The organism is Micromonospora sp. DT229, from assembly GCF_049844505.1.
Lineage (GTDB): Bacteria > Actinomycetota > Actinomycetes > Mycobacteriales > Micromonosporaceae > Micromonospora.
Genome location: NZ_JBNCLD010000006.1, coordinates 238467 through 293834 on the forward strand (window position 1 = coordinate 238467; position 55368 = coordinate 293834).

Annotated in this window: 55 protein-coding genes, 1 tRNA gene and 3 pseudogenes (2 of these 59 running past the window's edge); 22 read left to right on the top strand and 37 right to left on the bottom strand. The window is 69.6% G+C overall.

The genetic code is table 11. From position 1 onward, the window contains the following. The 6 genes from ureE to map form a co-directional block, all read right to left on the bottom strand. A protein-coding gene (gene ureE / locus ACLQ2T_RS12205; protein ID WP_425766115.1) for an urease accessory protein UreE crosses the window boundary here: on the bottom strand, window positions 1–409 show its 5' portion. Its footprint begins 155 nt before the window's first position; the window shows 409 of its 564 coding nt (coding positions 1–409); it begins with the start codon at window positions 407–409; its stop codon lies off the left edge, out of view. Between the two features lie 31 nt (window positions 410–440). Next, a complete protein-coding gene (locus tag ACLQ2T_RS12210) occupies window positions 441–2159 on the bottom strand; it encodes an urease subunit alpha (RefSeq protein ID WP_425766116.1) in 1719 nt (572 codons plus the stop codon). 34 nt (window positions 2160–2193) lie between these two features. Continuing rightward, the gene (locus ACLQ2T_RS12215) at window positions 2194–2652 is read right to left on the bottom strand and encodes an urease subunit beta (protein ID WP_425766117.1); all 459 of its coding nucleotides are present in this window, start codon (window positions 2650–2652) and stop codon (window positions 2194–2196) included. 31 nt (window positions 2653–2683) lie between these two features. Continuing rightward, entirely contained in the window at window positions 2684–2986 is a 303-nt protein-coding gene (locus tag ACLQ2T_RS12220) for an urease subunit gamma (protein ID WP_327021961.1), read from the bottom strand. 189 nt (window positions 2987–3175) lie between these two features. Continuing rightward, window positions 3176–4546 carry a sugar porter family MFS transporter gene (locus ACLQ2T_RS12225; protein ID WP_425766118.1) on the bottom strand — a complete coding sequence of 457 codons (1371 nt, stop codon included), beginning with the start codon at window positions 4544–4546 and terminating at the stop codon, window positions 3176–3178. 141 nt (window positions 4547–4687) lie between these two features. Continuing rightward, the gene (gene map / locus ACLQ2T_RS12230) at window positions 4688–5467 is read right to left on the bottom strand and encodes a type I methionyl aminopeptidase (RefSeq protein ID WP_425766119.1); all 780 of its coding nucleotides are present in this window, start codon (window positions 5465–5467) and stop codon (window positions 4688–4690) included. 72 nt (window positions 5468–5539) lie between these two features. Here map and ACLQ2T_RS12235 point away from each other — a divergent pair, with 72 nt between their 5' ends. Continuing rightward, entirely contained in the window at window positions 5540–5806 is a 267-nt protein-coding gene (locus tag ACLQ2T_RS12235) for a helix-turn-helix domain-containing protein (protein ID WP_327021964.1), read from the top strand. A 19-nt stretch (window positions 5807–5825) separates the two neighbouring features. On the opposite strand, the gene ACLQ2T_RS12240 is transcribed toward ACLQ2T_RS12235, so the two are convergent. The 3 genes and pseudogenes from ACLQ2T_RS12240 to ACLQ2T_RS12250 form a co-directional block, all read right to left on the bottom strand. After that, a complete protein-coding gene (locus ACLQ2T_RS12240) occupies window positions 5826–6023 on the bottom strand; it encodes a helix-hairpin-helix domain-containing protein (protein WP_425766120.1) in 198 nt (65 codons plus the stop codon). Between the two features lie 137 nt (window positions 6024–6160). Further along, entirely contained in the window at window positions 6161–7069 is a 909-nt protein-coding gene (locus ACLQ2T_RS12245; RefSeq protein WP_425766121.1) for an NADP-dependent oxidoreductase, read from the bottom strand. A 1055-nt stretch (window positions 7070–8124) separates the two neighbouring features. Further along, window positions 8125–8903: pseudogene (locus ACLQ2T_RS12250) on the bottom strand (transposase family protein). A 341-nt stretch (window positions 8904–9244) separates the two neighbouring features. On the opposite strand from ACLQ2T_RS12250, the gene ACLQ2T_RS12255 reads away from it, so the two are divergent. After that, complete coding sequence (locus tag ACLQ2T_RS12255; RefSeq protein ID WP_425766122.1) at window positions 9245–9991, top strand: HAD family hydrolase; 747 nt, start codon at window positions 9245–9247, stop codon at window positions 9989–9991. Between the two features lie 56 nt (window positions 9992–10047). Here ACLQ2T_RS12255 and ACLQ2T_RS12260 read toward each other — a convergent pair whose 3' ends face one another. Together ACLQ2T_RS12260 and ACLQ2T_RS12265 are read right to left on the bottom strand one after the other, a co-directional pair. Then, a complete protein-coding gene (locus ACLQ2T_RS12260; RefSeq protein WP_425766123.1) occupies window positions 10048–11136 on the bottom strand; it encodes a hypothetical protein in 1089 nt (362 codons plus the stop codon). A gap of 212 nt (window positions 11137–11348) precedes the next feature. Beyond that, window positions 11349–12413 (bottom strand): GNAT family N-acetyltransferase, encoded by a 1065-nt coding sequence (locus ACLQ2T_RS12265; RefSeq protein ID WP_425766124.1) that lies wholly within the window; start codon window positions 12411–12413, stop codon window positions 11349–11351. 31 nt (window positions 12414–12444) lie between these two features. Between ACLQ2T_RS12265 and ACLQ2T_RS12270 the strand changes: the two genes are divergently transcribed. Then, window positions 12445–12942: a MarR family winged helix-turn-helix transcriptional regulator gene (locus tag ACLQ2T_RS12270; protein WP_425766125.1), complete on the top strand. Its 498-nt coding sequence runs from the start codon at window positions 12445–12447 to the stop codon at window positions 12940–12942. Between the two features lie 190 nt (window positions 12943–13132). Here ACLQ2T_RS12270 and ACLQ2T_RS12275 read toward each other — a convergent pair whose 3' ends face one another. Together ACLQ2T_RS12275 and ACLQ2T_RS12280 are read right to left on the bottom strand one after the other, a co-directional pair. Beyond that, window positions 13133–13300, bottom strand: coding sequence for a hypothetical protein (locus tag ACLQ2T_RS12275; protein ID WP_425766126.1), 168 nt, complete (start codon window positions 13298–13300; stop codon window positions 13133–13135). Between the two features lie 426 nt (window positions 13301–13726). After that, entirely contained in the window at window positions 13727–14134 is a 408-nt protein-coding gene (locus tag ACLQ2T_RS12280; RefSeq protein WP_425766127.1) for a hypothetical protein, read from the bottom strand. A 290-nt stretch (window positions 14135–14424) separates the two neighbouring features. On the opposite strand from ACLQ2T_RS12280, the pseudogene ACLQ2T_RS12285 reads away from it, so the two are divergent. Then, window positions 14425–14565, top strand: a pseudogene (locus ACLQ2T_RS12285) (VOC family protein); the annotation flags it as partial. Window positions 14566–14910: 345 nt separating this feature from the next. Here the strand turns inward: ACLQ2T_RS12285 and ACLQ2T_RS12290 are convergent. Further along, window positions 14911–15228: a hypothetical protein gene (locus ACLQ2T_RS12290; protein ID WP_425766128.1), complete on the bottom strand. Its 318-nt coding sequence runs from the start codon at window positions 15226–15228 to the stop codon at window positions 14911–14913. 201 nt (window positions 15229–15429) lie between these two features. Continuing rightward, entirely contained in the window at window positions 15430–15999 is a 570-nt protein-coding gene (locus ACLQ2T_RS12295) for a TetR/AcrR family transcriptional regulator (protein ID WP_425766129.1), read from the bottom strand. A 92-nt stretch (window positions 16000–16091) separates the two neighbouring features. Here ACLQ2T_RS12295 and ACLQ2T_RS12300 point away from each other — a divergent pair, with 92 nt between their 5' ends. The 3 genes from ACLQ2T_RS12300 (at window position 16092) to ACLQ2T_RS12310 (ending at window position 18801) form a co-directional block, all read left to right on the top strand. Beyond that, the gene (locus ACLQ2T_RS12300) at window positions 16092–16574 is read left to right on the top strand and encodes a hypothetical protein (RefSeq protein ID WP_425766130.1); all 483 of its coding nucleotides are present in this window, start codon (window positions 16092–16094) and stop codon (window positions 16572–16574) included. 286 nt (window positions 16575–16860) lie between these two features. After that, window positions 16861–17424: a DinB family protein gene (locus ACLQ2T_RS12305; protein ID WP_425766131.1), complete on the top strand. Its 564-nt coding sequence runs from the start codon at window positions 16861–16863 to the stop codon at window positions 17422–17424. A gap of 231 nt (window positions 17425–17655) precedes the next feature. Continuing rightward, complete coding sequence (locus ACLQ2T_RS12310) at window positions 17656–18801, top strand: polysaccharide deacetylase family protein (RefSeq protein WP_425766132.1); 1146 nt, start codon at window positions 17656–17658, stop codon at window positions 18799–18801. 175 nt (window positions 18802–18976) lie between these two features. Here the strand turns inward: ACLQ2T_RS12310 and ACLQ2T_RS12315 are convergent, their stop codons facing one another. The 5 genes and pseudogenes from ACLQ2T_RS12315 to ACLQ2T_RS12335 all read right to left on the bottom strand — a co-directional run bounded on the left by ACLQ2T_RS12315 (window position 18977) and on the right by ACLQ2T_RS12335 (window position 23333). Beyond that, a complete protein-coding gene (locus ACLQ2T_RS12315) occupies window positions 18977–19273 on the bottom strand; it encodes a hypothetical protein (RefSeq protein WP_425766133.1) in 297 nt (98 codons plus the stop codon). Continuing rightward, window positions 19270–19530, bottom strand: a pseudogene (locus tag ACLQ2T_RS12320) (hypothetical protein). The gene ACLQ2T_RS12315 and the pseudogene ACLQ2T_RS12320 overlap by 4 nt, the downstream one beginning before the upstream one ends. A gap of 514 nt (window positions 19531–20044) precedes the next feature. Next, the gene (locus ACLQ2T_RS12325; RefSeq protein WP_425766134.1) at window positions 20045–21241 is read right to left on the bottom strand and encodes a helix-turn-helix domain-containing protein; all 1197 of its coding nucleotides are present in this window, start codon (window positions 21239–21241) and stop codon (window positions 20045–20047) included. A gap of 205 nt (window positions 21242–21446) precedes the next feature. Then, window positions 21447–22064, bottom strand: coding sequence for a DUF2625 family protein (locus tag ACLQ2T_RS12330; RefSeq protein ID WP_425766135.1), 618 nt, complete (start codon window positions 22062–22064; stop codon window positions 21447–21449). Between the two features lie 141 nt (window positions 22065–22205). Beyond that, complete coding sequence (locus ACLQ2T_RS12335; protein ID WP_425766136.1) at window positions 22206–23333, bottom strand: hypothetical protein; 1128 nt, start codon at window positions 23331–23333, stop codon at window positions 22206–22208. Window positions 23334–24229: 896 nt separating this feature from the next. Between ACLQ2T_RS12335 and ACLQ2T_RS12340 the strand changes: the two genes are divergently transcribed. Both ACLQ2T_RS12340 and ACLQ2T_RS12345 read left to right on the top strand, forming a co-directional pair. After that, on the top strand, window positions 24230–25357 hold the full coding sequence (locus ACLQ2T_RS12340; protein ID WP_425766137.1) for a helix-turn-helix domain-containing protein: 1128 nt from the start codon (window positions 24230–24232) through the stop codon (window positions 25355–25357). Then, window positions 25354–25929 carry an HD domain-containing protein gene (locus ACLQ2T_RS12345; protein ID WP_425766139.1) on the top strand — a complete coding sequence of 192 codons (576 nt, stop codon included), beginning with the start codon at window positions 25354–25356 and terminating at the stop codon, window positions 25927–25929. Before ACLQ2T_RS12340 ends, ACLQ2T_RS12345 begins: the two co-directional genes overlap by 4 nt. A gap of 379 nt (window positions 25930–26308) precedes the next feature. Here ACLQ2T_RS12345 and ACLQ2T_RS12350 read toward each other — a convergent pair whose 3' ends face one another. From ACLQ2T_RS12350 to ACLQ2T_RS12365, 4 genes are all read right to left on the bottom strand, one after another. After that, a complete protein-coding gene (locus ACLQ2T_RS12350) occupies window positions 26309–26836 on the bottom strand; it encodes a DUF6036 family nucleotidyltransferase (RefSeq protein WP_425766141.1) in 528 nt (175 codons plus the stop codon). Then, the gene (locus ACLQ2T_RS12355; protein WP_126712264.1) at window positions 26833–27216 is read right to left on the bottom strand and encodes a hypothetical protein; all 384 of its coding nucleotides are present in this window, start codon (window positions 27214–27216) and stop codon (window positions 26833–26835) included. Before ACLQ2T_RS12355 ends, ACLQ2T_RS12350 begins: the two co-directional genes overlap by 4 nt. 128 nt (window positions 27217–27344) lie before the next feature. Further along, window positions 27345–27416, bottom strand: a tRNA-Val gene (locus ACLQ2T_RS12360). A 50-nt stretch (window positions 27417–27466) separates the two neighbouring features. Next, window positions 27467–28069, bottom strand: coding sequence for a TIGR02611 family protein (locus ACLQ2T_RS12365; protein ID WP_425766142.1), 603 nt, complete (start codon window positions 28067–28069; stop codon window positions 27467–27469). Between the two features lie 373 nt (window positions 28070–28442). Between ACLQ2T_RS12365 and ACLQ2T_RS12370 the strand changes: the two genes are divergently transcribed. Beyond that, window positions 28443–28874, top strand: coding sequence for an SsgA family sporulation/cell division regulator (locus ACLQ2T_RS12370; RefSeq protein WP_007457244.1), 432 nt, complete (start codon window positions 28443–28445; stop codon window positions 28872–28874). 93 nt (window positions 28875–28967) lie between these two features. Here the strand turns inward: ACLQ2T_RS12370 and ACLQ2T_RS12375 are convergent, their stop codons facing one another. Continuing rightward, on the bottom strand, window positions 28968–29744 hold the full coding sequence (locus ACLQ2T_RS12375; protein WP_425766143.1) for a glucose 1-dehydrogenase: 777 nt from the start codon (window positions 29742–29744) through the stop codon (window positions 28968–28970). Between the two features lie 191 nt (window positions 29745–29935). On the opposite strand from ACLQ2T_RS12375, the gene ACLQ2T_RS12380 reads away from it, so the two are divergent. Both ACLQ2T_RS12380 and ACLQ2T_RS12385 read left to right on the top strand, forming a co-directional pair. Next, window positions 29936–30829, top strand: a complete 894-nt coding sequence (locus ACLQ2T_RS12380; protein ID WP_425766144.1) for a helix-turn-helix transcriptional regulator — start codon at window positions 29936–29938, stop codon at window positions 30827–30829. A gap of 61 nt (window positions 30830–30890) precedes the next feature. Next, entirely contained in the window at window positions 30891–31346 is a 456-nt protein-coding gene (locus tag ACLQ2T_RS12385) for an RrF2 family transcriptional regulator (RefSeq protein WP_425766145.1), read from the top strand. 22 nt (window positions 31347–31368) lie between these two features. Here ACLQ2T_RS12385 and ACLQ2T_RS12390 read toward each other — a convergent pair whose 3' ends face one another. Next, window positions 31369–31980, bottom strand: a complete 612-nt coding sequence (locus ACLQ2T_RS12390; protein WP_425766146.1) for a flavin reductase family protein — start codon at window positions 31978–31980, stop codon at window positions 31369–31371. Window positions 31981–32225: 245 nt separating this feature from the next. Between ACLQ2T_RS12390 and ACLQ2T_RS12395 the strand changes: the two genes are divergently transcribed. Then, complete coding sequence (locus ACLQ2T_RS12395) at window positions 32226–32405, top strand: DUF4236 domain-containing protein (RefSeq protein WP_425766147.1); 180 nt, start codon at window positions 32226–32228, stop codon at window positions 32403–32405. A 112-nt stretch (window positions 32406–32517) separates the two neighbouring features. Here the strand turns inward: ACLQ2T_RS12395 and ACLQ2T_RS12400 are convergent, their stop codons facing one another. Further along, entirely contained in the window at window positions 32518–33357 is an 840-nt protein-coding gene (locus ACLQ2T_RS12400; protein ID WP_425766148.1) for a hypothetical protein, read from the bottom strand. A gap of 67 nt (window positions 33358–33424) precedes the next feature. Beyond that, a complete protein-coding gene (locus ACLQ2T_RS12405) occupies window positions 33425–33946 on the bottom strand; it encodes a VOC family protein (protein WP_425766149.1) in 522 nt (173 codons plus the stop codon). A 50-nt stretch (window positions 33947–33996) separates the two neighbouring features. Here ACLQ2T_RS12405 and ACLQ2T_RS12410 point away from each other — a divergent pair, with 50 nt between their 5' ends. From ACLQ2T_RS12410 to ACLQ2T_RS12420, 3 genes are all read left to right on the top strand, one after another. After that, window positions 33997–34470 (top strand): MarR family winged helix-turn-helix transcriptional regulator, encoded by a 474-nt coding sequence (locus ACLQ2T_RS12410; RefSeq protein WP_425766150.1) that lies wholly within the window; start codon window positions 33997–33999, stop codon window positions 34468–34470. A 57-nt stretch (window positions 34471–34527) separates the two neighbouring features. Then, window positions 34528–36390, top strand: a complete 1863-nt coding sequence (locus ACLQ2T_RS12415) for a tetratricopeptide repeat protein (protein WP_425766151.1) — start codon at window positions 34528–34530, stop codon at window positions 36388–36390. A gap of 222 nt (window positions 36391–36612) precedes the next feature. After that, window positions 36613–38835 (top strand): HelD family protein, encoded by a 2223-nt coding sequence (locus ACLQ2T_RS12420; RefSeq protein ID WP_425766283.1) that lies wholly within the window; start codon window positions 36613–36615, stop codon window positions 38833–38835. A gap of 163 nt (window positions 38836–38998) precedes the next feature. Here ACLQ2T_RS12420 and ACLQ2T_RS12425 read toward each other — a convergent pair whose 3' ends face one another. Beyond that, a complete protein-coding gene (locus ACLQ2T_RS12425) occupies window positions 38999–39400 on the bottom strand; it encodes a hypothetical protein (RefSeq protein WP_425766152.1) in 402 nt (133 codons plus the stop codon). Window positions 39401–39950: 550 nt separating this feature from the next. Between ACLQ2T_RS12425 and ACLQ2T_RS12430 the strand changes: the two genes are divergently transcribed. Beyond that, window positions 39951–40325, top strand: a complete 375-nt coding sequence (locus ACLQ2T_RS12430) for a hypothetical protein (RefSeq protein ID WP_425766153.1) — start codon at window positions 39951–39953, stop codon at window positions 40323–40325. A gap of 109 nt (window positions 40326–40434) precedes the next feature. Here ACLQ2T_RS12430 and ACLQ2T_RS12435 read toward each other — a convergent pair whose 3' ends face one another. The 3 genes from ACLQ2T_RS12435 to ACLQ2T_RS12445 form a co-directional block, all read right to left on the bottom strand. Beyond that, window positions 40435–41640: a sporulation protein gene (locus ACLQ2T_RS12435; RefSeq protein ID WP_425766154.1), complete on the bottom strand. Its 1206-nt coding sequence runs from the start codon at window positions 41638–41640 to the stop codon at window positions 40435–40437. Window positions 41641–41766: 126 nt separating this feature from the next. Then, window positions 41767–42324, bottom strand: coding sequence for an AAA family ATPase (locus tag ACLQ2T_RS12440; RefSeq protein WP_425766155.1), 558 nt, complete (start codon window positions 42322–42324; stop codon window positions 41767–41769). A gap of 107 nt (window positions 42325–42431) precedes the next feature. Next, window positions 42432–43781: a cellulase family glycosylhydrolase gene (locus ACLQ2T_RS12445; protein WP_425766157.1), complete on the bottom strand. Its 1350-nt coding sequence runs from the start codon at window positions 43779–43781 to the stop codon at window positions 42432–42434. A 358-nt stretch (window positions 43782–44139) separates the two neighbouring features. On the opposite strand from ACLQ2T_RS12445, the gene ACLQ2T_RS12450 reads away from it, so the two are divergent. Together ACLQ2T_RS12450 and ACLQ2T_RS12455 are read left to right on the top strand one after the other, a co-directional pair. Continuing rightward, entirely contained in the window at window positions 44140–45102 is a 963-nt protein-coding gene (locus tag ACLQ2T_RS12450) for a TIGR03557 family F420-dependent LLM class oxidoreductase (protein WP_425766158.1), read from the top strand. Further along, complete coding sequence (locus ACLQ2T_RS12455) at window positions 45099–46010, top strand: alpha/beta fold hydrolase (RefSeq protein WP_425766159.1); 912 nt, start codon at window positions 45099–45101, stop codon at window positions 46008–46010. Before ACLQ2T_RS12450 ends, ACLQ2T_RS12455 begins: the two co-directional genes overlap by 4 nt. Before the next feature lie 143 nt (window positions 46011–46153). Here the strand turns inward: ACLQ2T_RS12455 and ACLQ2T_RS12460 are convergent, their stop codons facing one another. The 5 genes from ACLQ2T_RS12460 to ACLQ2T_RS12480 form a co-directional block, all read right to left on the bottom strand. Next, on the bottom strand, window positions 46154–46921 hold the full coding sequence (locus ACLQ2T_RS12460; RefSeq protein WP_425766160.1) for a hypothetical protein: 768 nt from the start codon (window positions 46919–46921) through the stop codon (window positions 46154–46156). A gap of 124 nt (window positions 46922–47045) precedes the next feature. Continuing rightward, on the bottom strand, window positions 47046–47819 hold the full coding sequence (locus ACLQ2T_RS12465) for an endonuclease/exonuclease/phosphatase family protein (RefSeq protein WP_425766161.1): 774 nt from the start codon (window positions 47817–47819) through the stop codon (window positions 47046–47048). A 6-nt stretch (window positions 47820–47825) separates the two neighbouring features. Then, the gene (locus tag ACLQ2T_RS12470) at window positions 47826–49316 is read right to left on the bottom strand and encodes a phosphatase PAP2 family protein (RefSeq protein WP_425766162.1); all 1491 of its coding nucleotides are present in this window, start codon (window positions 49314–49316) and stop codon (window positions 47826–47828) included. Window positions 49317–49364: 48 nt separating this feature from the next. Beyond that, window positions 49365–50411, bottom strand: coding sequence for a YihY/virulence factor BrkB family protein (locus ACLQ2T_RS12475; protein ID WP_425766164.1), 1047 nt, complete (start codon window positions 50409–50411; stop codon window positions 49365–49367). A gap of 31 nt (window positions 50412–50442) precedes the next feature. Continuing rightward, the gene (locus ACLQ2T_RS12480; RefSeq protein WP_425766165.1) at window positions 50443–51426 is read right to left on the bottom strand and encodes a diacylglycerol/lipid kinase family protein; all 984 of its coding nucleotides are present in this window, start codon (window positions 51424–51426) and stop codon (window positions 50443–50445) included. 310 nt (window positions 51427–51736) lie between these two features. On the opposite strand from ACLQ2T_RS12480, the gene ACLQ2T_RS12485 reads away from it, so the two are divergent. The 3 genes from ACLQ2T_RS12485 to ACLQ2T_RS12495 form a co-directional block, all read left to right on the top strand. Further along, entirely contained in the window at window positions 51737–52600 is an 864-nt protein-coding gene (locus ACLQ2T_RS12485; RefSeq protein ID WP_425766166.1) for a universal stress protein, read from the top strand. A gap of 115 nt (window positions 52601–52715) precedes the next feature. Then, the gene (locus tag ACLQ2T_RS12490; protein ID WP_425766167.1) at window positions 52716–55109 is read left to right on the top strand and encodes a phosphoketolase family protein; all 2394 of its coding nucleotides are present in this window, start codon (window positions 52716–52718) and stop codon (window positions 55107–55109) included. A gap of 12 nt (window positions 55110–55121) precedes the next feature. Continuing rightward, on the top strand, window positions 55122–55368 hold the 5' portion of the coding sequence (locus ACLQ2T_RS12495; RefSeq protein ID WP_425766168.1) for a universal stress protein. It continues 626 nt past the right edge of the window; only the first 247 of its 873 coding nucleotides appear in the window; the start codon lies at window positions 55122–55124; its stop codon lies off the right edge, out of view.

Sequence of the window (55368 nt, forward strand, 5' to 3'; positions counted from 1 at the left end):
CCATGACCTTGCGGTCGACGGTCAGCGGCACGTACATCTTGGTGCCCTTCACCACGGCCGGCCAGTGCTGGTTGCCGATGGCGTGCCCGAGTTCCACGGCCGAGCGGATCACCATGTCCAGGGATTCGCCGTGCAGCTTGTCCAGGTGCACGACCATCACCTCGCCGAGGGCGATCCGGGCCACCACCGCGGTCCCGGTGAGTTCGTCCCAGGCGAGGATGTCGCCGTCGCGCAGCCGTACCCCCCGGGACAGGGAGAGGGCGAGTTCGGTGCCGAGGCTGGTCGCCTTGCGCAGCCGACTCTTCTGGGCCTCCCACTGGTCCAGGACCAGGTCGTCGACCTTGGCCTGGCTCAACCGCTCGGTCCAGTCCGGCTCGGCCACGTTGCCGAGCACCGCTTCCACGATCATGTGTCGTCCTTTTCCGCGATCCGCGTACGGGTCAGCTGAAGAAGTAGAGCTGGCTCATGGGGAGGTTCTTGGCCGCCGGCACGGTCGCGTGGACGCCGTCCATCTTCACCGCGAAGGTCTCCGGGTCGACCTCCAGCTTCGGGGTGCGGTCGTTGCGCACCATGTCCCGCTTGGTCAGGTTGCGGCACCGGTAGACCGGGATGACCTGCCGTTGCAGGCCCAACTGCTCGGCGATGCCGCACTCGTGGGCGGCCTTGGAGACGAAGGTGACGCAGTTCTTGGCGAGTTGGGTTCCGGACGCGCCGAACGCCGGTCGGTAGTAGACCGGCTGCGGGGTGGGCAGCGATGCGTTCGGGTCGCCCATGATCGACCAGGCGATCATGCCGCCCTTGAGCACCAGCTTGGGCTTCACCCCGAAGAAGGCCGGCTCCCAGAGCACGAGGTCGGCCAGTTTGCCCGGGGTGACCGACCCGATGACGTGCGAGACCCCCTGGGTGATGGCCGGGTTGATGGTCATCTTGGCGACGTAGCGCAGCACCCGGAAGTTGTCGTTGCCGGACGAGTCCTCGGCGAGCTTGCCCCGGACGTTCTTCATCTGGCCGGCCAGTTGGATGGTGCGCAGCCAGGTCTCGCCGATGCGGCCCATGGCCTGCGAGTCGCTCTGCATCATCGAGATGACACCCTCGTCGAGCAGCACGTCCTCGGCCGCGATGGTCTCGGTGCGGATGCGGCTCTCCACGAAGGCGACGTCGGAGGGCACCTTCGGGTTGAAGTTGTGACAGACCATGATCATGTCGTACAGCTCGGACTGGCTGTTGATGCCGTACGGCACGGTCGGCGTGGTCGACGCGGGCAGCACGTTCATCAGGCTGGCCACCTTGATGATGTCCGGTGCGTGTCCGCCGCCGGCCCCCTCGGTGTGGAAGCTGTGCACGGTCCGGCCCTCGAAGGCGGCCACCGAGTCCTCGATGTAGCCGCTCTCGTTGAGCGTGTCGGTGTGCACGCTGACCTGCACGTCGAACTCGTCGGCGACGGCCAGGCAGGACCGGATCACCGCAGGCGGCGCACCCCAGTCCTCGTGGATCTTGAAGCTGGGCACCCCGGCCAGGATCTGCTCCACCAGCGGCGCCCGCCCACTGCTGTTGCCCTTGCCCAGGATGCCGACGTTGATCGGCACGCTTTCGAAGGCACGCATCATGTTGTGGATGTTCCACGGGCCCGGCGTGATGGTGACGCCGTTGCTGCTGTCGGTGGGACCGGTACCACCACCCCAGAGGGTGGTCACACCGTTGCTCAACGCCGCGTACGCCTGCGAGGGGGTGAGCAGGTGGACATGGGCGTCGATGCCGCCGGCGGTCAGGATCAGATGCTCGCCGGAGATGGCGTCGGTCCCCGGCCCGGTGACCAGTCCGGGGGTGACCCCGTCCATGATGTTCGGGTTGCCGGCCTTGCCGACCCCGGCGATCCGGCCGTCCTTGATGCCGACGTCCGCCTTCACCACGCCGAGCAGCGCGTCGAGGACGGTGACGTTGGTGATCACCAGGTCCACCACCCCCTCGGCGTTGGTGGCCTGGCTGCTGCTGCCCATGCCGTCGCGCAGGGTCTTGCCGCCGCCGTACATCACCTCGTCGCCCAGGACCCGCAGGTCCTTCTCGATCTCGATGTAGAGGTCGGTGTCGGCCAACCGGATCTGGTCGCCCGTGGTGGGGCCGTACATCCCGGCATACTCTTGCCGCGAAATCTGACTCATTGTCGCTCCAGGTTCCGTACGCGCTCGTCGATGCCTACTGCTTCTTGTTGTCGCCCTGGTCCTGCGCGCTGAACTTGAAGCCGCGTGTCCTGGCGTTGTGCAGCGACTCGGCGCGGTCCGGCCGGTAGTCCGGCGGGGTCGGGTCGTCGCCGGTCCAGCCCTGGACCAGGCCGTTGAACCCGTACACCCGCTGGAGGCCGCCGAACGGGATCAGCTGCACGGTCTTGCGGTCACCCGGCTCGAAGCGGATCGAGGTGGTGGCCGGGATGTTGAGTCGTTTGCCGAAGGCGGCCGGTCGGTCGAATTCCAGGAACCGGTTCGCCTCGAAGAAGTGGAAGTGGGAGCCGACCTGGATGGGCCGGTCACCGGTGTTGTGCACGACGACCTCGATCACCGGACGGCCGGCGTTGAGTTCCAGCGGCTGATCACTGAGCTTGTATCCGCCGATCGGGCGCAGGTGCTTGGAGTTCGGTCCCGGATGCTGTTTGGCCATGTCTTCCTCGCTCTGTCGGAAAGGGAGCGCCTCATTGAATGGGAGAGTGGATGGTGACCAGCCGGGATCCGTCGGTGAACACCGCCTCGACCTGGAGCATCGGGACCATGTCCCCCACGCCCGGCATCACGTCGTCGGCCTTGAGCACGCTGCGTGCGTCGTTCATGACCTCTTCGACGGTCTTGCCCTCGCGGGCGCCCTCCAGGGCTGCGGCGCAGATGACCGCCACCGCCTCGGGATGGTTGAGCTTCAGGCCCTTCGCCCTTCGCGCATTGGCCACCATCGCCAACGAGAGGATGGTGAGCTTGTCGAACTCTCTCGGTGTGAGATGCATGTCCTGATCCTTCTCAGCAGTCGCCGGATGGCGTCGCCGGCCGGTTGGGCGGACCCACCGGGGTACGGGTTCGCGCCGAACCGTCCCGCTGCCGGTCTGGCGTTCCCGCTCATCGACCTACCGAATGCCAGGTTCGACTCTAGGACCCATTTCGATAGCTTTTAGGCGGTTTACGGGGATAGGTGGGTTTTAAGGCTTTCGGTGGCCCCGTGCCCGGTTCCCGGCCGACCACAGGTCCTGGATCTGCTCCAGGGTCTTGCCCCTGGTCTCCGGCAGGTACCGCCAGACGAAGAGGAACCCCAGGGCGCACAGCCCGGCGAAGAGGGCGAACACCCCGGCCCGGCCCAGGGCGTCGAGCAGAGTCAGGAAGAACTGCGTGATCACGTACTCGGCACCCCAGTGGGTCGCCGAGGCGATGGCCACGCATCGGCCCCGGATCGGGCCCGGGTAGATCTCGTTGATGATGGTCCAGGTGGCCGGACCGATGGTCATGGCGTAGAAGGCGATGAACAGGATCACCCCGGACAGCAGGAAGACCCCCGCGTCCGGAAGCCCGCCCGTCTGCGCACCCGAGGGGCCGGAGCCCAGTTGACGGAAGCTCACGCTCACCATGACCAGGGCACCGGCCATGCCCAGCAGCCCCACCAGCAGCAGGGGACGGCGGCCCACCCGATCCAGCAGACCCACGGCCAGCAGGGCGAAGACCGTGTTGACCGCACCGATCGCCCAGGTGGTGGCGGACAGTTGCGCCTCCGACGACCGGAAGCCCGCCGCCGCGAAGATCGAGTCCGCGTAGTAGATGATCCCGTTGATGCCGGTGGTCTGCTGGAACAACGCCAGCCCGATCCCCAGGGCCAGGGGTCGGCGCCACTGTGGCGACAGCAGTTCCCGCCAGCCGGCCTTCCGGCCCCGCAGGCTCTGCTCCATGTCGTGCAGCCTCGACTGCACCTTGTCCCGGGGCACCGTACGGGCCAACGACCGCTCGGCCCGGCTCCGGTCCCCCCGACGCAGGTACCAGATCGCGGAGTCCGGTATCGCCACGGTGATCAGGATCAGGGCCACCCCCAGCAGCACCGCCACGCCCAGCAGGTAGCGCCACGATCCGGATCTGGTGAACAGCTCGTCGGCCAGGTAACCGATGAAGATCGCGGCGGTGATCGAGAACTGGTAGACCGCCACCAGGCCGCCCCGGATGCGCTCGGGGGCAGCCTCGGCCGCGAACATCGGCCCGGCGACCGAGGCCACCCCGATACCCAGCCCGAGCACCAGTCGCGCCCCGGAGAGCACCGCGATGCTCGGCGCGGCGGCCTGCACGATCGTGCCGACGATGAAGGTGACCGCGGCGACCCACAAGGCCCCCCGCCGACCCAGCCGGTCGGCGAGATGACCACCGACGAGGGCACCGACCAGGGCACCGATCGTCACCCAGCTGGCCGCCGCCTCGACCGCGAAGGTGTCCGCGTCGAAGGCCCGACGGATGTCGTGCAGGGTGCCGCTGATGACGCCCTGGTTGTAGCCGAAGAAGGCACCGGAGAGAACGACGATCGAGATGATCGCCACGAGATTGCGTCTGGGGGGCCTGGTTCGACCGGCCGTGCCGTCAACCGTTGCCACGGTCCCCTCTCCCGCCCGGAATCACCACCCTCATTCCCTTTGTAGCAAGAATGAGAGGTTTACGGATCTGGACGGAAAAGTCGCCCCTCAGCGGGCGGGGGCGGGGCGCCGGGTCAGCACCTGCGGGCCGGCAGCGGTGATGGCCACGGTGTGTTCGGAGTGGGCGGTACGGGAGCCGTCGGCGGAGCGGATGGTCCAGCCGTCGCCGTCGTACCTGATCTTGTCGGTGCTGCGGCAGAACCAGGGTTCGATGGCGAGGGTGAGACCGGGGTCGAGTTTCACCCCACGCCGGGGGCGGCCGTTGTTGGCCACATGCGGGGCCTCGTGCATGGTGCGGCCGATGCCGTGCCCGCCGAACTCGGCATTGACCCCGTAGCCGTACGCCTCGGCGACCTCGCCGATCGCGGCGGAGATGTCGCCCAGGCGACCCCCGGGCTGGGCGGCGGCGATGGCGGCCTCCAGGGCCACCTCGGTGGCCTCGATCAGCCGCAGATCGGCCGGGTCGGGGGTGCCGACGACGAAGGAGAGCGCGGAATCGGCCACCCAGCCGTCGATGCAGACCGCCATGTCGATGCTGAGCAGGTCTCCGTCGCGCAGCACATAGTCGTGGGGCAGGCCGTGCAGCACGGCGTCGTTCACCGACAGGCACAGCACGTTACGGAAGGGGCCCCGGCCGAACGAGGGCGCGTAATCCCAGTAGCAGGACTCGGCACCGCGTTCGGCGATCCGCCGACGGGCGTGGTGTTCGAGATCCAGCAGGTTGACCCCGACTGCCGCGACATCGCGCAACTCGGCGAGCAGTTCACCGACGAACTGGCCGGTCACCGCCATCCGGCCGATCTCATCGGTCGATTTGAGTTCGATCACGACAGCCCTCCTCTGCGAAGCGGTATTTTTATACCATGCCAGATCGAGGGCTCCGGCGGATATCCTGCTGGCATGGTTCGCCAACCACTCACCGCCGAACAGATCGCCGCGGGCCAGCGCCTCGGGGTGGCGCTGCGGGCCGCGCGGGCCGGCCGCAGCCTGGTCGAGGTGGCCCTGGCAGCCGGCATCTCCCCCGAGACGCTACGCAAGATCGAGGCAGGGCGGCTACCCGCACCGGCCTTCGGCACGGTGGTCTGCCTCAGCCAGGCCCTCGACGTCCCACTGGACGACCTGGCCGACGTCTGGTTGGCCGACATGCCCATCCGCCAGGCATCCTGAAGACCCGACTGCCGGCGCCTCAGCTACCCAACGTCAGGTCGTGCTGCTCCAGCGCACTCTGGATGATCCCGAGCGCCTTCGGCCCCATGCCGTGCAGCTTGGCCAACTCCGCGCGCGACACCCCGACAAGGTCGCGCAGCGTCGAGTAGCCGGCGTTGTTCAACGCCCGCGTCGCCGGCGCACCGATCTTCGGCAGGGTGTCCAGATCGGAACTCACCCACCCGATCCTAAGCCAGTGAACAGACCTCGCGAATCACTCGCCACCCTGCCCGTTGATCATGAGGTTGGCGGCGGTAGTTGATCTCTGGGATGCCGCTAACGTCATGGTCAACGGGGTGTCACCGGCTACGACCTTCATCGGACCAGGATCACCTTGCCCCGGCCGTGGCCGGTCTCCACCTCCCGATGGGCGTCGGCAGCCTTCGCCATCGGATACGTCCGGCGGACGAGGAAGCGCAGATCACCTGCGGCGTGAAGGGCCGCGAGGGCGGCGAGACGGGCAGCGGAACGCAGGTTCGGGGTGGTCCGGATGCCGAGGTCGGCCGCGCGGGCGTGCTCGGTCAGGGTGAGAATCCGGGAACGGTCCGCGCACAGGGCCAGGGACGCGGTGAGGGCCTCGCCGCCGGCACCGTCGAGCACCAGATCGGCGCCGTCCGGCAGCCGGCCGCGGAGCCGGTCGACCAGGCCAGGGCCGTAGACCACCGGCACCGCGCCCAGGGTACGCAGATAATCCTGGTTGGCGGCGCTGGCCGTACCCACCACACGGGCTCCTGCCCGCCGCGCGAGTTGCACCGCGACCGCGCCGACGGCACCGGCCGCACCGTGCACGAGCAGGGTTTCGCCGTACCCGGGCCGGATCTGTTCGAGGGCGATGTGCGCGGTCTGGGCCGCGCCGCTGAAGCCACCGGCGACCTCCCAGGACATCCCGGCCGGCTTGGCGGTCACCTGGTCGGCGGGCACCACGACGAACTCGGCCGCGGAGTTCATGAAGCCGAAGCCCAACACCTCGTCACCAACGGCGACCCCGTCGACCCCGTCACCAACCTGATCGACCACTCCGGCGAACTCGTTGCCCGGCACGGCAGGCAGCGCGGCCTGCGCCCAATCGGGGGTACGCCCGGCGCGTACCGCGCAGTCGATGGGCTGCACGCCGGCCGCCCGCACACTCACCCGGGCATGGCCGTGCCCCGCCTCCGGAGTTGCGACCTCGCCCCACTCCAGCACCTCCGGCCCGCCGACCTGCCTGAACACCACCGCCCGCATGCGTACGCCTCCCGTGATCCGTCGTCGCAGGAGCCAGTCTCAAACCTCAACCACACGCGAGGTCAAGGGAAGCTCTGTACGTCTCAAGGGATTACGGCGCGCGGAGCCCCGCGCGACAGCGCTTCGGTCTACCAACCGTCGGTGCCGCGCTGCGCATATCGTGACGTGAGGTCGTCCCGATTTCACATTTCGGTCGGCCGAGCGCACCATCTTGACCTGGCAGCGGCGTCGGAGCGGTGGCCGATACCATCCAGATGCAGCCACCAAAAACCTATTATGCGCGTTTCAGTGGCGGGCTGAATAAATCCCACAGCCACCGGATTATTCTCGATTCAACAGGGACCGCATATCGATCCCCGGACGCAGTGAGGCGCCTAGCCGGCACTGAATACTGGCAGCTCAAAGGCGGCCAGAGTGCCGGCTAGGCGCACTCGTTGAGCCAGTGACAAAGGCGAGCCCAATCACTGGCACCAGACTACTGAACGTCAGCCGGCGACGGCGTCGACCGGGCCGCGAACAGCGTTGGCCACACCGCGAACGGCGTTGGCCACACCGCGGGCAACTCCGCGAACATCACCACGCATCGTGACACCTCCTCGAATTAAGGACCATGATGTGGGATCAGCGTACGCGAATGAGGTCGCGATCGATACTCCCGGCAGACGTTCTTTCTCAGTCCGTCAAGCGCACATCACTTCCTCATGCACAACAACCGACCAAGAACAGCAGGTAATGCACTGAATGGTCGCCCCCGTCAATACCGTCGCGTTACAGTCCGAACTGGACACCTCTTGCGTGCCGCCTGCTCACACGGCGTCCCAGACCGCCGTCGTTGGGCCTCGTTGACGACGTTACCGGGCTCTACAGCAGGACTTATGCGCATCCTCAGCGGCGTCGTGGGGGAGTCAACAGAGTGGCGAGGGCTCGCAGGATGGCCGGACACTCGGCTGGTTCTGTACCTCGTAGCGAAATCACCACGATGACGACGCGGGCAACAAGAGCTAAAGGACGTCTCGTAACTGGGTGGAGGCGTTGCCGGGTAACGGTGCTGGGTGTCATCCGGTGAGGATGATGTTGTGGAGGTGGGCGATGCCGGATGCGGTGTCGGTCAATGTGTGGGCGGCGCGGCGGTAGTCACGGAGGATCTTGAAGTTCTTCATGCGGGCCAGAGCGTGTTCGACCTGGGCTCGGACGGTGCGATGTTGTCTGTTCAGGTCTTTCTTCCAGTCGGGTAGTTCGCTGCCGTCGGTGGGTTTGCGGTACGGGATGATCACGTCGGGGTTGCCGCGGTAGGCGCCGTCGGCCATGACCGGCCGTCCTGCGAGCTTCTGGTCGATGCCGGAGGTGCGGTAGACGATGGTGTCGTTGCGGTTGCCGGGCTGCGGTTCACCCAGGGCCACGACGAGACGGGTGTGGGCGTCGATGGCGACTTGCAGGTTCGTCGAGTAGCGGTAGTTCTTGCTCGGTGCCGCGAGGCGGTGGTCGCGGGTCGGGACCAGGGTGCCGTCGACGATGGCGATCTGGTCTACCCGACGCCGGCGTACCGGAGCCAGGGCCAGCAGCGGCCCGAGGGTGTCGATGACCCGGTGCGCGGCGGAGTGCGACACCCCGAACAGCGGACCGATCTGCCGCATCGTCAGGTTCGTCCGCCAGTACGCGGCGACCAGTAACACCCGATCGGCCAGATCGAGAGACCACTGCCGCCCCGGCCGCCCGTCCGCGATCGCGTCACCGCCGCGTTCAGCGACCAGCCGGACCAGCCGGCGGAACTGGACGGGCTGCAACCCGGTGAACGGAAGATCCACTCCTGGCGGGCCGCCGAGATCACCTGCACCCCGACATGATCCACCATGGACGGCCGACGGAGTTACGAGACGTCCCTTAGAGCCGAGCAGTACCCGGAGAGACCTCCGACCCGGCGGCTCAATGATGCTCTGCAGGAGTTCTACCGCGCGGTCCGGGAGCAACTGCGGGCGAACGACCCCGAGTCCGTGATACATGACGATGATCTAGACGTTATCGAGCCAGGGATTCAACCGTTGACCTGGGTCGAGCGATCCCAGTCGTCCTGACATCTGCCCGCTCTCGTCATCGAGGACAGCTTCGTTTCGGTCGTGCGCGCGTGCCGGCAAAAGGACGAAGGACGGGACTCTCCTGCCTGCGCAAGGATGGGGCATGTTGCGATCACCTCGTGCACTTCTGCTGGACTTCGGTGGCGTCCTGGCCGACGCTCCGCGACAGCCACCGGCTCCCCCGGACCTGGTCCGGCGGCTGTCCGACCTGGTCGGCGACACCGTGTCGGTCGAGCAGATCACCACCGACCTGACCGAGGGCGGCAGAGCCTACGGCCGATGGCGCGATGACAGCGCGCAGACCGGCGAACCGATCGAGTTGACCCACCCTCAGGTGTGGGCGGACTTCGTGACCCACTCCTGGCCCGAGCCGGCCCGCACGGCGGTCGAGCAGGCGGCGACCTCCCTGGCGTACGCCTGGGCCTGGCGACCGGACTGGCAGGTCCGCCCCGGGATCCCGGAGGCCTTGCGCGCCGCGGCGGATGCGGGTCTGCCCATGGCGGTGGTCAGCAACGCGCTCTGCGGGGCCGCGCATCGCGACTTCCTCGCCACCGCCGGACTGTCCGACCTGTTCGCCGCCGAGTTCTACAGCGACGAGGCCGGGCTCCGGAAGCCCAACCCCCGGCTGGCCTGGCTGGCCGCCGAGGCCATCGGCGTACCGATCGGGGAATGCTGGTTCATCGGCGACACCGTGCACCGCGACGTCGCCTGCGCCCGACGAGCCGGCGCCGCCGCCGCGATCCTGATGCGCTCACCCCGCACCGACCGCGAACCACCCCACCCGCAGCTACGACCGGACGCCCGGATCGAGGATGGCCACGGCCTGGTCACCCTGCTGTACCAGAGGTGAAGACGGCGCAGCGTCGGCGGTGGCCTGAGGAGAGCCGCCGCCGACGCTGCCCGGTGTCAGACCCGGGAGGTGAAGGTGGCCAGGAAACGGTGCGGGGTGATCACGCCGGCGTTGTCGAAGCAGAGCACGTCGACCTCGGCGTCGGTGGTGTACGACCAGGGTTGGGTGAGGTGGCAGTAGTTGCTGCCGGGGCCCTGCGCCACGACCTGGACATGCGTCTCCCTGACGCCGATCTGCGGAAAGGTCGCCAGGAAGCGGCCGGTGGGAGCCAGCGGCACCACGGTGTTGGCGCCGACACCGACCATCGAGTTGTCGTTGGTCGGCCCGCCGACGGCGGTACCCAGGTATCCGATGTGATTCGGCGGGCCGTAGGAGCCGACTACCGACCGCCGGCGGTGGTACGAGAGGGCGAAGTCGGTGTTGGCGTACGCGCCGGCCTGGTCGTAGCAGAAGACCTCCGCATGCACCAGGGTGCCGAGCGCGCCCCAGGAGTTCACCTTGCATCGGCGGGGAAGGGCGTTCGGTTGCACTGCGGTGACCTGCACGTTGCCGGCCAGCAGGTCGGGCAGCCCCACCCCGGGGAACCGCACCACGTACTGCCCGACGCCGATCGCCCCGGCCCCGTTCCCCATGCCCGTGGAGTTGTACGACTGGATCAACCCACTGCCGGCCCACTGCACGTACGCATAGGAGTTACCGGCCGGCAGCACGCCCGAGCTGGTCGTCCAGAGCACGGTGAACGGGGTGTCCTCGCGCGCGCCGCCGGGCCGGTGGCACTGCACGTCGACGATCTGGTCGGCGCCGGACTGGCCCCAGCGAACCACCTCGCAGTAGTGCCCGCTCCGGTTCACCGGGGTCACATGCGGTACGCCCCGCTGGCCCGCGCCCACCTGCGGGAAGCGGACCTGGAACCGGCCAGGTCCGACCTTGATGCCGTCGGCCCAGGCGTTCGGGAATGCCGTCTTCCAGCTACCCCACTGCCGGGTGGTGTCAAGCACGGTCCAGACCGACACGGTGGGGTCCTTGACGAAAGCGAACCCCCAACGGTCAGCGGTGGCCGCTGCGGCAGGTGCCGCCGGCACGAGTGCGGCGGCGGCGGCCAGGACAGCGGCCAGCGCCGTGCTGACGAATGATCGGAGACGCATGTGTTCCTCCGTTCGACCGGAACATGACGCACAGGAGTGTGTGATCTGTGACGTCCTGCTCACAATGAGCAGCGCCGATGTTTCGGTGTCGTGAAACAATCACCTCCGGCATGTATCAAAGTCGGTCATCGCGACTCATGCACAGAAGCGCTCTGCCCGACGTCGCCGGACCGAGCGCGGTTCGATCGCTCACCCACGGCCGCGACGATCCGTCAGACCACCGGCTTGGCCAGGCTGGTGGTGCCGTCCGGGTTGGCGGAGGACACCGTCCGGTACCCCTCGCGGTGGTAGAGGTCGATGTTGTACTGGCTCCTGGCCCCGGTGAACAGCACGATGCGGTCGCAGGCGGGGTCGGCGGCGGCTTCGGCGGTGCGCAGAAGCCACCGGCCCACCCCTCGGCCGCGCAGGTCAGGGACCACGGCGAGCCGACCCACATGCCAGTCGGTCCCGACGCGGCGGGTCCGCACCATGCCCAGCAGTCGGCCGTCCAGCCAGAGGCCGGTGGTGTGCCAGGTGGCCAGCCAGTCGCGTACCTGCTCCGGCGACTCGTGCAGGGCCGGGATGGCCAGGCTGTCGTTGGCCAGGGCCTCGTCCACCCAGCAGCACCGCTGGAGCACCGTCACCTGGCCCGCGTCGTCGGCCGTCAGTGGTCTGACGTACGAACCGGGCAGCGGACCGGCGCAGGCGTCCGCCTGTGCGCGTTCCCGCATCGGCCGCAGCGCGTGGGCGACCCGGACCAACTCGTCCAGGAGCCCGACACCCGCCGCCTGCCGGGCGGGGTCGGGCCGCAGTCGCCCGTCCTGCACGGCCTCACCGATCCGGATCGCCACGGTGGCGCCCAGGGGGACCAGGCGCAACGTGGTGACCACCTGCTTGGCGTGCTGGACCGCCCGGGTGCCGGCCGAGGTGTGGCCGTAGCTGACGAACCCGATCGGCTTCCACGCCCATTCCCGACTGAGGTAGTCCAGCGCGTTCTTCAGGGTCGCCGGCATGCTGTGGTTGTACTCCGGTGTGATCGCGATGAAGCCGTCCGCCGCGTCGACGGTCTCGCTCCAGCGGCGGGTGTGCTCATGCCGGTACTCGCCGGACGAGGGATGCGCCTCCTCGTCCAGGAACGGCAGGCTCAGGTCACTGATGGCGACCGGTACGAACTCGACCCCGAGTTCCGCGGCCCGCGGGGTGAGCGTCTCGATCAGCCACTGCCCGACGATCGGACCCAGGGCGCCGGGACGGGTGCTGCACACCAGGGCAAGAACACGAAGCGGTCTCGTTGACATGGAAACGAATCGTAGGTGCTAGATTGATTACATGTCAACGAACCCGGCAGCGGAGCCCGTACGCTGGTTGAATCCGGATGAGGAGCGGGCGTGGCGGGCGTACCGGCGGGTGATGGTCGCCGTGTCGACCGGCACGGCCCGCGACCTCGCGGCGCTCGGGCTCTCCGAACCCGACTACGAGGTGCTGAGCACCCTCTCGGAACGACCCGACCACACCAGCGGCCTGGGCGAACAGGCCGACAAGATGGGCTGGTCACGCAGCCGACTGTCCCGCCACGCCACCCGAATGGAGGCCCGCGGCCTGCTGCGGCGCACCCCCGACCCGAGCGACGGCCGCGGCTGCCTCCTCACCCTCACCGCCCAGGGACTGGCCGCACTCGAAGAGGCCGCACCGACCCATGTCGAGTCGGTCCGACGCCACTTCATCGACCGGCTGACCCCGCAAGACCTCACCGCCATCGAACGGATCGCCCGACGGCTGGCAGCACCGGCTCCGATCAGCGACGAGCAGGAGGCGGTGGGGCCGTAGCCGGGCATGGGGTGGACGGAGCTTCCGACTGTTCATGCTCGATCTCGTACCGGCACTCGCTGCACGGCTCCGGCGGGATGTGTTCGCGCCAGTCATGACCGCAGACGGAACAGTCGCCGTACCATCGCGGGCCTCGCCGCATCCGCACCCAGCCATTGTGACCCGTAGGCCGGGTGCGGAGATCATCGCCTCACGTCGCCGAGGAGATGGGGTACGGCCGCAGGTGAGCAGCCAACTCCACCTCGGCACGCAGCCGAAAGTCGCACGGCCAGTAGGCGCGGCAATCCCGGCAACGACGAGGCTCCTCGCCGTCCTGACCATGCCGCGCGGCGAGCAGCCGCCAGTCCTCACGATCCACGTTCTCCGATATACCCCGGTACGCGCAGAACGAACCGACCGGCGAGCGGCAGGACCGGCGAGCGACGGATCCACCGGTCGAGCCAGCTCGGACAAGATCAGAGCCCCTGCTCCGACTCCCCCACACCACCAGGCCGCTCCGCGAAACGCCGAAGGCTCGCAATCTTGGACACTTGTCGTCATCAGCTATCGAAAAATGTCCAAGATTGACGGCTCTCGCCGTTCATCTTGGTTGCCATCGACGGTCGCCGGCCCCTCCGAGGTCGGGACGCACTGCCACTGCGCGGAATTTCCTGAGGTGTACGTCGCCGACGACTCCCAGCGGTCCGATTCCAGGCCGTCAGCGCGGCTCTGCCCAAGGCGTCGTGGCCGCGATGCAGGACCCGCTACCTGCGCAACCTGCTGTGTTTCGAGCCGATGCAGGCTTCTACACCCGCACGCGGGGGTCGGCCAGCACGTTGGCGACCACGGCCGTCATCCCGTCGACGCACAGTGTCGGCGCGCCGACCACAAACTCCTCCCGATCGAGCCACTCCACGCGCTCGACGCCCGGCGTGGCCAGGATGCCCACGTCGAGTCGCAGCGACGCGTGGTCGTCGTAGTATCCGCGGGCGGCGTCACCGACCCAGAGAGACCAGTGGTACCCGGCGCCGCCCCGCCTTCGTTCCGCCTCCGTGAGCGGGTCGGCTTTGAGGTCGCCGGTGTCAAGCAGTTCGGCGACGGTCATGGGTTCCAAATCCGGACGGGCCGGCGGCAGCACCACATTGAGGAGGTGCTCGAGATGAACCGTGCAGGTGCAGTTTCCCCGCTGCGGAGCAGCCCAACTGTCGACCATCACAGCACCCTACGACCCCGGGCCTCATCCAGCCGTCATCTCATGTCTCTGCTTTTGCGACGCAGACTCGCCGAAACACCGAGGGGTCGCAATCTTGGACACTAGTCGTCATGAGCTATCTGTCCTGTCCCGAGACAGGACCATGACGGCCACCGCAGTGCCTGCAGGCTTGCGTCCTCGTCGCCGCAGATGCGTACGTTGACCTCAAGTCACGTTGAGCTTCGATAGTGGTCATCGACCGAGAGAACGGAGTGGTTCCGATGATCGACCCCACGGCGGCAATCCGCCTCGCCATGATCGCCGGGCTCGAAAAGGCCGGTGGCCGCCGAATCGCCCAGGGCGCGTACTGGGATCGATGGGGTGTGACGGTGGAGGACCCCGACGGATATCGACTTGTGCTGTCCAGCCGTGCCTGGTCAAACGCCACGTAGTCGGCTGCACGTCCGATCGGCGGCTCGACCGGCCGTCAACGTCCGCACCGATCGCCACTCAGTCAGCCACCCGGCGGGCACGTCCTCTGATCGCTAATTGCCCGATCGAGTCACCGAACGCCAGGCGTCGAAGGCCCAGCTGGGGTCGACCGTGTCCGCGCTGATGAAGATCGTTTCCAGGTACGTTCCATCGATGAAGTTTAAGCGGTAGACGGTGAACTTGACGTCTCCGTCTTGGCGGTAGAGCCAGGCGGCACGATGACCGACCCCGTCTCGGCCGCCCTCACCCACCTTGCCTGTTGGATTCGGCGGCAGCTCGGGTGACCACCCACCTATAAGACGGTCCTACGGACCTTGATCAAGCGGCGCCAGCCGCAACTGCCCTGGATGGTCGTCATGTCCGGGCCGGTGGCCCACCACTCTTCCGCAAAGCCGAGTACCAATCGCCGGCAACGGTCGGCCACGCGGCCACGTAGCGATGTCGAACAAGGCCATCGCGTCCGGCACCTCGTCGAGTTCGGCGAAGACCCCGAACACAGCCTCGGCGACCACGACACCGTTCGCCACGCTGCCCAACGGATGCCTTTCCGTGGCCTCAGGCCATGCGGTACACGCGGCGGTTTTCCTGACCTCATACCAGCCCGCTGGATCGATCACCGCCATACGAACATCCTGTCCGCCATCTCCACCCGACTGCTTGGCCCCCAGACAACTAACCGGGCGCGCTGACCTGCCTCGTCACGGGCGCCGACCTGTGGAAGCGGTCCTCGAACGTCCACGGGGTCCACCGCCGCTCGCGCCCGTCGTCACCCAGCTACTCACCCATTGCCCGCACCGGCAGACTCCTTGCCCTGAAGGCAACGATCAACCTGCGGAGCGGGGCGCGCGATCGAACAACAGGTCGACCGCACGCTGTGCAACTTCACCCCGGGTGCGCTGCTCGTGATCGGCGGCCAGGAAGTGCACGCCAATCGCCATGCAGAAGGCGAGCAGGGCGCGGGCCTCGATCTCCTCCGGGTCCGCATAGAAGGCGCCGATCATCTGGCGCAGCAGCGCCATCCGCCGGTTGTCCACCGCGCGCAGCCGCTCGGCGACCACCTCATCGCGCCGCGCCCAGGTGCGGATCGCGAGGTCGATCGGCAGCAACCGGCTACTCGAGAACGTGAGCACACCGGCCCGTTGGATCTGGCTGCGCGGGTCGCCACCCTCACGCTGGACGCGCGCGATCACCTCGTCCGTGCTCTCGCGCTCCCACACGTCGAGCATCGCGCGCAGCAGCGCATCGCGGTCGTCGAAGAAGCCGTAGAAACCGCCCTTGGTGACGCCGAGCCGCTTCGCGAGCACCTCGACCCGGACGGCGTCCGGGCCGCCCTCGGCCAAGACCAGCAGGCCCTCCTCGATCCACCTTTCGCGGGGCGTGCGGGTGGCAGCCACTGCATCTCACCTCGTTCTGTTGTGTACACCACCGTATACGCCCGCTACAGTGCAAATATACGGTACCGTATATTGCGGATGGAGCGGTCCCCATGAGCGTAAAAGCCATCGTCAGCACCGTCGGGGCCGAACGTCTGCCCGCGTCGGTGCGTACCCTCAGCTCCCTGTCTCGGATCGACTACGCCGACCACTTCGTGCTGCCGACCGACGCCGCCGCAACGGTCGAACGGTGGGCCCGGGTGATGTTCGGTGACACGCCCGACGCCATCGAGCTGTTTCTGTGGCGGGGCCTGATGGGCCTGCGGCTCAGCCGGACCGTGTCGGCGGACACCGTAGCCGGCTGGCAGATCGCCGAGCAGGATGACGAATGGATCCGACTCGAAGCCACCTCCTGGTTCCTGGCTGCCAACCTGGTCGTCCAAGCGACCGGTGACAGCGTGGCGCTGGGAACATTCCTACGCTACGACCGCTGGCTGGCGCACCTGGTCTGGCCTCCGCTGTCGGTCCTGCATCGCCGGCTCGTGCCCGGGGTTCTGCGCAAGGCGGCGTCCCGGATCGCGGCGGGCAAGGTCTGAAGCGGGTGTCGAGCCGATGATGAAGGCATTGGACCGACCTAGGGGCTCAACAGCCTCCCCGCTAGCTGCCGCCGCTGACCTACGCCACCTACGAGACGTTCGTCCGGCGTCACCTGTCCCCCGGACTCGGAACCAAGCGGCTCGACCGGCTCCAGGCGCGGGACGTACCGCGCCGCCGTTGACCCATCTTGGCCCCCTGCATCGGGCACGGACCGGGCACGGGGCAGACGATGGCCCGGCGTCCGCGAGGGCCGCGCCAGGTCTCCGTTGTACGTAGGGTGCGGAAGTGACAAGAAGCGAGCAGCTCTCGGAGCAGTTGGACTGGTACTGGCACAAGAACCTGCGGCCACGGCTGGAGGGTCTCACCGACGAGGAGTACTTCTGGGAGCCGGTGCCCGGCTGCTGGAGCATCCGCCCACGGGCCACGTCGGCCGCACCGTTGTCCGAAGGTGCGGGGGAATGGACGATGGACAACGTGTTCCCTGGCCCGGTGCCGGCGCCCGTGACCACGATCGCCTGGCGGCTGGCGCACATCATCGTCTCGTGCCTGGGCTATCGGGTCGGATGGTACTTCGGCGGCCGGGACGTCGACTCCGAGACATTCGCCTACGCGGGGACCGCTGACGAGGCGCTGAAACAGCTCGATGAGATGTACGGAAGATGGAACGCGGGGGTTCGCGGCCTCTCGGACGCCGACCTGGAGAACCCACCCACGGTGGGTTCCGAGCGGTTCCCCATGGCGAACCGAATCCTGCACGTCAACAGGGAGCTGATCCATCACGGTGCCGAGATCTCCTTGCTGCGCGACCTCTACCGCTGGCAGGACGGAGCCGTCCCGCGGCGAATGTAGAGACCGTGCTCAGCCAGCCCCACGTGCAGGGCCGCGCCAACGCCGCCGTACGCGTGCCGGCACTGGGCGGTCGCGGCCGACCAGCCGGCCTCTCCGGAACTTCCGGGGGACTTCCGGAAGCTATTGACGTGTTCGAAACGCCGTTGCAATACTCCGGACGCGGTGGCATCAGCTCCTGTCGATTAAAACCATGCGTCGTCAGGTGCCATCCGCCCCAAGGAGGACCTGCGCATGTACGAAAGTATCGGCGGCTCCCGCCGCCCGTCCGCCCCCCGAAAATCGCGCCTCACCGTCCGGTTGACCGCGCTCGCCTCCACCGTGGCGCTGAGCGCCGTCGGTCTCGCGGTCGCCGCCACTCCGTCCAGCGCCGCCGTCTGCAACGGGTACGTCGCCCTCACCTTCGATGACGGGCCGAACAGCAGTACCAGCGCACTGCTGTCCGTGCTTCGCGCGAACGGCGCACGGGCGACCATGTTCAACGTCGGGCAGACCGTGCAGAGCAACCCGTCCGCCGCGCGGGCCCAGGTCGACGCGGGCATGTGGGTGGCCAACCACAGTTGGAACCACTCGTACATGACCTCGATGAACCAGAGCCAGATGCAGTCGGACCTCTCCCAGACCAACGCAGCGATCCAGGCAGCGACCGGCGTCCGGCCGCAGTTGTTCCGCCCGCCCTACGGGCAGACCAACTCGACCCTCCAGTCGGTCGCCGCGTCGCTCGGCCTGCGACAGGTGATCTGGGACGTCGACTCGCAGGACTGGAACGGCGCCAGCGTCAGCCAGATCGTCTCCAACGCCAGCCGTCTCCAGGCCGGCCAGGTGATCCTGATGCACGACGGCATTCAGAACACCCGCAACGCGATTCCGCAGATCATGGCAAACCTGAGCAGCCGCAACCTCTGTACGGGCATGATCTCACCGAGCACCGGCCGAGCGGTGGCGCCGGACGACACTCCGCCCCCCACCACTCCCCCGCCGACCACGCCGCCGCCCGGCTCCGCCAGCCAGATCGTCGGCACCCAGTCGGGTCGATGCATCGACGTACCCAACGCCTCCCAGAACAACGGCACCCGGGTACAGCTCTACGACTGCCACGGACAGTCCCACCAAGCCTGGACCTACACCGCAGACAAACAACTACGGGTGTACGGCAACATGTGCCTCGACGCAGCAGGCTCCGGCAACGGCGCCGCCGTCCAGATCTACGCCTGCCACGGCCAAGGCAACCAGCAATGGAACGTCAACTCCAACGGCACCATCAGCAACGTCCAGTCCGGACGCTGCCTGGACGCCTGGAGCACCGCCAACGGAGCACAGGTCCAGCTCTACGACTGCCACGGCGGCACCAACCAGCGATTCAGCCTCGTCGCACGATGACCATCGCTGATCGACTGTTCGCCGGCAGCCAGGACGACAGGCTGGCGGGCTAGGCCCAACACCGGAGAACCGGACCGAAACCGGGCGGGCTCGACCTCACGTCGGGCCCGCCCGCTCGGCACACCAATTCGGTGTGAACTCACGGCAGACCGGTCGGATCGGGTGCCGTGCGAGGTCATCCGGCCTGGTGGCGCTCCTGCCGGTCGGGTTCGGCTGGCACGGTTGCTGTACTTCGCTGCTGTACTTCCGGTGGCTGCCTGGCCCAGCCGATGAAGCGACGGTGCAGTGCCCCGGCCGGTGCCCAGGGCATGTCCTCGGCGGCCTGCACGAGACAGACGCCGAGATAGAGAGCCAGCGACACCGGAGCGCCCGCGTACTCCGCGCGCAACTCCCGCCGCCGCGTCGGACACGGCCACGGCAGGTCACAGCCACCGCAGCTCCAGATCGGCATGACCGGGCCGTGGCTGGTCACCGCACACCACCGTCCAGAAACCGGGCCACGCTCGCGCGAGCCTGCCGACTGGTCGCCCACTCCACCTGCCAGCACGGGTACGGCACCAACCGCGACCACCACACCCGGCAACCAGCACACATGCCGTCGAGCCCACGAACATGCACCGCGAGGATCGTTCGTTCCGGCCCGCCGGTCACTGCTCACCCTCCCCAGGCCAGTGACCACGATTGATCGGAATGCGATGTCGAGCACGGCAGGGCAGATCGGACCCACATCGACAGGTCCACCGCCACCGCCACCAACACCAGACCGGCCGATGCCGACGGGCAAAGGTCAACGCGGTAGCCGACAGGTACTCGTCATAGGAGACGCGCCGGCCGCTCAGAGATGACCCCCCGGACGAGTTGGCCACGCGTCGGGTCACCGGAGGCCCTCCAATCGGCGTGGGCTGAGCTGAGCTGCCGATTCGTGGTGGCCCTGGCACCGTCGTAGTTGCCTCGCGTGGTCGAGTAGCCGCCGTTGCGCCGCCGCCTGTTCAACGTCCTGGTACCGCTGCCCGGTCCCGGACGGTGGCGGCGGTTGAGGCCGCCGAAACAGCCACCGCATCAGCGCGCACAGTTCAGACCAGGTCGCCACAGACACGCCCCTCGATTGAGCAACAGGGAGCGGCGACGAGGCTCCGTCCGGCTCTATCGGGTGTCAAGCAGGCACAGGCTCGCCGTCGCCAGTGACGGGAACGCTACGAGTGGTCACCGGCCGTGGCAGGGAGAGTTTGTACCTCAGGGAGAGTTACCCGATCATGCCGATGGCGAGGGCCAACTCTCGGGCGTCCTCACCGACCGTGCCCGGCCGGTTCGACAGTTCCAGGGCGACAGTGCGGGCGTACGGGTTGTGTCGCACCGTGTCGACGCTCTCCCGCAGTGCCCGGCCGAGCAGGTGCACCGCAGCGACCTCCCCACGGTCCAACATGTGCACCCGAGCGGCATCGATCAGCGCGGCAGCCCGGCGGGTCTGCGAGGGTAAAGCCCGGTAGTCGGTGGCGTCGGCCCGCCGCACCGCCTCACCCGTGCGGCACAGGTCCGTCTCGATGGTGACCCCATAGGCCGCACATGCCGCCGATCCGAACATCAGCCACGGATGGACGTACCCCCCGCCGAGTCGGCTCGCGGCCGATTCGGCGGCATCCCACGCCCGCCACGCCCGACCGGCCCGGCCAGCCTTGCTGTGGCCCAGCGCGATACCGAGTTGCACCTGACCCCATCGCGCCAACTGCTCACCACCCGCCGCCGGATCGACCAGATCCGCAGCCTCGGCCAACACCAGTTCGGCGGCGTCGACCTGGTTCGTACCCCGATAGACGTGCGCGTAGTACCAGGCAGCCACCGCCATCGCCGCCGGGTCGTCGGCGTCCTGGGCAGCCGACATCGCCCGGTCGGCGGCGAGCCACACCAGTTCCGGATACGGCTGATGTGCCAGGTACAACTGCACCAGGTGATACACCCGCGCCAACTCAGCCAACGCCAGCCGACGGTCCCCGCCATCGAGCATCCGAGCGCTCCGCTGCGCATCCGTCAGCAACCCCGGAAGCACCGCCGCCACCGCCGTACGCTCAGTCGTCGACCGATGCCACAACGCCCACGCCTGATCCACCAGATCGCGCATCACGACAACCGGTGTCACCGCGCCCCCCGGCACCGACGCCCGCTGCATCACCGCCGCCACCTTGCCGACCTCGGAATGCCCCGCCCTGGTCACCGACGCCACCGGCAACGACTGATCGCCAGTCAGATCCGCAAGATCCGAGATGTCGAGCACCTCGGCCAGCCGCAGCAACATGGGCAGACGGGGCGGCAGTAGCCGGCCATTCTCCAACGCCTTGACCCACTCCGCGCTACGTCCCACCAGCCCGCCGAGAACCGGTCGGGTCTTTCCCGCACGCTCGCGATACATCCGAAGGCGCGCACCGAAGGTCGCGGAATCGCTCATCATCGTCTCCCAGGTAGCGGTCTGGGCAGCGGACCACCAGCCACTACCCGGCAGACCACCACAGTCGACGGTACTCCCGCCCATCGTCTCGACGCGCCCCACCACGACGGTAGACCGCCCGCTTCACCGCCACACCGGCCGACGAGCAGCTGCCGCTGCTTCTTCCAGGGTCTCCCTCGCCGCTGCCCATCGTTCGGGCGATGATCTAGAGAAAGCCGAGCTGACGCGCGAACTCCTGCTGTACCGAAACGAGTTCAGCAAGCCGGATGGGCTTGCGGGACACCGCGGAGAGATCCTTGCCCTCGCTGGTCCAAGGCGGCGGCCACGTGTGGATCCCCTGGTCCAGGGCGATGCTGGCCACCTCGGCCTCCCAGCCCGGCCACCGCAAGCCCTCATAGAACTCGGTCATAGCGCCTGTGAGCATCACCTCCAGCCAGTCGCCATAACCAAGCTCAAGGTCCTGCCAAGTCAGGTCCTCCGGGCCGAAGTAATGCACCGTCGGCCTCACACCCGGCTCCGCCTGCAACCACGCGAACTGTCCGCCCATCACATCGAAAGCGACGACCAGACGACCAGCCCCACGGGCCATCTCGGCCGCGACATCCGGCAGCCCGTCGTACCCAGCACCGAGCACCCGAAGCCAGCCGTGATCGATCAGCAGCCCGCCACTGTTGGCCACCACCGCCCCGAGCCACGACCTGGTCGTGATTTCCACGGCTGCCAAGCAGGCTGCCGCCCGCTCAGGATCCGCCGCCAGCACCTGGACCGGATACGGAGCCGCTCCCACCAGCGCCGAGATCTCAGACCACGCAGACTGATCCACCCCCTCAGCCTCCCAGAAGGAACCGGGGGACCGCGAATGCATCGTCCACAGCGACGAGGGACGCGTCGTAGGCGGCTGAGCGGGCGGCCTCGCGGTCGCCAGCGTTGTTCAGCGGCCCCAACGGCGGTGGGCCGGCGGTCATCAGCGGGGGCCGAAGACCGCGCCCAGCTTGGACAGCCGAGTGTTGTCCAGCTCCCACTGCAGCACGGTATCGAGCGTGTCGAGTGCCCGCCCCTCAACCGTGGCCTTCATGCTCTGCACGCCGTCGACCACCTCGGGCAGGGCCGCCACCACCGCTGCGGTGGCGGTCCGGATGGGCTCTTCGGCCCCGTCGGCCACGGCTCGGATCAGGTCCACCACCGCGCTGCGGGCGGTGCCCGCGTACCGCCCGGCGATCCGCTCCAGGCCAGCCGGCGTTGCGGCCCCCGCCTCCCGCGTGGCCGCGGACAGCCCGGCGAGGAGGAACTCGGCCAGCTCGCTGCGGCCCACGGCGAGACCGGGCAGCACCGCCGCGACCGCGGCCCGGGTGGCTGTCTCCGCAGACGTCTCGGCGCCGCCGTCTTCCGGGGCGTCCGCCTGGTAGGCCAGCCGTCGCCGACCCGCGGTGCTCATCTGGAACAGCACCATGAGCGTCATCGCCCGGTAGAAGTCGCTCACCCCGCCGGCACCCGCCAGCGCGGCCAGCAGCGGCACCGCGCCCGGGGTGGCGGGCACCACCGAGCCCTGCGGGAACGCGTCGTTCGCGATCGCCGCGATCAGATCACCCACACCGTCGAAGGTCCGCCCCTCGAAGGGCACCACCTGGGCCGCCGCACGAAGATCGGCGGCAGGACGACGGAAACCACCACACTTGAGTCCAGCAGGCGCGGGCAGAGACGGCGCGGCGGCCGTCTGCCCGCCGACGAGCTCCGCGCGGATCCGGTCGGCCTCGGCCCGGTCGAGCTCGTGCGCGAGGCCCTCCCGGGAGAAGCGCTCGATCGCCTTGTCCGGAAACTGGCCGCACGCCGAGTTGACCTGCCCGCCATACTCCCGGGCAATGGCCGCGACGGCCTTTTTCTCGGCCGGTGAAACCTCCAGCGGACCCTCGTAGGGCGGGTCCACCACCAGCGAGTGGGCTCGCCACCAGCCGGCGAAGCGACCCTCCAGCGGGTCGGTCGGCACCTCCCGTACCGCGACCAGCAGGTGGCCGCGCTCGGCCAGCTTCTCGGCGACGGCATAGGCCGAAACCTCATCCGGCACCGACACGACGAAGCGCATCTCACGAATCACGGCGGCAGCCTATCGACGATGGCTCGGGCTGCCCGGCCCGTTCCGGCCCCGTTCGACCGGCACGGTAGCTGTACTTCGCTGATGTACTTCCGGCGGCTGCCTGGCCCAGCCGATGAAGCGCCGGTGCAGCGCGCCGGCCGGTGCCCAGGGCATGTCCTCGGCGGCCTGGACGAGACAGACGCCGAGGTAGAGGGCCAGAGACACCGGAGCGCCCGCGTACTCCGCGCGCAACTCCTGCCGCCGCGTCGGGCACGGCCAGGGAAGGTCGCAGCCGCCGCAGCTCCAGATCGGCATGACTGGGCCGTGGCTGGTCACCGCACACCGCCGAGAAACCGGGCCACGCTCGCGCGTGCCTGCCGACTGGTCGCCCACTCCACCTGCCAACACGGGTACGGCACCAGCCGCGACCACCACACCCGGCAACCGACGCACAAGCCGTCGAGCCCTCGAAGATGGACTGCGAGAATGGCTTGCTCCGCGCCGCTGGTCATTGCTCCTCCTCGGTCGGCCAATGGCCGCGGTTGATGGGGATGCGGTGCCGGGCGCGGCAGGGCAGGTCGGCCCCGCACCGGCACAGCCACCTCCATTTGCGCCACGACCATGCCGGTCGGTGTCGCCGTGCCAAGGTCATCGCTACGGCGATCAGGTACTGGTCGTAGGACACTCGTCGCCCCGGTGGCGTCCTGTCCCGCATTACTGGCCCCCTCCGCCGGGCAGCGCCCCATGGCCGACCCCCAGCCACGGGACCGGATCTAGAACGTTCGGTAACTGCGACGCTACGATCACAACGACGGCGGCGGGAGTCACCCGCAGTACGAGTGAGCAGCCCACATGTCGGCCGCAGCGGTTGTTTTCAGGGCGGGAACGTCGACCACCGGTCAACGTAGGGATGACGCATGGCAGGTCGCGGACGATCAGCACCACAGCGGGGCGAGGTGACCGGCTACCTGCTCAAGCTGATCCGGGAGTCCATTCCGCTGACGCAGGAGCAACTCGCCGCCGACCTGGGCGTCGACCGCGTGACCGTGCAGAGCTGGGAGTCCGGGCGTCGGCCCTTCACGGCGGTGCCGCTCGGGCAGGCGTTCGCCGTCCGCCGCAGGCTCGGTCGGCTCGGAGCGAACGTGACCCTGCTCGCCGCACTCGACGACGCCGCCGAGGCAGACTTCATCCTCGCCGCAGTCCTGGGCGGCCAGGTGGATCGGTGCGACATCGCCGAACAGCCGCTCGGCTGGTGCGTACTCACCCACCGTCTGACCGATCTGATCCTCTGGGCTGTTCTCGGGCAGACACCGACCTTCGCCAGAGGCATACCCGTCGCCCAGGCCCGGCGAGGTCCGGTGGCGTCAGGGCCGGCCCTGCCCGCCGACGAGCAACGCGCGTTCTTCACCCGGCTTCACGTACTCGCCGAACGGGCAGCCGCCGGACGTGACCCGAACGTTCTGCTGCACCGACAAGCCTGCTTTCTCGCGGGCATGGACCCCACCGGGACAGCCGCCGGATGGCTCTCCCAGACCACCACCCGTACCCGCAGGGCGATCACGTTCCGAACCTGGTCACCGCTGTGGCCTGACGCCCGCTCCGTCGTCACATCCCTTGCGAACCAGGGCGACCCGGAACCCTTACGAGACTTTCTCGCCCGCGCGCATCCGGACGACGCCTGCGAGCGAGCAGCCCTGAACTACTCGGCCTACTGGGTCGGCGAGATCCCGTACCGCCAGCACGACGACTCATTCATGCCGGCTCCGCTCGCAGACTGGCACGGCTCGGTTCTCTTCCGGCACCTGGTCCAGCGCCTCGATCCCACGCACCCCTTCGTCGACCTCAACGTCCACAACATCTGGGCTCTGCTCGCCGTACGCCGCAGGCTCACCCTCGACAACCCCGCCGAGAGCCGCGCGCTCCTCGAACGCAATACGCGGATCCTGGACAGCGACCACATCTCTCCACAATCCCGGCAGGAACTAACCTCTATCGTCTACAGCCTGCGAGCAGACGGAGTCACCGGCACAGGGACGGGCAGATGAACGACGATCACGACGCCGCCGGAGCCATGCGTTTCATCTTCGAGGCCGGCGTACTCAAACGCGCGGCCCGCACCGGCTGGTGGTTCGCCGGCATCAAGCACCCCGAATCCATCGCCGACCACTCATTCCGCACCGCGCTCATCGGGATGATGCTCGCCGCCATGGAAGGTGCCGACCCGGCCCGGGTATCGATGCTGTGCGTTCTGCACGACACCCAGGAAACCCGGATCACCGACATCCCACACATCGCCAAGCGCTACCTCACCGCCGCGCCCAACACCACCGTCACCGCCGACCAGGTCGCCGCCTGCCCACCTGCCGTCGCTGACCTCATCAACGCCGCCGTCGCCGAGTACGAAGCGGGCGAGACACCAGAGGCCATCGTCGCCCGCGACGCTGACAAACTGGAATGCCTCGTCCAGGCAGTCGAGTACCGCCACCAGGGCATAGACAACGTCCAACGCTGGATCGACAGCTCACGCGCGGCACTCAAAACCACCAGCGCCCACCGCCTCGCCGACGCCGCCCTCACCGGACAACCCCTCGCCTGGCTCACCCCACCACCGGCATAACCACCAGGCACAGACCGACCACCGGGGTCGATCACTCCAAGCAAGCTGAACCCTCGCTTGTAAGCTCTGTACATCGCGTCGGGGAACGACTGGACGCTCGGAACCTCCTCCGTGCCGGCGCCCGTCGGTTTGCCGCCGTCCAGCCCGCTTCTCCGTGACGATGGAGATCTACACGCAGGTGTCCTCGCAGGCGACCAGGGACGCCCTCAAGCGGCTCGGCGAATCCCTGACGCGACGACGAACTGCTGTACTTCGCTGCTGTACTCCCGGCGGGCTGCCTCGTCCAGCCGATAAAGCGGGCGGTGCAGGCTGCCGTGCGGCCTTGACGCGTCTTGGTGAGCCACGCGGACAGCGCGATGGCTGCCACGGGTATTGGATATCAGATGCCGAGGGCGTCTTCGAGGACAAGTCTCGCCCGGTCCGGCACCGCCTCATCGGGGAAGATCTCCGCGCAGAGATCGAGGATCTGTTCGATGGTGGTCAGCCCGAGGTGCTCGATCAGGAAGCGGATGTCGTCAGCGTCCCGGCGTCGCGCGGCGAGTACCTTCATGGCCAGGAGATGTTCCGGAGAGGCTGCCGCGACCCGAAGGCCAGGATGGTCGAAGACGCGGGGGGCTGTCGTATCGCCGCCGGGAGCCACGTAAGCGCTCGCCTGTTCGTTGAGCCACCAGTGCGGCAAGCCGAGCTCATCGGCTACCGCGCGAGCTTCGTCGAGCACGACGCCATGCGGCTGGAAGACGGCGTCGATGTCACGAGTCGCCCGTCGTGCGTCGTAGGCCAAGGCCATGGCTGCTCCGCCGAAGATGTAGAGATCAGCCACCACGCCACGCCGGTGCAACCGTTCTCCGAGTCGACGGAAGGCATCCTCGATCACCGCGCGGTCCAGCAGTGGGTCTTCAGCGCTCATGCGACGTTGAGCTCCTGCGCTGACACGAACACGCCACGACGACGGAAAGCCGCTGGGGCATGGACCACCGCGTCAACCCGAGCAGCGCGAGTATTGAAGGGAAACCAGAATCGCCGCAGTGAGCGTGTCTCGACCCATGACGGTGCCCCACGCCCGTCCTTGGCCGCCAAGTGTTCCGTCAACGCCGCCAAGAACACGTCCCAGTGTTCGTCGCCAGTGGTGGATGGCTCCTGCTGCAACAGGGCGGCACGCCTCTCCGATGGCTCCCAGCGGTACTCCTCAAGAAACTCTGCCACCAGCCGCCAGCGTCGCGTCTCATCAGCGTCGGCGAGCAGAGCACCCAACCGTGCCACCGTCAGCGGTTCGTACCTCCGCACCACGACTCGGCTCCTCACACCCCTGGGCCGGTACGCCCGCCGACAGGTTGACGGCCAGCCCGTGCGTAGCCGCACCTATCAAGAATGACAAGAGGCCCCGATCATCAATGTGATCCGGGCCTCTTTTTGCGTGGGCGATACTGGGATCGAACCAGTGACCTCTTCGGTGTGAACGAAGCGCTCTCCCGCTGAGCTAATCGCCCTCAGCGCGCATGACTCTACCCGATCGCGCGACGGGACCGCGAACCCGGGGTCAGTGGGTCGCGAAGTAGTGCAGGACCTGGGCGATCACGTCGATGTCGAGGCTCAGCTTGATCGAGATCAGGGCCACCGCGGCGACGAAGACCAGGCCGACCGCACCGAGGGCGGCGCGTACGGGCAGTGACTGGCGTTTCACCCAGTTGGCCCAGCCGTGGACGTGGCGGCGGGTGAAGGCGAGCAGTCGTTTGGCCCAGTGGAACTCGACGGCCCAGATGCCGAGGCCGGCGATCACGATCAGCCAGCCGGGGCCGGGTAGCGGGATGAGCATGATTCCGACGGCGACGACGAGGGCGCCGAGGACCGCGATGATGATCCGCAGGGCCAGGCGGCCGGTGGGGTTGGCTCGGATCAGGGCGAGGGTGGTGGAGACCCGGCGCCGCCAGCGGGGTGGGTCACGTCGGTCCGACACGGTGACGTCCCTCTCCTCACTGCTCGCGGCCCGGCCCGTCGGCCCCCGGTCATCCTGCCTGAGCTGAGGGTTGCCCCGTCGGGCGGGACCAGGCCCGTTGGCGTAGCGACGCGCGTTACGACCGGTCCGATCATTGGCTGTCGGCTCACGCTCGGCCGTCGGCCGACCGCGCTGGCCCCCCTGCATTTTCGGCACCCCGTACCCCCGCTGTTCGTCTCGCGGACCGCGACGTTCGACGGATCCGCCGCGCCGAGGGATCCACTGAGGATCGCTCAACGACCATTTCCTGACCCCAGTGTCGCGCGCGCCCGTCACTGCAACGGCCGACTGGACGTTACCGGAGTAAGTCGACGACTGAACCACCCGATGCCGGGCGGGATCTACGCACTGGGCAGAACCGGAAATCCTAGATGAATTTTCACATTCTCGTGGCCTTTCCGACCCCCTTCCCACCACTGGGTGAAGTCAGCGTATGGCGGAGCGTAGCCAGGAGTAGCGGCTGAGTATGGGAAAAGCGGGACACGCGCGTTCCGCACGCGGTGCCGGGGGGAGAACGTCCATGAGTGTCATCCGACCGACGACCGTTGAGGTCGAGACGTCGCTAAGGCTAGTCGCGCCTGACGCCACCGCCTTGCCGGTGCGTGCCAGTCTGCGTTACGACCCTGCTGATCCGTATGCGGTCCATGTCCTGTTCCATGCCGAATCGGCCGGCGGCGAGGCGGTGAGTTGGTCGTTCGCCCGCGAGTTGCTGGTCACCGGCCTGGACGAACCGGCCGGCATCGGGGATGTCCGGGTCTGGCCCTGGGCCACCCCGCGCGGCGACTTCGTCGCGCTGGCGCTGTCGTCGCCGGACGGCAACGCCCTGTTCGAGGTGCCGCGCAGCGTACTGGTGCGGTTCCTGCGGCGTACCTATGTCGTCGTCCCGCGCGGCCGCGAGGCCGAGCACCTGGATGTCGACACGGCGGTCAACCGGCTGCTCGCCGGGCGCTGACCACGATCACCGCAAGGGCCGCGCAGACCTTCCGGGTCCGCGCGGCCCTGGCATGTCCAGCGGTACGCGGACCCACGCGACCCGCGTAGCCCCTCAGCCGTGGGTGGTGATGCCGCCGTCGACCGGGATCACCGCACCGGTCAGGTACGCGCCGGCCCGGGAGGCCAGGTAGATCGCGGTGCCCGCCATGTCCTCCGGTCGACCGATTCGTCCCAGTGGCACCTGCGCCTCGATGGCGGCCCGCGATCCCGGGTCCTCCAGCGCGAAGGCCATCATCTTGCTCTCGAAGGGGCCGGGGGCGATCGCGTTGACGGTGATCCGTTCCTCGGCCAACTGGTGGGCCAGGCTGCGGGTCAACATGTGGACCGCGGCCTTGGTGGCCGAGTAGGCGTACACCTCCATCGAGGGCACCCGCAGACCGTCGATCGAACCGATGTTGATCACACGGGCCGGGTCGTCGTCGGTGGCGGCGGCCCGCAGGGCCGGCAGCAGTGCGGTGGTCAGCCGGAACACGGCCTTGACGTTGACCGCCCAGAGCTTGTCGAAGGCGCTCTGCGGGTACTCCTCCAGTGGTGCGCCCCAGGTCGCTCCGGCGTTGTTGACCAGCACATCTAGCCGGTCGACCCGCTGGCGTACCGCCTCGGCGAGCGCCTGCGCTCCCTCGTCGTTGCCCAGGTCGGCGGGGATCGCCGTACACCTGCCGTGGGCGGACAGTTCCTCGGCCACCGCCCGGCACACCTCCGCCTTCCGGGAGGAGATGATCACCTCCGCCCCGGCCTCGACGAAGCCTCGGGCGATCATCAGCCCGATCCCCCGCGATCCGCCGGTGACCAGGACGGTCTTGCCGTCAACCGAGAACAGCTCGGTCATGGGAATCCTCTCGCGAGTCGGCCTGGCGGCCGGGACCGGCGATCGGCGACCACGCGAACATCCACGCGGTCGGATCGCTACCGATCGGAAACCTAGTCGTCGGTTCCGGACCCGACAACCCGGCAGGAGAATGCGGACGCACCGGCCGGAGAAGATGCATACCGCCGACGCGCGGGCTAACGTCGCAGGTGATGGTCCCTTCCGATCACCTCTCCCCCGCCCCGCTCGACCCCACCGGCGATATCGAGACGATCACCCTGGGCAGTCTGGCGCCCGACCCACGGTGGCGGCGGCCGGTGCTGCTCGATCGGGAGCTGGTCGTGCTGACCACCAGCGGCCACGGGTACACCGAGGTCGATTTCCGCCCGCTGCCCTGCCGACCCGGCACCCTGCTGCGGGTACGCCCCGGCCAGGTGCTGCGGTGTGCGCTGCCCGAGTTGGACGCCACCGTGGTGCGCTGGCATCCGGAGGCGTTGCGCGGGCTGGACGTGGCCCTCGACGAGGGGCCGACCTGGTTCCAGCTGGCCGGTGAGGACGAGGACGCCGTCATCAACGAGGTGACTCAGTTGACGGTGGACTCTCGACGGCACCGGGACACCCCCGCCGGCCGCAGTCTGCTGCGTCACCAACTGACCGTGCTGCTGCTGCGGTTGACCATGCTGCCCTCCGACGGTCGCCGGCAGGAGTCGCGTCCGGAGGAGGTCACCTTCCGCCGGTTCTGCCGGGAGGTCGAGCGGGGCTACCAGCACAGTCGCCGGGTCGAGGATTACGCCGACCGGCTCGGCTGCTCGGTGCGTACGCTGACCCGGGCCTGCCTGGCGGTGACCGGCCGCAGCGCGAAACAGGTGGTCGACGAGCGGGTGGCCCTCCAGGCCAGCCGGTTGCTGGCCGCCACGGACGAACCGATCGCCCAGATCGGCCGGCAACTCGGCTTCAGCGAAGCGACCAACTTCGGCCGGTTCTTCACCCGCGAGGTCGGGGTCAGCCCCGGCTCCTTCCGGGCCGCCCGCGACCGTCCCGGGCCGGGCCCGGTGATCCGCCCTCGTCCCCCGGTCGACACGCAGACCGACATCCACCAGGGGTGACAGCCAGGATCGGCTGGGCCCGACGGCCCTGCGATCGGCGTGGATTGGGCATGATGGCAGGGTGCAGATCTCCGCGCGTGGCGACTATGCGGTACGGGCGGCGCTGAGCCTGGCGGCCGCGTACCCGGCCCTGCTGTCCACTCAGACCATCTCCGCGGAGCAGGACATGCCGCGCAAGTTCCTGGAGGCGGTGCTGGCCGACCTGCGGCGGGCCGGCATCGTCCGGGCCCAGCGCGGGGCGGAGGGCGGCTACGCCCTGGCCCGGCCACCGCGGGAGGTGACCGTCGGCGCGGTGCTGCGGGCGGTGGAGGGCCCCCTGGCCGGTGTCCGGGGTATGCGCCCCGAGGAGACCAGCTACGAGGGTGTGGCGCAGCACCTGCCGGGTTTCTGGGTGGCGGTCCGGGCCGCGCTGCGGCGGGTGGTCGACGAGGTCAGCCTGGCGGACGTGATCAGCGGGCGGCTGCCGGCCCATGTGCGGCGGCTGACCACCCAACCGGACGCCTGGGAGCCGCGCTGATCCACGCCCCGGCAGTCGTTGGTCAGCGGGGTGTCGCCGTGGCGTGGCTGCCGCGATGGTGCAGCAGGGGGTCACCGTCGATGCCGACGGAGAGCGCCAGCGGCTCGGCGATGACCAGCGTCTGGTCGCCGGTGGGAACTCGGTGCACCACCCGACAGAGCATCCGGCCCGGTACCCCGGTCAGCAGCGGCAGCCCGAAGGGGCCGGACTCCCAGTAGGGGTACGCGGCGAAGGGGTCGACCCCGACGGTGCCGAAGACGGCCGCGGCTTCGGTCTGGTTGGCGGCCAGCAGGTGCACCCCCACGTGCTCGGCCCGGTCCAGCACGGCGGCGACCGGGGTGGTGGTGTCGTAACAGAACGACACCCGTGGCGGGCGTACGGACACGGTGGTGAAGCTGGTCGCGGTGAATCCGGCTCGCAGCGGCTCCCGCAGGCCGGCCGACCGGGTGTTACGGGCCACCGCGGTGACCACGGCGACCATGGCGACCTGCCGGTGCCGCAGGGTGTCGAACAACTCCTGGTCCACCGGTCGCAGCTGGTCCACCCGGTCCCGCCCGGCGGTGGTCACACCGCCGTCCAGGTCGCGGATCGGCAGGGTGGGGTGGCTTTCGCGCAGAGGTACGGGGTGCTGCATGGGGAATCCTCTCCGGTGCGCGGGGTCGGGCGAGCCTGCGACACCTTCAAAATGTGAGACAGATGCCGCTGGCTCCGCACAACACCGATCCAACCAGTATCTACTGATCCGCATAACCCATCTGATAAATGGGATATTCGGGTTGTGGCGAGGCGACGGCCTCCAGTGGAGACCAGCGGCGTTTGCCGGATCGGCGTTACGGGCATCTTCGAGCGCGCAGGGGACGTGACGAAGGGAGGCCCGTCATGGGTCTGATGTACCGCAAGCGCAAGAAGTTCGGGCCGCTGATCCTGAACTTCACCCAGAACGGATTCTCGTCCTGGAGCATCAAGCTCGGACGCTGGTCGTGGAACTCGCGAGCCAAGGCGCACAGGGTTGACCTACCCGGCGCGCTGTCGTGGAAACAGGACAAATCCCGGTCGTGAGAGTTCTCGCAGTCGAAAGTGGGGCGTCGGAGTTTTCACCGGCGCCCCACTTGCGTGTCCGGCGGAGGCGAACCGGCCCGCCCGCATCATGGCTGCCGGCAGGCCGGTCGGGTCAGACCGCGGTGATCAGTACGTCGCCACCGAGGCGGCCCTGCTGCGGGTCACGGCTCGCCTGCCCCGAGTCGAGTAACCCGGTCAGCGCCCGGACCGCGTCCACCGCCCGGTAGGCCGTGGCGGTGACGGCGTACCGGCGCAGTTCGGTGACCGTACGCGGGCCGTGCCGGGTCAACTCGGCCAGCAGCGCACCGCCCAGCGGCGCGGTGTCCACCGGCGAGTCGGGCCGCAGCGGCAGGCCCTGCGGGTCCCGGAGAGCGGCACCGGCGGCCCACAGGGTCTCCTTGAACGTCTCCAGGTTGCGGTCCGAGCCGGTGCCGAACCCGATCCGCCCACCGGTGTCGGCCCACTCCACCTCGGTCGCCAGCGGGAACCCGGCATCGGCCAGGGCCGGCCGCAAGGGGGTGTCCGCACCGGAGAGCACCAGCACCTCGGCGGGCCGCCCACCGGCCGAGGCGGTGAGTGCCGCCGGGTCCACCGGACCCGGCGCGGCCAGGTAGGACAGCACCGGGGCACCGGCGGCCCCGGCCGCCCGCAGCGCCACCGGCAACTGGTTGGGCGCACCGGGCATCAGGTGCACCGCCACCTGCGGCGGCAGCTTGGCCTCGACGGCACCCAGGCGAGCCGGCAGGTCCTCGGTGCCGTCGGCCAGCACCAGCACGGAGAGCCGGCAGCCGCCCAGCCGGTGGGCGTGCTCGCCGACCACCCGCAGGGCGGCCTCGGCCGGGCCGACATCCGCACCGGCGTACCCGATCGCGATGGTGGCCCGCCGGGCCCGCCCCAGGGCCCCGGTCAGCCACCCACCCAGATACCGCTCCCAGACCCACAGACCCACCACCCTCCCGTTCTACCCCACCGCCCCGGCGGCACGGCGGCCAGGGCGAGAGCAACGCCTCGGGTGGGGGTCAGGCGGGGACGGAGATCCCGACGCCGCCCCGGGTGCTACCGCCGTAGCGGGCGATCTCGGCCGACAGGTCCAGCCGACCGATGCGGGTTCGGGCGGCCAGGGTGGCGGCGTCCAGCCGGTCGGCCGGTACCAACCAGACCACCTCGAACTCCAGCCCGTCGGGGTCGCGGCCGTACAGGCTCTTGGTGGTGCCGTGGTCGGAGGTTCCGACCAGGGCGTCCGCCGCGCTCAGTCGCCGAGCGGTGTCGGCCAGTTCGTCGAGGGTGTCCACCTCCCAGGCCAGGTGGTAGAGCCCGACGGTGGCGCGCCCGGCGGTCGAGGCCCCGGCCCGGGCGCCGATGGCGAACAGACCCAGGTCGTGGTCGTTGGTGGAGCCGGGCGCCTGGAGGAAGGCGGCACCGCTGAAGCCCTTCGGGGTCATCGGGACCAGGCGGAAGCCCAGCACCTCCCGGTAGAAGGTGACGCTGCGGTCGAGGTCGCTGACGTAGAGCACGGCGTGGTTGAGACGGTGAATTCCCATGTCACCGACGCTAGCCCGATTTGGTTGAACGTTCAACTACCCGGACTATGATGGTGGTCATGACCCGCTGGCTGAATCAGGACGAGCAGCGCACCTGGCGGGGGTTCCTGGCCGCCTCCCGGGCCCTGATGGACACCCTCGACCGCGAACTGCAACGCGACGCCGGGATGCCCCACGCCTACTACGAGATCCTGGTGCGCCTCTCCGAGGCGCCCGAGCGTCGACTGCGGATGAGCGAACTGGCCGACGCCACCGGCTCCTCCCGCAGCCGGCTGTCCCACGCCGTGACCCGGCTGGAAGCCGCCGGATGGGTACGCCGGGAGGACTGCCCGACCGACCGTCGGGGGCAGATCGCCCGGCTCACCGACGAGGGTTTCGCCACCCTGGCCGCTGCCGCCCCCGGCCACGTCGAAGGGGTACGCCGACACCTGTTCGACGCCCTCAGCCCAGCTCAGGTGGATCAACTACGCCGAATCAGCGAGGCGCTCAACGATCACCTGAGCCGGGACGTGACCGGATCCTGACCGAACCGCCAAGGCGCGGGACTTGTACATAACGTCGTCGAATGCGCACGATGGGGCGTGCCTTCCGGCTTCGGTGAACTGACTGATCAGGCTCACGACCTGGTTTCCGCCGGCGATCTCGTCGGTGCCCAACGGCTGCTCGCCGACGCGTTGTCCGGCGCCGACCCGCGTCCGGCCAACGCCACACCCGAGCTGGCCGAGGCGGCCGGCCTGCACGCCCGGGTCCTGGTCGCCCTCGGCGAGCCGCACTCGGCGCGGGGCTGGGCAGCTTTCGCGTACGCCGCCAGCACCGCTCTGCACGGCCGTTCCGACCCGCGTACGGTGGCTGCCGCCGCGACCCTGGCGGCGGTGCTGCACCGGGTCGGCAGCTGGTCCCGGGCCGCCCGGCTGTACCAGGACGTCATCATCGAACTGACCGCGACGGACGGTCCCGAGGCACTGCGGGTGCTCGCCGCCCACGCCGACCTGGCCACGGTGGAGTACGCCCGGGGCCAGTGCCAGGTCGCCCGCGACCGCCTTCAGGACGCCTGGGAACTGCACCGCGAGGTGTACGGCGACGGCCATCCCAGCGGCATCAAGATGCTGGCCCGGCTCGGTGCTATGCAACGCGACTGTGGGCAGTTCACGGAGGCCCACGACAACCTGGCCCTGGCCCGCGAACTCAGCCGCCAGCACCTGGCCCCGGACGACCCGCTGACCGCCCAGGTGGCGGCCCTGTCCCGGGCCGCCGCCAATCCGGATCACGTCTGCGCCGACAACCCGCCGGTGAGCACTCAGGACCCGGTAGTGCCGGCCGCCCGGGTCCCACCCCTGGGCGACGCCCCACCGGCACCACAGTGGCCCGCCGACCCGCCGACGACCACCGATCCGGGAACCGACCCGACCTGGCTGGCCGACGATCCCGCCTCCGGCGACTCGGGATGGTCGGCGTCCCCTGATCCGCTCAGCCCGCACCACGGCCAGGAGCAGCACCCCGCCGAGGGGTACCACCCCAGCCATGGCTACCACCCGGCCGGAGCCGCCTCCCCGGTCCCCACCCCCCGCCAGCCCGCCGACGGCCCGGCCGGCCCCCCGCACGACTGGTGGACAGCGCCCCCCGAGCAGCCCGAACCGGATCCGTACCCGGACCCCCCGCACAACCCGGACCCCTACCAGGCCGCACCTTCGGACCCCTACCAGGCTGCGTCCCCGGATCCCTACCGGGCCGCATCTCCAGACCCGTATCAGGCCGCGTCTCCGGACCCTTACCAGGCCGCATCTCCGGACCCTTACCAGGCCGCATCTGCGGACCCGTATCCCGAGCGCACCACCTCGGTGCCGCCGAGCGTGGTGGGCCTTACCGGGCCGGCGCCGCAGGCCCCGGGGGTCTACCGGCTTCGCCGGGTGGACGAGCCGCCACAGTCCGGGCCGCCCTCGCGGCTGCTCCCGGTGCCGATGCCTCGGAGCGCCCCCGCCGCCGCCCCCGATCGGTCCCGCCGGATGGTGCCGATCGTCGCGGCCGGGGTGGTCGTGGTGCTGGTAGGCGCAGCCGCCGTCATCGCCGGGGTGTCCCAGGTCGGCGGCGGCGAACCCGGTGCGCCGGCCCCGAGTGGCACCGTCGGCAGTGCGCCGGCCACCACGACGACACCGCCGGAGGCCTCCGCCTCCCCCGGGGCCCCGCCCACCGGGCTCACCCTGCGCGACAACCGGGACAGCGTGACCTTGAGCTGGGAGTACCCGGCCGGCAGCGAGGGACCGGTGATCGTCTCCGGTGGCCGGGCCGGGCAGCCACCCAGCCCCTTCGCCGATCTGCCCGCCGGCACCGACAGCTTCGTCGTCTACGGGTTGAACCGCAGCCTCGACTACTGCTTCACCGTGGCGGTGGCCTGGTCCACCGAGGTGGTGGCCCGCTCGGAGCAGGTCTGCACGAAGCGTGGCTGACGGTCACCGGCCCGCCCGCTGCCGACGCGGGTGTGCCGGCGGGCCGGCGGCTGGTTCCGGCGGCCTGCGGGGAGGTATCTTTACCCGTTGGGCAACAAAAAAGAACGGCTGATAAAAGCCGTTCTTACCTCGGAGACTAATCAATTGGGAGACGGATTGTCAAGGCACTCCGACGGTTCGCCGTCCGACGACGAGATCGGCCGCGAGCAGGAGTACGTCTCGATGCTCTACCAGCGCCTGGACGACCTGCGGGAGCAGGCGTCGCAGCGGCTGACCGAGGAACTGCGGGTGACCGGTGGCACCTTGCAGGCCCGTTCTCAACGCGACAGCGCGGTACGCATGTACGCCGATCAGGTCGAGCAGTTCTCGGCCGTGGAGAACGGTCTGTGTTTCGGTCGGCTGGACACCGACGAGGGTGAGCGCCATTACATCGGGCGGATCGGCATCTTCGACACCGAGGGTGATTACGATCCGCTGCTGATGGACTGGCGCGCCCCGGCTGCCCGCGCCTTCTACCTGGCCACCGCCGCCAACCCGCAGGGCATCCGGCGCCGCCGGCACCTGCGTACCCGGCAGCGCAAGGTGATCGGCCTCAACGACGAAGTGCTCGACCTGAACACCGCCTCCCCCACCGCCCACGAGGAGTTGACCGGCGAGGCCTCCCTGCTGGCGGCGTTGAACGCGGGCCGCACCGGGCGGATGCGCGACATCGTCGAGACCATCCAGGCCGAGCAGGACCGGATCATCCGTGCCGACCTGCCCGGGGTGCTGGTGGTGCAGGGTGGCCCCGGCACCGGCAAGACCGCGGTGGCCCTGCACCGGGCGGCGTACCTGCTCTACACCCACCGGCGGGAGCTGTCGACCCGGGGCGTACTGCTGGTCGGGCCGAACCTCACCTTCCTGCGCTACATCTCCCAGGTGCTGCCCGCCCTGGCCGAGACCGGGGTGCTGCTGCGTACCCAGGCTGATCTTTTCCCCGGGGTGTACGCGCGGCGGGTGGAGCCGCCCACCACGGCCGCCGTGAAGGGCCGGCCGGTGATGGTCGAGGTCCTGACCAACGCGGTACGCGACCGGCAGCGGGTGCCCGACGAACCGCTGGAGATCGAACTGCCGCAGCGGGAGATCCTGGTGCTGGACCCGGCGACCGTGCAGGAAGCCCGGGAGCGGGCCCGCCGCAGCGGTCGGCCGCACAATCTGGCCCGCGCGGTGTTCGACATCGAGGTCATCCATGCGCTGGCCGACCAGGTCGCCGAGCGCATCGGCGCCGACCCCCTCGGCGGGGAGAACCTGCTGGAGGAGGCGGATCTCGCCGAGCTCCGTCGGGAGTTGCGCGAGGAGCCCGAGGTACGGGCCACCCTGGACGAGTTGTGGCCGGTGCTCACCCCGCAGCGGCTGCTCGCCGACCTGTACGCCGACCCCGATCGGATCGCCACCGCCGCGCCGATGCTCACCGCGGACGAGCGGGCCGCCCTGCACCGGGAACCGGGCGGGTGGACCCCGGCCGATGTGCCGTTGCTGGACGAGGCGGCAGAGCTGCTCGGCGAGGACGACCGGGCCGCCAGCGCCCGCCGGGAACGGCTGCGCGCCCTGCAACGCGAGTACGCCGAGGGGGTCCTGGAGATCGCCCGGGGTTCCCGGTCGATCGACGTGGAGGACGAGGCCGAAGGCGGCGAGATCCTCGGCGTCACTGACCTGCTCGACGCCGACCAGTTGCTGGAACGTCAGGAGGAGGCCGACAGGTTGACCACCGCCCAACGGGCGGCGGCCGATCGCTCCTGGGCCTTCGGTCATGTGATCGTCGATGAGGCGCAGGAACTCTCGCCGATGGCCTGGCGGCTGCTGATGCGCCGCTGCCCCAGCCGGTCGATGACCATCGTCGGTGACGTGGCGCAGACCGGCGCCCTGGCCGGCACCCCTTCCTGGGCGCAGGCGCTGGAACCCTACGTGGCCGACCGGTGGCGGCTGACGGAGTTGACCGTCAGCTACCGCACCCCGTCCGAGATCATGGCGGTCGCCGCGGAAGTGCTGGCCCAGATCGATCCGGCGCTGCGGCCACCCCGGGCGGTGCGCTCCAGCGGTCGTACCCCGGTGTCCCGCCGGGTCCCGGCGGACCTGCTCGCGGCGGAGTTGGTCGAGGTCGTCACGGCGGAGGCCGCCGCTCTCACGGATGGTCGACTGGGAGTCATCGTGCCGGCTACCCGGGTCGAGGAACTCGGCGCCGTGGTGACCGCCGCCCTCCCCGAGGCCACCATCGGCGAACAACCCGACCTGGAGTCCCGGGTGGTCATCCTGACCGTCGCCGAGGCCAAGGGCCTGGAATTCGACTCCGTCGTCGTGGTCGATCCCGACCAGATCGTCGCCGAGTCCCCCCGAGGCCCCAGCGACCTCTACGTAGCCCTGACCCGAGCCACCCAACACCTAACCACCCTCACCCCCACCCCCTAACCCCACCCCACCCCACCCCACCCCCACCCCCACCCCGTCTCGCCCGGTTGATCATGAGGTTAACGGCAGTGGTCGATCTTCAGGGTGCCGCTAACCTCATGATCAACGCCCTTGGGCGGGTGGGGTGGGGGCCCGGTGGGGTGGGGTGGGGTGGGTGGGCGGGTTAGTCGAAGTTGCCGGTGTGGGTGGAGGGGGTGGACTGGTCGCTGGTGGGGCCGCCGCGTGGGGTGCTCAGGCCACCGGTGGTGGCGTCACCCGTCGTGGTCGGGGCCACCTTGCCCCGGTGCCGCTCCGGTTGGCGGGCCACCCGGCGCACGCTGGCCGGGCCTGCTGTGCCCCCGGTCGTGGTGATCGCGCCCTGCCCGCGGGTGGGGCCACCGTCACGCAGCACGTTCGGGTCGACCGGTACCTTCGCCGGATCATCCGGGTCGTCGCGCTGGATGGCGCTGTTCACATCGGTAGGCGGCACCGTCACCTCGTCCAGGGCACCCTCGCCGTACACATCGGCGGTGAGTCGCTCCTCGGCCCGGCGGGCGGCGTCCTGTCGCAGATCGTCTTCACGCATGGTTCAATCACCTCGCTAACGCGTCGATCTCGCTGAGTGCCCGGTGACCGGGCGGACAAACCCGCACCGCTCCCGCCGGAGGTGCCGGACGAACCCACCAGGGTGCCCGACGAAGCCGCTCGGCCAGGTTGTCCGAGTTCACCTGGCAGCTCCCTGACCACCAACGCCTTGCTGCGTGAACTAACTCGGCCAGGGTGTGTCGGACTTACCCCGCCTGGGGTGCAGGACAGGCTCGGCCAGGGCGCAGGACGAACTCGGCCGGGGCGCAGGACAAGGTCGGCCCGGAGTGCAGGACAAGGTCGGCCGGGGTGCGGACGAATCGGTCAGCGGGGACAGCTCCACCGTCGGCGCAAATCGGACGTTTCACCGATCCGCATAGGAAGAGGGCGGGGATCACGCTGGGCCGGGTCCGGCCGGGGAATCCGGGGTTACTGCCGGTGAGGGGCCGGGTAGACCCCTGGTGCCCCCGCCAGTACGCGAACCGTGCCGTGGCCGACACGCGGTAGCGGGGCGAGGGATCGCAGGACTCATCGCATCCTGAGGAGGACAGATGAGCACGCAGGCTGCATCCACCAGGCCGATGAACCGTCCGGCGCAGGACGTACAGAGTCGTCAGGCCATGCACGAGGCACCTACTCGGCCGATGCAGGCGTACGACGGCCATCGGGAGCCGCAGCCGTCGCCGGGTACGGAGACCAAGCAGGCGTTCCTGACGACGGAATTCTGGATCTACGCGGCGGCGGTGACCCTTGTCGTGGTCTCCGCCTTCTGGCGCGGCACGACCGCCAACGGCCTGAACCTGAACAACCCCGGCCAGGCGTGGTTCTTCATCACCCTGCTGACGCTGGGTTACCTGGGTAGCCGTGGTCTGGCCAAGGCCGGTAGCGAGAAGCGTTCGGCCAAGGAGCGGAACCGAGGACGTTGATGGGCATCCATGTGCCCGCACGGGGCGTTGACCCCAGGCGCGGTGGCCCTCCGGGATCTTCCCGGAGGGCCACCGTCTGTTGTCGCCTGAAGTACGGGAGCATCGGCTCCTAGAACTCTTCGAAGCCTCCGAAGTCACCGCCGAAGTCCTCGCCACCGAAGTCACCGGCGGCCTCGGCGATCTCCTCCTCGCCACCCTCCAGGGCGTTGCCGATCATGTGACCGGCCACCATGCCACCCATGGCGCCGAGCGCCGCGCCGGCCACGATGCCGCCCATGCCGGGGCCGCTGCGGTGCTGCTGCGGGTGGCCGTACTTGTTGGGCGGGCCGTACCCGGGGGGAGCACCGTAGCCCTGCGGGGCGCCGTACCCCTGCTGGGGGTAGCCCTGGGCGGCGTGCGGGGCCGGGTAGCCCTGCGGCGGGTAGCCCTGCGGCGGCACCCCCTGCGGGGGGTAGCCCGGCGGGTATCCGGGCGCGCCGCCGTAGCCCGGCTGTGGGCCGTAACCCTGCGGGGCACCGAAGTTCTGGGCCCGCATGCTGCCGTACCGGCCGACCGTCTCGCCCAGCCAGCCGTCGACCACCTGCACCCAGTCCGGGCGCTCGGCCTCGGCGTGCGAGACCTGGTAGCGCCCGAAGACGTCGTGGCCGGGGTTGAGGAAACCGCCGCGCTTGTCGCACTCCAACACCACGTCGACACCGTGCGGGTTGGTCACGAAGGTCAGCTCAAGCTCGTTGATGGTCTGCGCGTACTGCGGAGCGGCGAAGAACTCGATCTCCTGGTAGAACGGCAGGGTCTGCTGTACGCCGTGGATGCGACCCCGCTCCAGGTCGGCGGCCTTGAACCGGAAGCCGAGTTGGAGGAATGCCTCCAGGATGCGCTCGTGCACCGGCAGGGGGTGCACGCTGACCTGGTCCAGGTCACCCTTGTCGACCGCCCGCGCGATGGACAGCTCGGTACGCAGCCCCATCGTCATGCCGCGCAGCCGCTGGCCGTACACGTCGGTGATGGGGGTCTCCCAGGGCACCACCAGCTGGAAGGGGATGGACAGCTGCTGCTTGGGGGCCAGTTGGAAGGACCCACTGATCGGGTGCCGGTAGAACTCCATGACCCCGGCGTACTCGCTGTCGCCGCTCTCGATCTCGACCCGGGTGACCAGACCGACGGCGATGTGCTCGATGTTCGCCGGGGCTTCCCCGCCGGACAGGTTGACCTGGCCGTCGAGGGGCTGCCCTGGCCGGGTGTGCGGATTGGCCAGGACGGTGTCCACACTGGGACCGCCCACCCCGAACGCGCTCAACATCTTCTTGAAGACCATCGGTACTCCCGCGGGGTCTGGTGCCCGGTCTCCCTTGAGGAGCGGACGCTGACGCGGGCACCCTATCGAATGCCGCTGTGAGGTCGCTGAAAACCGACACGACCCACAGCAAAGCGCACACTGTATTCAGCGTCCGGCGTTGACGAAGGCGACGATCTCGTCGAGTCCGGGGCGGTAGCCGTCGCTGGTGTCCACCTCGATCCGGGGTACGTCGAGCCGGACGGGCTGGAAGCCGTGGTGGCCGACGGCATGGGTCGGCTGGTCGTCGCCGAGGGTGACGTCGGCGTGGGCGCGCCGGATCGGATTCTCGTCCTGCCGTCGCCGGAGGCGGTCGAAGGCCGTCCGGGCGGCGACCCGGCAGTGCACCACCCGGATGTCGGCGATCCCCGCCAAGGGCTCCAGGTTGGGGCGCCAGAGGCGGTCCTGGAAGGCCGCCTCGGCGACTGTGGTGACACCTGCGGTCAACAGCACCTCGAGCACGGCGAAGAAGGCGGGCAGGGTCCGCAGGCTCAGCTCGTCGACCGGTGCCGCCGTGAAATCGCCGGTGGCGTGGACCATGCCTTCCTTGATCTCGTCCCGGCAGATCGCGGGGCAACCGATCCGCCGGGCGAGCAGGTGGGCCAGTGTCGTCTTGCCGGCCGCGGGCGGTCCGCTGACGACGATGAGGGTAGGGGTTGTGCCCATCATGTCGTTATAGCCCCACCGGGTGAGGGCAGTCGGCCTGTTGCGGTGTGGGGAGCAACGCCGGTCCCGCCGGTGGCCGGGTCCGAGCGGACCCGGCCACCGGGTCGTCAGCTAGCGGTGCAGGTCACCGTGGGTACGGAGTTGGTGCCGGCCCAGCCGCCGATGAAGCCGAAGCTGGTGCTGGCACCGGCTCCCAGCCGGCCGTTGTAGTCGACGTTGCGGGCGGTCACCGTCGAGCCGCTGGTGCTGACGGTGGCGTTCCACGACTGGGTCACCGACTGGCCGTTGGCGTACGTCCACCGCACCGTCCAGCCGTTGATGGCGTTGGGCCCGGCGGTCACCCGTACGTCACCCTGGAAGCCGCCCTGCCACTGGTTGCTGATCGCGTACGTGGCGGTGCAGCCGGAGCCCGGCGGGGGCGAGGTGGGCGGCGGAGTGGTCGTGGGCGGGGGCGAGGTCGGCGGCGGGAGCGAGTCGTAGACGCTGGCCTGCCGCGAGGTCTGCCGGATGCCGTTGGTGCCGTTGAACAACCGCTCTCCCCAGCTGGTCAGCTGGTTCGGGTTGAAGTTCGTGGCCATGTCGAGGTACTCGACCCCACCACCGTTGCCGCTCCACGACCAGCCCAACCAACCGATCCCGTTGGCCTGGGTGTACGACAGGATGGCGTCCTCGTCGGGGTCGCCGTCGGAGTGGTAGTGGCCGAACTCACCGACCACGATCGGCAGTTGTCGACTGCGGAACCGACCCAGGTAGTCGCTGATCTCGGCGGCGGTGTCGAAGACGCCGTACATGTGGATGGAGAAGACGATGTTGCGGGCCGGGTCGGCGTCGAACACCGTCGGGGCGGCGTCCCGCATGGTGAAGGACCAGTCCTGACCCCAGTTCGGGCCGTCCACCATGATGGTGTGGGTCAGGCCCCCGTCGCGCAGCCGTCGGATCGCGTTGCTCGTGTCGGTGGCCCAGGAGGAGTAGTTCTGGTTGCCGTACGGCTCGTTGCCGATGTTGACGATCACGAACCGTTCCTGGCCGTTGAGGGCGCTGGCGATGCTGAGCCAGTAGTCGACCGCCCGGTCCAGGGTGATCGCCCCGCTCTGCTCGCCGTAGCCGGTGGTGTCGTGCACCTCCAGCACGCAGATCAGCCGGTGGGCCTTGCAGAGCTCGATCACGTTGGTCACGTCCTCGGCGCTGTTGCGGGTCCACCGGTCACCGCTGGAGAGCACGACCCGGACGGTGTTCGCGCCGAGGGCCTTGATGTCGGCGAAGGACCTGGTCTGGTGGGTGTACCAGGTGTGCGCGTGGTTGACCCCGCGCATGATGAACTCCTGGCCGTTGGCGTCGTAGAGCTTGCCGCCGCTGACCGTGAAGCCGGAGGCGGCCTGCGCTGACGGGCCGAAGGCGAACACGGCGGCGACGGTGGCCAACAGGATGGCACCGACGCCCGCGAACAGTTTTCTCATGGTCTTCCTCGCATGAGTTCTCTCCCCCGTGCCCAGGGGGTGAATGGGTAGCGGGTCGCGGCTGTAGCCCGGCAGCCGCGAAGCAGGGCCCGGCGAGGCAGACATCAGCGTAGGCCGATGGATTGGTTAAAGCAACCGGTTCAGTACGCATCGCGAACCGCACCGCCCCCGTGACCGCGTACGGGACCGAGCCGTCACGGGGGCGGGCACCCCCACCACAGGGTGCGCGGTAGATCAGCGCCTGAACCGGTTCAGGTCAACGGTAGGCAGGGGGTCGGCAAGCGTCAAGCATCGGCGAGGGTTGGCAGTTCCGGACCGGGGTATCCGGAACGGGCCACCCGGCCCGGAAGGAGACACCATGGTCAACATCGGTTACACCCTGATGTGTGAGCAGGCAGGCCCGAAGGAACTGGTCGACTATGCGGTACGGGCCGAGGCGGCCGGTTTCGACCACCTCGTCATGTCCGACCACTACTACCCCTGGCTGGAGTCACAGGGGCACTCCCCGTACGCCTGGTCGGTGCTCGGGGCGGTGGCCCACGCCACCTCCCGCGCGGAGCTGATGTCCTTCGTGACCTGCCCGATCCGCCGCTACCACCCCGCGGTCGTGGCGCAGAAGGCCGCCACCGTCGGGGTGCTCTCGGACGGACGCTTCACCCTGGGGCTGGGTGCCGGGGAGAACCTCAACGAGCACGTCGTCGGCGCCTGGCCGCACGTACAGCAGCGGCACGAGATGTTCGAGGAGGCGTTGCAGATCATCCGCCCGTTGCTGTGTGGGGAGACCTTGACCTTCTCCGGCAACCACTACGACGTGCCGGACGCCTACGTCTGGGACCGGCCGGAGGTCCCGGTGCCGATGGCGGTGGCCGCCTCCGGCCGACAGTCGGCCACCCTGGCCGCCGAGTACGGCGACGCCATGGTCGCCACCGACCCCGAGGCCCGGCTGGTGGAGATGTACGAGCAGGCCGGGGGTGCCGGACGGCCCCGCTACGGGCAGGTGGCCATCTGCTACGGCCCGGACGAGGCGGAGTGCCGCAAGATCGCCCACGACCAGTTCCGCTGGTTCGGGCTGGGCTGGAAGGTCAACACCGACCTGCCCGACAACGACGCCTTCGAGGCGGCCACCCGCAGCGTCCGCGAGGAGGACGTGGCGGCCGGCATCTCCTGCGGGCCGGACGTGGACAAGCATGTGGAGGCGTTCCGGAAGTTCGTCGACGCGGGGTTCACCCATGTGGCGCTGGTCCAGGTCGGCGGGGACAGCCAGCCGATGTTCCTGGACTGGGCACAGGACGAACTCCTGCCCCGCCTACGTGACCTGTGAGCCCGACGGAACGGCGGTCGACCCGGCAGGACCCGACGGAACGGTCGGGCCGGCAGGGCTCGGTGGAGCGGTGGTCGAGCCGGCCGGGCCCGACGGGTCGGGCCCTGCTGCGGCTCGCGCTCGCCGCCCCGACCGAGGCGGCCGGGTTGACCAGCCAATGGCTACCGGTCGACGGGATCCGCACCCATGTACGCCGCAGTCTCGATTCGCCACCAGGGACTCCGGTGCTCCTGGTGCACGGGCTGGCCGTGTCGCACCGCTACCTGACCCCGCTGGCCGTGGCGCTGGCGAGCAGCCACCCGGTGTACGCGCCGGACCTGCCCGGCTTCGGGCTCAGTGCCCACCCCACCCAGGTGTACGACGTACCTCGGCACGCCGATCACCTGGCCGCGTTGCTGGCCGCGTACCGGCTGCCGCCGGTGTGCGTGCTGGGGCACTCGTTCGGCGCGGAGGTCGCCGCCGCCCTCGCCGTACGCCATCGACATGCGGTGCGCGCCCTGGTGCTGGCCGGGCCGACCAGCGATCCGCAGGCCCGGTCCCGGACCGGCCAGCTCCGCCGCCTGCTGCTCGACCTGCCCCGGGAGGCGCTGTGGCAGGCCCCGATCCTGGTACGCGACATCGCCGACGCCCGTCCCCACCGGGTGTGGGCCACCCTGTCGCACTCGGTCCGCAACCGGATCGAGGAGGACCTGACCCGACTCACCGTCCCCACCCTGGTGCTGACCGGCGCCCGGGATCCGATCGCCCCGCCGGCCTGGCGGGACCGGGCGGCCGCCCTGGTGCCCCAGGCCCGTACCGTCTCGGTGCCGGGCGCGGCACACAACGTCGCCAGCACCGCCCCCCACCAGGTCGCAGACGCCGTTCGGGCCCTGCTCGACGACCGCGACCATGACCGACTAAACCCCTGAAGAACAGGTGAATCCCATGCGTATCGGCAACACGGAGATCCGACCCGCCGGCGGCGGCCTCGGCTGCCTTCTGATGATCCTCGTTTCGGTCGTCGCCTCGATCGTGCTGACCGTACTGCTGAATCTGGTTCTCTGACCGCCGCTCAGCGGAGCAGGCCGAGGGCGTACAGCGTCTCGCGGATCTCCCGCCCGATCGGCTCCAAGACTCTGCTCCGCAGCCAGCGGGCGGGCGCCACGACGGTGAATCGCCAGACGGCGCGGATCGCCCGGCCCACCGGCAGCACGATGTGCCGCCACAGCCAGCGGGCCGCCAGCCAGAGCGGACGCAGGGTCAGGGCCCAGCACCACCACAGGATCCGGCCGGAGGCCCACCAGGCCCAGGACAACCCTGCGCCCAGATGCTCGCCCAGGACCACCAGCCACCGGCCCACCTGCCGGAGGACCGGGGTGAGCACCCGGACCAGCCAGGTCACCGGCACCCACACCAGGTAGTACAACGGAATGACGAGCAGGGTGTGGAACAGCCAGGCCAACCCGCGCCCGCACCAGCGCAGTGGAGGCCACAGGACGTTGTGCCACAACCAGACCAGGCCCTGCCACAGCCAGGTCAACGGCAACCAGATCAGGGTCTGCCACAGCCACAGTGCGGCGCGGCCCAGCCATTGCAGCGGAATCCAGATCAGGTGCCGCAGCAACCACCCGAGTGGACGCAGCAGCCACCGGTCCAGGAACCGGCCGATCGGGGCCAGCACCCAGCGGTACAGTCCTCTGCCGACGGCCGCCAGCAGCTCCCAGGCCAGCCGGAACGGCAGCACCACCACCAGCGCCACGCCCCGCACGAGAACCCCCAGCACGGAGGGGCCATCGTCGCCGTTGTCGCTGCGCCGCACCGGCGACGAGGAATCGATCACAGCCGGCCACCCTAACCCCCACCCACAACCCCACGAACCGCCCCTACCCCCTGTTGATCAAGAAGTTTTGGTCACGACACGCCGCCCGGCAGACCAAAACCTCTTGATCAACAGGGGGTAGGGGTCAGGCGGGGGTCAGGGAGAGGGTGGCCAGGAGGGGGTGGTGGTCGGAGGCTTGGTGGGTTTCCGGGGTGCGGAGGACTTCGACGGTGTGTAGGTGGGGGGCCAGGGTGGGGGTGGCCAGCAGGTAGTCCAGGCGCATGTCGGAGAACTCGGCGCCGCCGTAGCCGGTGGGCACTGTGGGGCCGGCGTTCGCGGCCAGGTCGACCAGGCCGGTGGCGAGCAGCCGGGCCACCGCCCGGGTGTCCGGGGTCCGACCGTCTCGGCGCAGGTGTCGGCGACGGTACGTCTGCGGCAGTCGGGCGATCCGTTCGACGTGTTCGGCGTACGGGTCAAGGGTGTTCAGGTCACCGGCGAGCAGGGCCAGGCCGTCGCGGACCCGGCCCAGGGCGGCGGCCAGCCACCCGGCCTCGACCAGCCGACGTCTACCGGAGTACGGGTGCAGGTGGGTGCCGAGCACGGTCAACGGGCCGGCGTCCGTGCCGATGGTGACCCGCTGTGCGGCGTGGTGAAACGGGCGGCGTACCGGTGCCACGGCCAGCACCGGCCAGTTCGGCCGGACCAGCACCCCGACCGGTTGCCCGAACCAGGTGCCGGCCCGGTACGCCCGCAGCCCCACCCGGGTGGCGAAGTCCGTCAGGTCCAGTCCGCGCAGCTCCTGCAGGGCCAGCACGTCCGGGCGGACTTCGGCGATCACCCGCAGCAGGGCCTCGCGCCGGTCCGGGCCACCGGAGTCCCGACCCCCGTTGCGGATGTTCCAGGTGACCACGCGCAGCACGGCGGCTCAGTCCGCCCGACCGGCCTTGGCCAACTCGTCGTCGAGGGTGTCGACCTCCTCCGACTCGATCGTCGGCTGGTTGCCCTGATGGACGTCCTCGTTGGGGCGCAGCACCCAGTAGAGCAGCCCGATCCATCCGGCGGTGAGCAGGATCGCCCCCATGAAGTCGGTCGGATGGTGCATCCCCCGGTACATCCGGGAGATGGCCACCCCGACCGGCATCACCACCGCCAGCGCCACGAAGATCCACCGCCACCACCGGTCGGTACGCGGGAAGACGATGACCGCGATGGCCACCCACAGGCACATCGTGGCCGCGATGTGGCCGGACGGGAAGGAGGAGGTGGGCATCGGCCCGTCCAGGTTCTCCACCGGCGGGCGCGGGCGGTCCACCGCGGCGGCGGTGGCCAGGAAGAGGGTCAGTTCACCGAACATCACCAGCGCCACGAACAGCACCGGCCGCCAGCGCCGCCAGATGGCCAGGACCAGCGGACAGAAGACCATCGAGACCAGCAGGATGGCGTGGGTGTCCCCGAACTTGCTCCACCACCAGCTCAGGTCGTTGAGCGCCGGGGTGTGCCGCTGCGCGGACCAGGTCGGCACCACCTCGTCCCAGGTGCCGAAGAAGGTGTCCTTGGCGTGGTAGCTGACGAACATGCCGAAGGCGTACAGGGCACCGAAGATCAACACCCAGCCGACGACGATCTCGGCGATGCCGGCGCGGGCGTGCGGCAGCAGCTTCTCCTCGTCCGGGGCGGGTGCCACCTCGTGTGCCGCCTCCGGTTCCAGCCCTTCGGTCAACGGGGCCACCGGCCGTCCCCGTTCCAGCCGCCACAACCGGAAGGCGTACGCGGTGACGCCCAGCCAGGCCGCGCCGAGCAGCCAGGCACCGATCACATCGGAGAGGAAGTGCACCCCGAGCGCGACCCGGGTGAAGCCGATCAGGAAGACCACCAGGCCGACCAGGGCCACCACCGCCCGACGCCAGCGCGGCGCCACCGCCGGCAGGAAGACCAGCAGCAGCGCACCGTAGGCGACCAGCGACCCCAGGGCGTGGCCGCTGGGGAAGCTCTGCCCGGCGTACGTGCTGATCGGGGTGTCCACCTCGGGGCGCAACCGGTCCACCAGGGTCTTGAGGGTCGGGTCAAGGATCAGCGCACCCGCACCGGTGACGATCACGAAGACCGCCAGCCGACCCTGCCGCCGGATCAGCAACCCCACCACGGCGACCGTGACCAGCCAGATGATGACCGGCCTGCCCCCCAGGTCGGTGATCGCGTTGAGCACCGTGACCAGGGGGCCGATCGACGAGACCTGATCGTTGAGCCACTGCGCCACCCCGTGGTCGACGTCGTACAGCGGAGACCACCGCACGCGGACCAGCACCAGCATCAACCCGAAACCGACCCCGGCACCGAGCACGAGCGCCAAGCCGGCGAGCGTACGTTCGGTGAAGTGCCCCAAGGGCCGACGCACCACGTCCCTGACCGCGCCCACGCCCAGCCTCCTTCGTCCTCTGGCGTGCCGCAGTACCCGGTCGATCTGTCAGGTACACCCCTGGGTCGGCGCGTCGGGCCGCAGGGTGCTCAGCTCACCCGGGTCGGACAGCTCGCCACCCTCGGCCTCCGGCTGCCACAGGTCCGGCTGAGCCGGTTCCGGCACCCCGATGCGTACCGCCTCCAACTGGGCGGCGAAGGCCAGCCCGCCGAACAGCGCCATGCCGGTGAGGTTGGCCCACAGCAGCAGCGCCATCATCCCGGTCAGCGCCCCGTAGGTCTGTCCGAAGTCCGCGCTGAACCGGACGTACCCGGCGAGCAGCACACTCGCCAGCCACCACAGCACGGTGGCGATACCGGCGCCGAAGAACAACCAGGACAGGCCCGGTTGGTGGCGGCGGGGGGCGTGACGGAACAGCACCGCTACGGCGAGCACGGTCAGCCCCAGGCTGAGCGGCCAGCGGACCACATCCCAGCCGGCGCTGGCCACCGCACCCCAGGCGTAGTTCCGCTGCACCGAGTCCCCCATCGGCCCACCGCCGACCAGGATCAGGAACCCGACCAGGGCCGGCAGACCGGCGGTGACGGCCAGGACGGCCGCGCGCAGATACTTGCGTAGCGCCGGTCGGTCCCGCTCCACACCGTAGATCCGGTTGGCGCCGCGTTCGATCTGCGCCATCGTGCTGGTCAACGCCACCAGGCCGGTCATCAGACCCAGGGTGAGCGCCACCTCGCCGATGTCCTCGGCCCGTTCGGCGCCGGCACCCCCGCCGTCGCCGAGCAGCTCGGCGACCACCTGCTCGCTGGCCCCCGGGGTCAACGCCAGCACGGTGTCGGCGACCACCTCTCCACCCACGGCCGCACCCAGCTCGGCGATCAGCCCGGTCAAGGCGATCAGGAACGGCACCACGGCCAGGCAGAGCTGGAAGGCGAAGGCCCGGGAGTGGCTGAACCCGTCGCCGTAGCGGAACCGGGTGAAGGCGTCGCGCAGCAGGTGCCAGCCGCCCTCCCGGCGCAGGGTCTGCCAGGCGTGGTCGGCGCAGAGCTGCTCGTCGGACATCAGCCGGGTCTCCGGCACCAACTTGCTGCTACTCACCGGAGTCGCCTTTCGCTCGCGACCGCAGGGCTCACCGGTGGCCCTCCTCGACGAGTCGTTCACCTCGCTCGGCGGCGGCGGAGGCGTCCTCGGTGAGGTCCGGCGCCTGCTCCGGCCGGGGTACGCACAACCACAGCGCCCGCCGGTGGATCTGGACCCGCAGGGTGTGCCCCGGCTCGATCAGGTCGCCGTCCAGTTCCCGGGGCTGGGCCCGGTTGCTGGTGATCTCGACCCGTCGGGCCCGGAACTCCTCCATCCGGGGCACCCGGTCACGGCGGCGCAGCACCCCCCAGCCGAGGGCCAGCCAGTGCCGCAGGTTACGCGGGCTGAGCACGGCGATATCGAAGTAGCCGTCGTCCGGTACGGCGTCGGTGAGCAGGGTGACCCCGCCCTGGAGCCGGCCGACGTTGGCGACCAGCACCGAGCGGACCCGGCGGGTGATCGGGGGTTGGTCGTCCAACCGGATGGACACCCGCATCGGCCGGTCCCGCAGGTGCCGCATCGCCCCCACCACGTACGCGGGCCAGCCGATCCGCCGTTTGGTGGTCTCGCTGGTGGCGGCGAGCATCTGCGCGTCGAAGCCCATGCCCGCCATCACCGCGAAGTGCTGCCCGTCCACCTCTCCGACGTCCAGCAGCCGCCGCCCGCGTTCCACCGCGACCGCCAGCCCGGCGGCCAGTTCGGTGGAGAGTCCCAGGTTGGCCGCGAGCAAATTGCCGGTGCCCTGGGGCAGTACGGCGAGCGACACCTCGGTGCCGACCAGGGCACTGACACAGGCTCGTACGGTGCCGTCCCCGCCGCAGGCGAAGACCACCTCGGCACCGGCGGCGAGGGCCTGTTCGGTCTGTCCCCGGCCGGGGTCCTCGACGGTGGTCTCGTACCACAGCGGCACGGGCCATCCGGCTGCGGCGAGAGTGTCCTCGACGGTGTGGCGCAGCGCGTCGAGGTCTTCCACCTTCACCGGGTTGACCACCACCGCGCTGCGCGGCGACCGCGCCTGCTCTCCAGCTTCCACGGCGCCAGTGTGCGGCACGGTACGAGGTTCGGCGACCCGACGCCGAGTGGGCAGATTCACCTGCGGTGGAAGGTTTCAGATCGTCCCCGACACCTCGAGCCGCGGCGCGCCGGTCGGCTTCCACCCTGCGCCCGGGGTCGTCCAGGTCGACCCACGGGTCGTCGGCCCAGCCCCCTGCCTCGTCGCAGGCTTGGGCACGCCGGGGTGCGGGCGGGGTTGATCGGCGGGTGTTGTCCCCGATCACCCTCCCTGACGGCATCACCACGACTAGCCTCAGACCCAGGTCAGCACGACAGGGGGGTGAGGTCCGATGGCCTCAGCCAGCGAGGCACCGATGCGGGCCGACAACCGAGCCGGCGACGCACCGGTGCTGGCCGGCATCGGCCCGCAGGACGCCCTGCCGGTGGCCCGGGTGGCCGCCAAAGTGGCCGCCGCGCAGCGTCGGGACGTACATCTGCTGCACGCCTTCAACTGGGCCGCGATGGAGGGGCCGGCGGTCTCCGGCTCCCGGGCCGACGCGGAGCGGCTGATCTCCGAGGCCACCGAGGCGATCCGGCTCAGTGAGCCCGACGTGGCCCTCAGCACCGAGATCGTCGAAGGTTCGGCGGTGGCGAATCTGGTCCGCAGGTCCGAGTCGGCTTTCCTGGTGGCCGTGGGCGACGGGGGGATGGCCCACTGCGGCCGCTGCATACCGGCGGACAGCCCCGCCGTGCAGGTGGCCGCCCGGGCCGACTGCCCGGTGCTGGTCGTCCGACGCGAACCGCCCCCGAAGGGCCCGGTGCTCGTCGGGGTGGACGGGTCACCCGCCGCCGAGCTCGCGCTGGCCTGGGCCTTCACCGCCGCCGCAGATCTGGGGGCCCGGCTGCTGGCCATCCGGGTGGTCGAGCGGCAGGCCGAGATCGAGGCGGCCACCCCCCGGCTGCGCGAACTGGTGGGCCGGGTGGGCGCCGGCCGTCCGCAGACCGCGGCCGAGTGCCATGTCGTCTGCGGGGATCCCGGCTCCGTCCTGATCGACCAGTCCCGCTCGGCGCAGCTGACGGTGGTCTCCGCGCGCGGCGACCAGCCCTGGCGCGGCATGCTCGGCGCGGTCAGCCAGGCGGTGCTCTACCACGCCCCCTCGCCGGTGATCGTGGTGCGGGGGCTGACACGTGCACCGGTCATCGGTGGGCCATGACACCCGGGCCGCCGGGACCATCGGCCCTGATCCACCCCCGCCGATATCGACAGACTCAAGGAGTAACGCCCGTTGCGGATGCAGAATCCGCCGAGCAGGGAGAGGCTCAACCATTATGGATACCGCCCTGAACCTAGAGAGCACCCTGACCGATGAAGAGTTGCGCCGGCTGGACGCCTACTGGCGGGCGGCCAACTACCTGACGGTGGGCCAGATCTACCTGCTCGAGAATCCACTGTTGCGCGAGCCGCTGACTCCCGACCACGTCAAGCCCCGGCTGCTGGGCCACTGGGGCACCTCCCCCGGCCTGAACCTGATCTACGCCCACCTGAACCGGGTGATCGTGGCTCGGGACCTGTCCGCGATCTACATCACCGGTCCCGGGCACGGCGGGCCGGCCCTGGTCGCGAACAGCTGGCTGGAAGGCACCTGGAGCGAGCGGTACCACGGCATCGACCGCGACGAGGCCGGGATGGCCCGGCTGTTCCGCCAGTTCTCCTTCCCCGGCGGCATCCCCAGCCATGTGGCCGCAGAGGTGCCGGGTTCGATCCACGAGGGCGGCGAGCTGGGGTACGCCCTGAGCCACGCCTACGGCGCGGCCTTCGACAACCCGGATCTGCTGGTCGCCTGCGTGATCGGCGACGGGGAGGCCGAGACCGGCCCGCTGTCCGGCAGCTGGCTGTCCAACGTGTTCCTGAACCCGGCCCGCGACGGGGCGGTGCTGCCCATCCTGCACCTCAACGGGTACAAGATCGCCAACCCGACCGTGCTGGACCGGATTCCCGAGTCCGATCTGCTGGACATGATGCGCGGCTTCGGCTACCAGCCGTACGTGGTGGCCGGTGACGAGCCCACGGCGGTGCACGAGTTGTTGGCCGCGACCCTGGACCGGGCCCTCGACGAGATCGCGGAGATCCAGCAGCAGGCCCGCTCCGGCGCGACCGTGAAGCGTCCCCGCTGGCCGATGATCGTGCTGCGTACCCCGAAGGGCTGGACCGGCCCGAGCGAGGTCGACGGCAAGCAGGTCGAGGGCACTTACCGCGCCCACCAGGTCCCGCTGTCGCAGGTGCGGACGAACCCGGGACAGCTGGCCGAGTTGGAGCGCTGGCTGCGCAGCTACCGGCCGGAGGAGTTGTTCGACGCCACCGGCTCCCCGGTTCAGGAGTTGACCACGCTGCCCCCCTCGGGTGACCGGCGGATGAGCGCCAACCCGGTCACCAACGGCGGACAGGTGCTGCGTGACCTGAAGCTGCCGGACTTCCGCGACTACGCCGTCGAGGTGCCCCGACCGGGCGCGACGGCCACCGGGGCCACCGGCGAGCTGGGCAAGTGGATCCGCGACGTGCTCGTCGCCAATCCGCAGAACTTCCGCCTGTTCGGCCCGGACGAGGTGGCCTCCAACCGGCTCCAGGCGGCCTTCGAGGTCACCGACCGGGCCTGGATGGCCGGCACCGTCCCGGGTGACGATCACCTCTCTCCGGACGGGCGGGTGATGGAGGTCCTCTCCGAGCACCTGTGCCAGGGCTGGCTGGAGGGCTACCTGCTGACCGGCCGACACGGCGTCTTCACCAGCTACGAGGCCTTCATCCACATCGTCGACTCGATGGTCAACCAGCACGCCAAGTGGCTGAAGGTCACCCGGGGCATTCCCTGGCGGATGCCGGTGGCCTCGCTGAACTATCTGCTGTCCAGCCACGTCTGGCGGCAGGACCACAACGGCTTCTCCCACCAGGATCCGGGCTTCATCGACCATGTGGTGAACAAGAAGGCCGAGGTGGTCCGGGTCTACCTGCCGCCGGACGCCAACACCCTGCTGTCCACCATGGACCACTGCCTGCGCAGTCGGCACTACATCAACGTGGTGGTGGCCGGTAAGCAGCCCGCACCCAACTGGCTGAGCATGACCGAGGCCATCCAGCACTGCCGCCGTGGCCTGGGCATCTGGGACTGGGCCAGCACGGACGACGACAGCGAACCGGACGTGGTGCTCGCCTGCGCCGGTGACGTGCCGACCCTGGAGACCCTGGCCGCGGCCGACCTGCTGCGCCAGCATCTGCCGGAACTGAAGGTCCGGGTGATCAACGTGGTGGACCTGATGCGGTTGCAGCCACCCTCCGAGCACCCGCACGGGTTGCCGGACTCGGAGTTCGACACCCTGTTCACCAGCGACAAGCCGATCATCTTCGCCTACCACGGCTACCCGTGGCTGATCCACCGGCTCACCTACCGGCGCACCAACCACCGCAACCTGCACGTCCGCGGGTACAAGGAGGAGGGCACCACCACCACTCCGTTCGACATGGTGATGCTCAACGACCTGGACCGCTTCCACCTGGTGATCGACGTGATCGACCGGGTGCCCGGGTTGGCCTCCCGCGCCGCCCACCTGCGTCAGAAGATGACCGACGCCCGGCAGTCCTGCCGCGACTACACCCGGCAGCACGGCGAGGACGACCCCCGGGTCGCCGAGTGGCGCTGGGTCCGCGAGACCGACCCGACCAACCCGTAGGGGGTGATCAACGTGAGCGACGAGCAGATCGTGGTGGGCTACGACGGCTCACCGGACGCGGCGGTGGCTCTTGAGTGGGCGCTGGGACAGGCCCACCGGGACGGCCGGCCGGTACGGCTGGCGTACGTCTTCGAATGGCTGACCGTGGCCGGTTGGATCGGGCCCGGCATGACCCCGGGGATGTGGCCGGACGAACAGGCCCGGCAGGAGGTCGAGGAACTGGTACGCAAGGCGGCCTCCGAGGCCGCCGCCGCGCACC

Coding starts and splice junctions, on each gene's coding strand:
- ACLQ2T_RS12210 (WP_425766116.1), bottom strand. CDS start 2,159: ATGAGTCAGATTTCGCGGCAAGAGTATGCCGGGATGTACGGCCCCACC.
- ACLQ2T_RS12215 (WP_425766117.1), bottom strand. CDS start 2,652: ATGGCCAAACAGCATCCGGGACCGAACTCCAAGCACCTGCGCCCGATC.
- ACLQ2T_RS12220 (WP_327021961.1), bottom strand. CDS start 2,986: ATGCATCTCACACCGAGAGAGTTCGACAAGCTCACCATCCTCTCGTTG.
- ACLQ2T_RS12235 (WP_327021964.1), top strand. CDS start 5,540: ATGGTTCGCCAACCACTCACCGCCGAACAGATCGCCGCGGGCCAGCGC.
- ACLQ2T_RS12245 (WP_425766121.1), bottom strand. CDS start 7,069: ATGCGGGCGGTGGTGTTCAGGCAGGTCGGCGGGCCGGAGGTGCTGGAG.
- ACLQ2T_RS12255 (WP_425766122.1), top strand. CDS start 9,245: ATGTTGCGATCACCTCGTGCACTTCTGCTGGACTTCGGTGGCGTCCTG.
- ACLQ2T_RS12260 (WP_425766123.1), bottom strand. CDS start 11,136: ATGCGTCTCCGATCATTCGTCAGCACGGCGCTGGCCGCTGTCCTGGCC.
- ACLQ2T_RS12265 (WP_425766124.1), bottom strand. CDS start 12,413: ATGTCAACGAGACCGCTTCGTGTTCTTGCCCTGGTGTGCAGCACCCGT.
- ACLQ2T_RS12270 (WP_425766125.1), top strand. CDS start 12,445: ATGTCAACGAACCCGGCAGCGGAGCCCGTACGCTGGTTGAATCCGGAT.
- ACLQ2T_RS12280 (WP_425766127.1), bottom strand. CDS start 14,134: ATGGTCGACAGTTGGGCTGCTCCGCAGCGGGGAAACTGCACCTGCACG.
- ACLQ2T_RS12290 (WP_425766128.1), bottom strand. CDS start 15,228: ATGGCGGTGATCGATCCAGCGGGCTGGTATGAGGTCAGGAAAACCGCC.
- ACLQ2T_RS12300 (WP_425766130.1), top strand. CDS start 16,092: ATGAGCGTAAAAGCCATCGTCAGCACCGTCGGGGCCGAACGTCTGCCC.
- ACLQ2T_RS12310 (WP_425766132.1), top strand. CDS start 17,656: ATGTACGAAAGTATCGGCGGCTCCCGCCGCCCGTCCGCCCCCCGAAAA.
- ACLQ2T_RS12325 (WP_425766134.1), bottom strand. CDS start 21,241: ATGAGCGATTCCGCGACCTTCGGTGCGCGCCTTCGGATGTATCGCGAG.
- ACLQ2T_RS12340 (WP_425766137.1), top strand. CDS start 24,230: ATGGCAGGTCGCGGACGATCAGCACCACAGCGGGGCGAGGTGACCGGC.
- ACLQ2T_RS12345 (WP_425766139.1), top strand. CDS start 25,354: ATGAACGACGATCACGACGCCGCCGGAGCCATGCGTTTCATCTTCGAG.
- ACLQ2T_RS12350 (WP_425766141.1), bottom strand. CDS start 26,836: ATGAGCGCTGAAGACCCACTGCTGGACCGCGCGGTGATCGAGGATGCC.
- ACLQ2T_RS12365 (WP_425766142.1), bottom strand. CDS start 28,069: ATGCAGGGGGGCCAGCGCGGTCGGCCGACGGCCGAGCGTGAGCCGACA.
- ACLQ2T_RS12370 (WP_007457244.1), top strand. CDS start 28,443: ATGAGTGTCATCCGACCGACGACCGTTGAGGTCGAGACGTCGCTAAGG.
- ACLQ2T_RS12375 (WP_425766143.1), bottom strand. CDS start 29,744: ATGACCGAGCTGTTCTCGGTTGACGGCAAGACCGTCCTGGTCACCGGC.
- ACLQ2T_RS12380 (WP_425766144.1), top strand. CDS start 29,936: ATGGTCCCTTCCGATCACCTCTCCCCCGCCCCGCTCGACCCCACCGGC.
- ACLQ2T_RS12390 (WP_425766146.1), bottom strand. CDS start 31,980: ATGCAGCACCCCGTACCTCTGCGCGAAAGCCACCCCACCCTGCCGATC.
- ACLQ2T_RS12395 (WP_425766147.1), top strand. CDS start 32,226: ATGGGTCTGATGTACCGCAAGCGCAAGAAGTTCGGGCCGCTGATCCTG.
- ACLQ2T_RS12405 (WP_425766149.1), bottom strand. CDS start 33,946: ATGGGAATTCACCGTCTCAACCACGCCGTGCTCTACGTCAGCGACCTC.
- ACLQ2T_RS12410 (WP_425766150.1), top strand. CDS start 33,997: ATGGTGGTCATGACCCGCTGGCTGAATCAGGACGAGCAGCGCACCTGG.
- ACLQ2T_RS12420 (WP_425766283.1), top strand. CDS start 36,613: ATGCTCTACCAGCGCCTGGACGACCTGCGGGAGCAGGCGTCGCAGCGG.
- ACLQ2T_RS12425 (WP_425766152.1), bottom strand. CDS start 39,400: ATGCGTGAAGACGATCTGCGACAGGACGCCGCCCGCCGGGCCGAGGAG.
- ACLQ2T_RS12430 (WP_425766153.1), top strand. CDS start 39,951: ATGAGCACGCAGGCTGCATCCACCAGGCCGATGAACCGTCCGGCGCAG.
- ACLQ2T_RS12435 (WP_425766154.1), bottom strand. CDS start 41,640: ATGGTCTTCAAGAAGATGTTGAGCGCGTTCGGGGTGGGCGGTCCCAGT.
- ACLQ2T_RS12440 (WP_425766155.1), bottom strand. CDS start 42,324: ATGGGCACAACCCCTACCCTCATCGTCGTCAGCGGACCGCCCGCGGCC.
- ACLQ2T_RS12445 (WP_425766157.1), bottom strand. CDS start 43,781: ATGAGAAAACTGTTCGCGGGCGTCGGTGCCATCCTGTTGGCCACCGTC.
- ACLQ2T_RS12450 (WP_425766158.1), top strand. CDS start 44,140: ATGGTCAACATCGGTTACACCCTGATGTGTGAGCAGGCAGGCCCGAAG.
- ACLQ2T_RS12485 (WP_425766166.1), top strand. CDS start 51,737: ATGGCCTCAGCCAGCGAGGCACCGATGCGGGCCGACAACCGAGCCGGC.
- ACLQ2T_RS12490 (WP_425766167.1), top strand. CDS start 52,716: ATGGATACCGCCCTGAACCTAGAGAGCACCCTGACCGATGAAGAGTTG.